The organism is Novosphingobium sp. (assembly GCF_036820275.1).
Lineage (GTDB): Bacteria > Pseudomonadota > Alphaproteobacteria > Sphingomonadales > Sphingomonadaceae > Novosphingobium.
This window is the reverse complement of sequence record NZ_DAISLT010000009.1, coordinates 1-40,568: the sequence shown is the minus strand read 5'-3', so window position 1 is coordinate 40,568 and position 40,568 is coordinate 1. Positions and strand designations below refer to the sequence as shown.

Here is a 40,568-nt window from a genome sequence, read left to right as displayed (position 1 = left end):
TGGCATAGACGTTGCCGCAGAGCAGGCCGAACTTGCCGGCGCAGTCCACCGTCAGGTCGGAAAGGGCGGCGATCGGCTTGAACGTGAAGTTCATCAGGCGGGTGCCGCTGGCGCGCAGGGTCAGCTTGCTCGATCCGTGCTCGCCGAAGGCCAGCGGGATGGCGTACTGCATGTCGAAGTCGATGCCGTCGGTCTTCATGCCGCCCGAGTTCGACAGGTTATCGACCGCGCCGGTGATCGTGTAGCTGTTCCCGTCACGCGGCAGCAGCGAGCAGTAGCTGGTGTCGTAAGGCGTCCAGCCGTTCGCGGCCGTGCCGTAGCAGGCCGAGATGATGTTCGAGGTGCCGGCGGCGGTGATGTAGTTGTCGATCTTGATGTGGTAGTAGTCGACGGTGAGCGACAGGCCCGGAATGAAGCGGGGCTGGATCATCGTGCCGACGGTCCAGGTGTTCGCCGTTTCCTCGCGCAGCGAGGTGTTGCCGCCGTTGTAGCTCTCGATCTGCGAATCGCCGCCGTTGTAGGCGGTGCCGATCAGGTTCGCCGGGATGCCCGAGGCGGCGCAGCTGGCGTTGAGATTGGCGTTCGTGAGCGCGGTCGAGGTGGCGCAGGGATCGGTTGCGGGTTCGAAGTTCTGAGCGTTGCCGCTGTAGAGATTGTTGACCGTAGGCGCACGTACCGCGCGCGAGAACTGGCCGCGCAGGCTCACGTCCTTGATCGGGGCCCAGACGAGACCGGCCGAGAAGGTGCCGACCGACTTGGCTGCCGTCGAGTAGTACGAATAGCGCGCCGCGCCGTTGAATTCGAGCCGCTCGATGAAGGGCTTGTCGGCGATCAGGGGCACGTTGAACTCGGCGAAGAGTTCCTTGACGTTGTAGCCGCCCGCAATCGGTTCCGAACCGTTGAAGCCGATCACGTCACCCGAGGCGAGCGCTTCGTCCGGGTTGAAGCTGCCGTGCTCGCTGCGATACTCGCCGCCGAAGGCAAGACCGGCCGGGCCTGCGCCCAGATCGAACAGGTTGTTGTTGGTGATCGCGCCGCTGACGACCTTTTCGGTGATGGTCGAGCGGTTGACGGTGTCGATCGAGATGAAGTCCGCTGCTTCCTGGCTGATGTTGCCGGCGCCGAAGATATTCAGCGGGACGCAGCCGTTGCTGGTGTCCGAGCAGACCAGGTTGCCGCTGGAATCATAGGAGGTCAGCAGGGCCTGCTGGACGCGGCTGGCCGAGACGTTGCCGTACTGGCGCTCGACCTGCTTGGTGCGGGAATAGCTGAAGTAGGCGTCGTAGTTCCAGTCGCCGGAGATCTGTCCGCGGGCGCCGATCAGTCCGCGATAGGCCTTGCTGTCGAGGTTCGAGATGCGGTCTCCCACTTCCGAAAGACGGCGATAGACCGAAGCCGAAGTGTAGCCGTCGCCGTCGGTGTCGTAGCCGCTCAGCAGCGACTGCGTGGCAGGCGACAGGAACGAGGAATCGGTGTCGAGCGAGTAAGTGCCGGTCAGCGGCGTCGGGGCCAGCTGGTTCTTCACGCGGTTGTGGATGTACTGGCCTTCACCGTAGAGCGTCAGGTGGTCGCTGACGTCGAAGTGGGCCTGGGCCGACAGCAGCTGGCGCTTCTGCGGAACCTGGAGATAGTTCTCCGAGGCATAGTTATAGGCATCGGCGGACGTGTAGGCCGAAGTGCTGCCGTCCTGTCCGAACTTGTAGTTGTTGCCGCCGAGCGCGATGCGGCCGGCCGGGATCGAGCTGGAGCCGCCACCCATCAGGCCGCCTTCGCCGTCGTCGGTCTGGGCGATCGAGGTATAGCTGCGGGCCGACTGGAGGATCGACTTGCGGCGCATGTAGTCGCCATAGATCGTGATGTTGCCGCGGCCGTCGGCGAAGTTCTTGCCGACCAGAAGGCCGCCGTTGTACTGGGCGCCGTCGCCTGCGCCGGTCAGGCGATAGTTGGCATTGGCCTGGACGCCGTCGAAGTCCTGCTTGGTGATGAAGTTCACCACGCCGGTCACCGCGTCCGAACCGTAGACGGCCGACTTGCCGCCGGTCACTACGTCGACGCGCTCGATCAGCGCGGTCGGGATCGTGTTGAGGTCGACGATCTGGTTGGTGTCATAAGACACGTAGCGGTGGCCGTTGACCAGAACCAGCGTGCGTTCCGCACCGAGGCCGCGCAAGTCGGCAGTGGCGACGCCGCCGCCCGGATTGTTGGACGCGGCCGTCGCGCCCGGAAGCACCTGCGGCAGATCCTTGAGGATGTTCTCGACGTTGACCTGGCCGGTCAGCGCGATTTCCTTGGCGGAAACGGCCATGATCGGGGCAGCCTGTTCAAGGTTCGGATTGGACAGGCGCGAGCCGGTCACGACGATGGCGCCGCCGTCGGACTCGGCTGCGTTTGCGGGCGCGTCGTCCTGCGCGTGAGCCGCAGCAGGCAGGCCCATCAGCAAGGTGGAGGCCAGCAGCAGGCGCTTCATTTCGGATGTCATTCGGTACTCCCTTTGCAGTTTCCGGCGCACGGTTTGCCGTAAGCCGGAACCAGGTCAGGGGGTGTGCTCCCAAGGTGAGCGTTCTGTCATCATGGAATAATAGTCGATGTTTATTGAATTCCGCACAGTTGTAGATCGGCAACTATTATTTCAAGCGGCGTTACATTGGCGTAATTTCAATGTAATTCGTTGAAATAATCGCGTAACATGAAAATACTTCAAGCTATACTCAACTTATAGACATTTGTTGTGCATATTTCCATCACAAACTTATAAGATTGCCGCATGGCGCCAGATCCGGACATATCCGTAGCCGGTTGCAATGCGCGCGCCGGCTTCGGCAAAGATGTGGGAGGCGGATACTTGGGGTGGAATCGAAAAGGGCGCCGCTCCTTTCGGAACGGCGCCCTTTTTCTGCGCAAGCGTTGCGGCGTGGGCCGCAGCGGATCAGCGGAACGGCGGCTCGTTGAACGCGCGCAGCTTGCGGGAATGCAGCTTCTCACCTTCGGCGCGGAGCAGGTCGCAAGCCTGGAGGCCGATCTTGAGGTGGCTGGCGATGGCCTCCTCGTAGAAGCGGTTGGCCTGGCCGGGCAGCTTGAGTTCGCCGTGGATCGGCTTGTCGGATACGCAGAGCAGGGTGCCGTAGGGTACGCGGAAGCGATAGCCCTGGGCGCTGATCGTGGCGCTCTCCATGTCGATGCCGATGGCGCGGCTCAGGCTGAAGCGGTGCGCGGATTCGGTGTAGCGCAGTTCCCAGTTGCGGTCGTCGGTGGTGACGACGGTGCCGGTGCGCATGCGCTTCTTGAGATTGGCACCGCCTTCGCCGCTGACCGCCTCGGCCGCCGAAGCGAGAGCCTGCTGCACTTCCGCGATCGCGGGCAGCGGGATCTCCGGCGGCAGGACCGGGTCGAGCACGTGGTCGTCGCGCAAGTAGGCATGGGCGAGCACGTAGTCGCCGATGCGCTGGCCTTCGCGCAGGCCGCCGCAGTGGCCGATCATCAGCCAGACTTCGGGGCGGATCACCGCGAGGTGGTCGGTGATGGTCTTGGCGTTCGAGGGGCCGACGCCGATGTTGACCAGGGTGATGCCCGACTTGTCCGGCCGGATCAGGTGATAGGCCGGCATCTGGTGGCGGCGCCATGCAGTGTCGGACAGGCGCTCGCGGGCATTGTCGACCGGGGTGTCGAGATAGAGGCCGCCGGCGCCAGACAGCGCGGTGTAGCCGTTCGAGCCGATCTGGGTCCCGGCCCAGTCCACGAACTCGTCGACATAGCGATGGTAGTTGGTGAACAGGATGTAGCGCTGGCAGTGCTCGACGCTGGTGCCGGTATAGTGCTGCAGGCGGGCGAGGCTGAAATCGGTGCGCAGGCCGTCGAACAGGGCCAGCGGCAGCGGCTCCTCCGGCGACTGGCGGAACGCACCGTCCGAGATCTCGTCACCGATCAGCGCGAGTTCGGTGGTCGGGAAGTGGGCGGCCAGTTCCTGCGGGGTGACGCTGCCCATGCCGACGCCGTCGAGGACGTAGGGGAAGGGGATTTCCTGGGCGGAAGGCGCGACCTCGATCTCCACCTCATAATCCTCGTGGAGCAGCGCCAGCTGTTCTTCGAGGTAGTCCGCGAAGAGGCGCGGGCGGGTGATCGTGGTGGTGTAGGTGCCTGCTTCGTTCAGACGGCCGAACGAGCGGCTGTAGAACGTGCCGCGCTCCACGCCTGCGTAGGTGATGCGCAGTTCCGGATAGGACCAGGCGCGGGTTTCGCGGCGTTCGGACGGGGGCGGGGTGCCGTTCTCGACAAAGGCGGCAATGTCTGCGCGCAGGGTGCTGACGGCGGTTTCGTAAACGCGGACCAGTTCCGCGAGGGTGCTTTTGATCGTTTCCATCGCCCGTAATTACGCAATCTGTGTTGCAGCGCAATAGCAGCGTGACGATAGGCGGATTGGCCGGAAACGAAAAAACCCCCGCTCCGGTCGGAGCGAGGGCCTTTTCTCGACGGTCGTTACCGCGAAAAGGAAGCTCAGGCTTCTTCTTCGGTCTCGGCAACTTCCTCTTCGACCGCGATTTCGCCGGGTTCGGCGTTCGGGTCGTAGGCTTCGGTGAAACCCGAGACGTCCTGTTCGAACATCGCGGCCATCACGTCCACGCCCTGCGACTGCAGGTCGGCTTCGTCGGGCGAACGGGCGACGTTCACCTTGACGTTGACCGAGACTTCGGGGTGCAGGTTCACGCGAACTTCGAACACGCCGATGGTCTTGATCGGACGTTCGAGCACGATCATCTGCTTCGAGACTTCGGCGCCCTGCTCGTTGAGAGCGTCGACGATGTCGCGAACCGAGACCGAACCGTAAAGCTGGCCCGAGTTCGACGAGGCGCGGATCAGGACGACCTGCTTGCCTTCGACGTTGCCCGAGTGCGATTCGGCCGACGAGCGACGCTCGGCGTTGTCAGCTTCGATCTTCGCGCGGTTGGCTTCGAAGACCTTCTTGTTCTTCTCGTTGGCGCGCAGGGCCTTCTTGTTGGGAAGAAGGTAGTTGCGGGCGTAACCGTCCTTGACGGAAACGACATCGCCGATGGCGCCGAGCTTCTCGACGCGTTCGAGGAGGATGATGTCCATGAGGCTAGTCCTCCTTACTTGACGATGTAGGGCAGGAGGCCGATGTGCCGGGCGCGCTTGATCGCCTGGCTCAGCTCACGCTGCTTCTTTGCGGAAACCGCGGTGATGCGGCTGGGAACGATCTTGCCACGCTCGGACATGAAGCCCTGAAGCAGACGCACGTCCTTGTAGTCGATGGCCGGAGCGTTCTTGCCCGAGAACGGGCAGGACTTGCGGCGGCGGAAGAATGCACGTGCCATGGAAATCAGTTCCCTTCACGTTCACGACGGCGAGTACGCTCGCGGTCGCTCTTGCGCATCATGACCGACGGACCAGCTTCGTGCTCGTCGACGCGGATGGTCAGGTAACGGATGACGTCTTCGTTGATCTGCGTCTGACGCTCGAGCTCGGCGATGGTGTCGCCGGGAGCTTCGATGTTGAGCATCACGAAGTGCGCCTTGCGGTTGCGCTTGATCTTGTACGCGAGATTCTTCAGGCCCCAGGTCTCGGTCTTGGTGACCTTGCCCTGGTTGGCTTCGACGATCTCGGTGGCGGTGGCGGCAAGTGCATCGACTTGCGCCTGGCTGAGGTCCTGGCGTGCCAGGAACACGTGCTCATACTGAGCCACGGCAGCTTCCTTTATCTCTGTCTAACCGATCGCTGGCTTGTCCGCGGGATTGCGGGGCCCCTCCGGCTTTCTTCCTTCCCGTCCGGCATGCGACATGGCGCACGAGACGGAAGGCGCGCCCTTAGCGGATCTGGCGCGGAACGCAAGCAAAAGCTGGGGGTGTGCTCCGACACAGCCTCCTTTCTCGTCATCCCGCGCAGGCGAGGATCTCGCTTATCTTGAGGTATGCCGCCATGGCCGCAACGAAAATGCCGGGTGGGCATTGTCAATCGGACGCATTTTGTTCGTTTCGCTTGATCGGCGCGTCGTTCGCCCGCATGGCGGCAAAGTCTTTTGAACAGGGGGTTTGTTCCAGATGCCATCCGGCCTCGTTGCGCTTCTCGATGACGTTGCGGTGATTGCCCGTGCCGCCGCCGCCTCGCTGGACGACGTGGGGGTAGGGGTCGCCAAGGCCGGCAGCAAGGCTGCGGGCGTCGTGATCGACGATGCGGCGGTGACGCCGGGCTACGTCACCGACTTCACGCCCGAGCGTGAACTGCCGATCATCTGGAAGATCACCAAGGGCAGTCTGTTCAACAAGCTGGTCGTGCTCTTGCCGATCGCCCTGCTGCTCAGCGCTTTCCTGCCTTGGCTGATCACGCCGATCCTGATGCTGGGCGGCAGCTATCTCGCGTTCGAGGGCGCGGAGAAGGTCATCGAGAAGCTGGGCGGGGCCAAGCACGGCGAGACGCTGGAAAACCCGGTCTCGGACGCGGCGAGCTTCGAGCAGGCCCGCGTTTCCGGTGCGATTCGCACCGACCTGATCCTCTCGGCGGAGATCATGGCGATTGCGCTTTCGGAAGTGGCCGACAGTTCGCTGGTGACGCGGGCGGTGGCGCTGGCGCTCGTGGGCATTCTCATCACGGCGGGCGTCTACGGTGCGGTGGCGCTGATCGTGAAGATGGATGACATCGGCCTGCACCTCGCAAAAAAGGACGGCAAGGGTACGCAGGCTTTCGGCCGCATGCTGGTGAGCGCGATGCCCAAGGTGCTGACGGTGCTGGCTTCGGTCGGCACGCTGGCGATGCTTTGGGTCGGCGGCGGGATCGTGTTGCACGGGCTGGAGGAACTCGGGGTTCCGGCGCCTGCGCATATCGCCCACGCTTTCCAGCACTGGCTGGAAGTGCTGGGCGGGCCGCTGGGCGGTGCGCTCGGCTGGCTGGGCTATGCCGTTGCTTCGGCGGTCGTGGGTCTGGTGCTGGGCGCGGTGATTGCGGTGCTGGTGCACCTTGTTGCCACGGCGCGCGGCAGCAAGGCGCACTGATCTCGCGGTTCAGAGCCGCGCGAGCAGGTCCTTAGCAAAGACCGTCAGCGTATCGTCGCGCGCGCCCATCACGACCACGCGGTCGCCGGGCTGCGCGATCTGGACGATGCGGGTGGCGCAGTCGTCACGAGAGGGCACGTATTCGGCTTTTCCGCCGTCCGCTTCGATCAGCCGCACGATGCGTTCGCTGCCTTCGGAGCGGTCCACGGTGCCCCCGAAATAGACCGGATCGCACAGGATCGTGACATCGTTCGGCCCGAGTTTCCTGGCGAGCACTTCGGCCAGTTCGTGGCCCATTTGCTTGAGCGGGCCGTAGCCGTGCGGCTGGAAGAACGCGATCACGCGGCCGGGATGGGCCTTGAGCGTGGCGAGAGTGGCGGAAATCTTGTCGGGGTTGTGGCCGAAATCGTCGATCACCGTCACGCCCGAGGGCGAGGTGCCGACGATATCGAACCGGCGGGCAAGTCCCACGAAGCTGCCCAGCGCCTTGACCGCCTCGGCCACCGAAACCCCGGCGGCATTGGCTGCGGCGATGGCGGCAAGTGCGTTATAGAGGTTGTGACGCCCCGGCACCTTGAGCACGAGCGCGTGCGAAGATCTGTCGCGGCGATCCAGCACGGTGGCGGTGAGAGAAATCGGTCCTTCCACCACGTCGGCGGCGCCGATCTGCGCGTCCTGCGAGGTGATGCCGAAGGTCACCAAGGCCTTGGCGTGCGGGGCGAGGGCGGCCGTCTCCGCATCGTCGAGATTGATCGCCGAAACATCCGCCCGGCCGAGGAAATCGCCGAAGAGTTGGCGCAGTTCCTCAAGGCTCTTGTGATCGAGGCTGACATTGCCCAGCACCGCCACTTTCGGGCGATAGAGCGCGATCGAACCGTCGCTCTCGTCCACTTCCGACACGAAGACCTCGCCCTGACCGACGCGGGCGCTGGCGAAAGGCGCGTCGGGCGACGCGAAGTTCTTCATCACCGCGCCGTTCATGATCGTGGGGTCGCGTCCTGCGTGGGTCATGATCCAGCCGGTCATGCCGGTGACGGTCGACTTGCCCGAGGTGCCGCCGATCGCCACGCCGAAGGGCGCGGCGTTGAACAGCGTCGCCAGAAGCTGGGCACGGCTCATGCGCGGGCAGCCGAACTCTTTCGCGCGCACCACTTCCGGCACCGTGTCTTCCACGGCGGCCGAGGCGACGAGAGTCTGCTCGGCTCCGGTAATGCCGCTGCCGTCCTGTGGGTGCAGGTCGAAGCCTAGGCTTTCCAGCCAGGCGAACTTTTCAGGCGTGCGGCCCTGATCGCGGCTGCGGTCGGAGCCCGCCACATGCGCGCCGTGCCCCTTCAGGATCAGCGCGAGCGGCAACATGCCCGATCCGCCGATGCCGCAGAAGAACCAGGGATGTGAAGTGAGGTCGTGATGCGCGGAAGTCATGACGCTTCGGTATGCGGCCTTGTTCGTCCTGACAACCTCGATAGGAAGGAGCCATGACCCGTATCGCAGTTTGTGCACCGTCCACCCCGATCACCCGCGAGGATGCGGAGGCCGTCGTCGCTCTGGCGGCTGCCGAGTTTCCCGATGTGGAGCTTGTGATCCACGACCAGTGCTTTGAAGTGGAAGGTCATTTCGCGGGCAGCGATGCGCGCCGGATCGCGGCGCTGGTCGAGTGCGCCAACGATTCCTCGGTGGATGCGGTGTGGTTCGCGCGCGGCGGCTATGGCGCGTGCAGGGTGGCGGAAACGGCCATCGCGAAGTTCACGCACGATGCGCAGGCCAAGACGTTTCTGGGCTATTCCGACGCGGGCTATCTGCTCGGCGGACTTTATCGTGCGCGCATCGGCAAGCCTGTGCACGGACCGATGCTCGCTGATATCCGGCGCGAGGGCGGGGCGGAGGCAGTGCGCCGCGCACTGCGTTGGCTGACCGGCGATGCCTCGGGCGTGGAGCCGACCGGCGACAGTCACCCGCGCGTTGCCTTCAACCTGATGACGCTCGCCATGCTCTGCGGCACCCCGCTGATGCCGGGGCTGGCCAACCATGTCGTGCTGGTGGAGGAAGTTTCGGAGTATCTCTACGCCGTCGACCGGCTGTTCTTCCACCTTACCGCGCACCTTGGCGGCGTGGCCGGACTGCGCCTCGGCCGGGTGAGCGACGTGCCCGAAAACGACAGGCCTTTCGGCATCGAGGCAGAGGAAATCGTTCGTCACTGGTGCGAGCATCATGCGATTTCCTACCTCGGCAGTGCCGACATCGGGCATGATGCGATGAACCGGATCGTCCCGTTCGGGCCTGTTTGAAGAAAGAGCACCCTCCGGGCTTGCGGAGCGGCCCCAAGGTCAATAACGCGCCGCGCCACATATAGAGATTCACAAACCGGCAGGGCGCATTCGCAAGCCGCCGGACACAAGGAGCCGCCAAGATGCGTGCATTCGTTTTTCCCGGACAGGGCAGCCAGAAGGTCGGCATGGGCGCCGAACTCGCCGAAGCCAGCGCCGTCGCGCGTGAGGTCTTCCAGGAAGTGGACGAGGCGCTCGGCCAGAACCTCTTCCGCGTGATGACGCAGGGCCCCGAAGAGGAGCTGACCCTCACCGAGAACGCCCAGCCGGCGATCATGGCCAATGCCATCGCCGTCCTGCGCGTGCTGGAGAAGGAAGGCGGCATCTCGCTCGCCGACAAGGCGGACTTCGTCGCCGGTCACTCGCTCGGCGAATACACTGCGCTTTGCGCTGCCGGTGCGTTCAGCCTTGCCGATACCGCACGCCTGCTGAAGCTGCGCGGCCAGTCGATGCAGGCGGCCGTTCCGGTCGGCCTTGGCGCGATGGCCGCGCTGCTGGGCGCCGACATCGAAAAGGCCACCGAGCTTGCTGCCGCTGCCGCCGAAGGACTCGTCTGCACCGTCGCCAACGACAACGACCCCACGCAGGTCGTGATCTCCGGCCACAAGGAAGCCATCGAGCGCGCCGTCGCGCTGGTGAAGGACCACGGCATCAAGCGCGGCGTGCTGCTGCCGGTTTCAGCGCCGTTCCACTGCCCGCTGATGCAGCCCGCTGCCGACGCCATGGCCGAGGCGCTGGCCAAGACCGCTCCGGGCAGCCTGCACGTGCCGCTGTTCGCCAATGTCACCGCCTCGGTCGTCACCGACCCCGCCGAAGTCCAGCGCCTGCTGGTGGAGCAGGTCACGGGCCGCGTCCGCTGGCGCGAAAGCGCGATCGCCATGCGCGAGGCGGGCGTCGAGACGTTCGTCGAACTCGGCGGCAAGGTGCTCGGCCCGATGATCAAGCGTTCGGCAGGCGAGGTTGAAGTGATTTCCGCCGTGACCATGGCCGAGATCGAGGAACTCGCGAAGGGTCTCTGATCCCCGCGCTCTGATGGCATGCCGGGCTTGACCCGGCGCCTTCTTAGGTTTGAAGAAAGGCCCCGTTCGGCGGGCCGTCGCTGCCGTTCCGGCATGCGATTCACGGAGATTCTGAAATGTTCAACCTCAACGGAATGACTGCCCTCGTCACTGGCGCCTCGGGCGGTATCGGTTCCTCGGTCGCCCGCGCCCTGGCGGCTCAGGGTGCGCGCCTCGCCATCTCTGGCTCGAACGCCGACAAGCTGCGCGCCTTCCGCGACGAGCTGGACGAGCACACCCCGCAGCATGTGCAGGACGTCGACCACGTCGCCATCGCCTGCAATCTCGGCGATCCCGAGCAGGTCGAGAAGCTGGTCCCCGCCGCGCTCGAATCGCTCGGCAAGATCGATATCCTGATCAACAACGCGGGCATCACCCGCGACAACCTCGCCATGCGCATGAAGGACGAGGAGTGGGATCAAGTCATCAAGATCAACCTCGAATCGACCTTCCGCCTGATGCGCGCCGTGACCAAGCCGATGATGAAGGCGCGCTTCGGCCGCATCATCAACGTCACCTCGGTTGTCGGCACCACCGGCAACCCCGGCCAGATGAACTACTGCGCGGCGAAAGGCGGCATCACCGCCATGTCGAAGAGCCTCGCGCAGGAACTCGCCAGCCGCAATGTCACCGTCAACTGCATCGCGCCGGGCTTCATCCGCACGGCGATGACCGACGTGCTGCCCGATGCGCAGAAGGACGCGCTCAACGGCCGCATCCCGATGGGCCGCATGGGCGAGGGCGACGACATCGCCGCTGCCGCCGTGTTCCTCGCCTCGAAGGAAGCGGGCTACGTCACCGGCCAGACGATCCACGTCAACGGCGGCATGGTGATGATCTGACAGGACTTCGGGATCGGGGCGGATGGCGAGGGTGAAACCCTGCGATCCGCGCCGATCCGAGGCCCTCGCATCGCTCTTTGCGTCCGGTGGGTGCAATGCCTGCCGAAAAGAATCGGTTTCCCCCGACGAATCTGGTTTTGAAGCAATTTTGCGATCTGGCGGCGAGAACGCGTTCGGATGACCTGAAAAAGGTCCAAAATCCCCCCATTTATCCCCAGAAACGCCGAAGAGCGGGCAATAGTCGCTTGCCGCCTGTTTTCCGTTCGCTAGAGATATTCGTCCTGAAATTCGGGATGTGCGCATCCCTAGCCCGACCAAGGGGGACTTGAGGCTGCCATGAAGGCCACAATCGAACGTTCCACGCTCTTGCGCTGCCTGTCGCACGTGCAGTCCGTCGTCGAGCGGCGCAACACCATTCCCATTCTCTCGAACGTCCTGATCGAGGCCTCGGGCTCCGGATCCTTGCGCATCATGGCGACCGACCTCGATTTGCAGGTCGTCGAAACCCTGGGCGCCGTTTCGGTCGAGCAGGCCGGTGCGATCACGGTTTCCGCGCACCTGCTGTTCGACATCGCTCGCAAGCTGCCGGACGGTAGCCAGGTCAGCCTCGACGCTGCGGACAACCGCATGGTCGTCAAGGCCGGTCGTAGCCGCTTCCAGCTGCCGACCCTGCCGCGCGACGATTTCCCGGTCATCGCCGAGGGCGAACTGCCGACCAGCTTCGAAATCCCGGCCGCCACGCTGGGCCAGCTGATCGACCGCACGCGCTTCGCGATCTCGACCGAGGAAACGCGCTACTATCTCAACGGCATCTTCCTCCACGTCTCGGACGAGGAACTGAAGGCCGCCGCCACCGACGGCCACCGTCTCGCGCGCTTCACCCTGCCGCGCCCGGACGGCGCCGAGGGCATGCCCGACGTGATCGTGCCGCGTAAGTGCGTGGGCGAACTGCGCAAGTTGCTGGAAGAAGCGCTCGACACCAACGTGCTCGTCGATCTTTCGGCCAGCAAGATCCGCTTCACGCTTGGCGGCGAAAACGGCGTCGTGCTGACCAGCAAGCTGATCGACGGCACTTTCCCCGATTACACCCGCGTCATTCCGACCGGGAACGACAAGCTGCTCAAGATCGATCCCAAGAGCTTCTTCGAGGGTGTGGACCGCGTAGCGACCATCGCCACCGAAAAGACCCGTGCCGTGAAGATGGCGCTGGAGCAGGACCGCGTGACGCTTTCCGTTACTTCGCCGGACAACGGCACGGCAGCGGAAGAAGTCCCGGCGGACTACTCTTCGGACGGTTTCGAGATCGGCTTCAACGCCAACTATCTCAAGGACATCCTTGGCCAGATCGACGGCGACACGGTGGAACTCCACCTGGCCGACGCCGGTGCGCCGACGCTGATCCGTCAGAACGACCAGAGCCCGGCGCTCTACGTGCTGATGCCGATGCGCGTCTGACCTTACGGGTTCAAGGCAAACGAAAAGGCCGGGGTTCGCCCCGGCCTTTTTTGTTGTCAGCTCTCCTGAACCGAGGGGTGGGCCTTGGCGATCATGCGGTCGACCTCGACGAACTTCTCGCGCGGGGCGCCCTGGCGGGCATTGGCGACTTCGGCCTCGTCGATCTTCTGCCACTCGGTGAATTTCACGAAGTCGATGCCGCGCGTCGCGGCGAGGGCTTCGAAGCCGGGGCGTCCCGGCTTGCCGGTGCCGCCGTCCGCTCCCAGGTCGGCGTCGATCTTCTCGATGATGGCGAAACCGTCCGGCCGGTTGGTGCCGATGGTGCCGGTCGGGCCGCGGCGCGCCCAGCCGACGCAGTAGAGGCCGGGCATGATCCGTCCCTCGACATTGGCGAAGCGGCCGCCCTGTTCGTCATAGGGAACGTCCGGAATGCGCGAGGTCTGGTAGCCGATGCAGGCGACGACGATGCCTGCCGGAATGTGGTAGGTTTCGCCGGTTCCCACCGCCTTGCCGTCCACCAGTTTCGTGCGTTCGATTTCTATCCCCTCGACCCGGTCGGTGCCGAGGATCGCGCGCGGGGCGGCGAAGAAGTCGAACTCGATGGCGATATCGCGGCCGGGGCAGATGATGCCCCCCTCATTGCCATTGTCGTTGGCCGTATCGCCCGCCATCGCGAAGCTGCGCAAGTGGCCCATGGTCTTGCGCATACCGGGATCGAGTGCGGCATCTTCCGCCAGCGCGGGCAGGTCGGCAGGGTCGACGCGGGGACAGGCCCGCGCGAGTTTCGCCAGTTCGCCCAGTTCCTTGGGCGTCATCGTTACCTGATGCGGTCCGCGCCGCCCAAGCACGACGATCCGCCGGATCTGCGAGCCTTCCAGCGACGCGAGCGCATGGGCGACGATATCGCTGCCTGCGAATTCCTCGCCGGACTTGGCGAGAATCCGCACGACGTCGAGCGCGACATTGCCGTTGCCAACGATCACGGCGGTCTCGTGGCCGAAGTCGGGATGGAGTTCGGCGAACTGGGGGTGCCCGTTGTACCACCCGACGAAAGCGGCGCTGCCGAAGACATTGGGCAGGTCTTCGCCCGGCAGTCCGAGCTTGCGGTCGTTCGGCGCGCCGGTCGCCAGCACGACGGCATCGTAGAGTTCGCGCAATTCGTCGATGGAGATGTCGCGGCCGACCATGACATTGCCGACGAAGTGGACGTTGTCGCTGAGGGCGGTCGTCTCGTATCGGCGGGCTACGCTCTTGATGCTCTGGTGATCGGGGGCGACGCCGGTACGGATCAGTCCGAAGGGAACGGGCGAGGAGTCGAAGATATCGACCCGGACATCGTCTCTCCACTGCTTGAGCGCTGCTTCGGCCGTATAGTACCCGGCCGGTCCCGATCCGACGATGGCGATATGTCGCATGGATGTTTTCTCCCAAGCGGACGGAAACTGGACCAGTGCGCCCGCCACCTGTGAAGCAAACATGCTTCCGGACCGGCGGCAAGTGAAATCCGGCGGGACGGGCTTCTCATGACATATCCGGTAAGGATTGGATTTGCCCCCAATTAGGGATTTGGTTGCCGGAACTTAACACTTTCGCAATGGCCGCAGGGCAAAAGCCGATGCAATGGTGTGGTTGGGGACCCAAGAGCCGGACGAAACCGCGCGCGAAAGTGCGACGATTTCCCGCGCGCCCGTTGACCGCACTGAAAACGAGACCCGGAACCCCGTTCCGAACTTCGCCTTTCTCCGTCCGCGCGGGCCGAGCAGCGATCCGCTGCATTTCTTCATTGCGCGGCGCTGGGAGCTTATGGCCCCGGGAATCGTCTGCAACATGGTGGCGATGGGGGTCCTGTCCCGCAGCGCGCCGCAGCCGCTGTCGCTCTCGCTGGCTTTCGCTGCCATCCTGCTCTGCCTGGGCGCGCCCCTGCTGGCGACGATGGAAGGGCGGCTCCATCATCGCAGCTGGAAGCGCTACCCGCTGATGCTGCTGGCCGTCGCGCTGCCGATGCTGCTGTTCGGTGTGGCGGCAGCGCAGTGGACGCATGACTCCCCCGCGCTGGACTGGCAGGTGACGATCAAGGGCTACGGCCTGCTGGTCCTGCTGGCGACAGTGCTGCTAGAACGCCGCCTGACCTCGATCGTGGCAGCCACGGTCGCGGTGTGGGCAGGCGCCTCGATCCATTCGGCCTCGCTGGCGACGCTTGGCCTGCTGGCGGGAGGCACCGGCATCGGACTGATTGCGGCGATGCGGCAGGCGCGGCTGGCCCGCGCGGAATCGACGCGACTGGCGGCGCAGGAGCGCGAACGGCATCGGGCAGAGGAACTTCTGCGCGAATACGAGGAGACCGGGCAGGGCTGGTTCTGGGAAACCGACCGCCGCGGCCTGATCGCCTACGTCTCGCCGCGCATCGCCGAACTGGTCGGCTGCCCGGAGGCGAAGCTTTACGGACGGCCTTTCCTCAGCCTGTTCCGCCTGCGCGCCGAGGACCATGACAGCGAGCGCACGCTGGCGTTCCATCTTTCAACGCGTTCTTCCTTTCATGACATCGCCGTACGCGCTGCGACCGACGAGAAGGAGGAGCGCTGGTGGTCGATCAACGGCAGACCTGTGCTCGACCAGTTCCATAATTTCCTGGGCTTTCGCGGCTCGGGCATCGACCTGACCGAGACCCGCAAGTCGCAGCAGCACGTCACCCAGCTCGCGCGTTTCGATTCGCTGACCAAGCTCGCCAACCGCTTCCAGATGTCGGAGTGGCTGGAGAAGGTCATCAACTCCCCGCGCATCGAGAACCGCGCCTGCGCGGTGTTCCTGCTCGATCTCGATCGTTTCAAGCAGGTCAACGACACCATGGGCCACCCGGCCGGCGACGCCCTGCTCAAGCAAGTGGCCGAACGCCTGCGGGTAACGGTGGCGAACATGGGCCGCGTCGGCCGCCTCGGCGGCGACGAATTCCAGGTGATCCTGCCGGGCTACCACCAGCATGAGGGCCTCGGCCATCTGGCGCGCCGGGTGATCGAGAACCTCTCGCAGCCCTATTCGATCGACGGTACGCAGGTGACGATCGGCGCCTCGGTCGGCATCGCCATGTGCCCGGAGGACGGCACGACCGTCGAGGCGCTGATCCGCAATGCCGATCTGGCACTCTATGCGGCGAAGGGCGGCGGGCGAGGGCGCCATCACTTCTACGACGACGACCTCCATTCCGACGCTCGCGAGCGTCGGCAGCTGGAGCAGGACCTTCGCGACGCGATCGACGCGGGGGCGCTCGAACTGCACTACCAGCCCCAGGTCCATACGACGACCGAGCGGATTACCGGCTTCGAAGCACTGCTGCGCTGGAAACACCCCAAGCACGGCTATCTCTCGCCCGCCAGGTTCGTGCCCGTGGCCGAGGAGACCGGCCTGGTTTCGGAGATCGGCGAATGGGTGCTGCGCAAGGCCTGCCGCGATCTGGCCGCATGGCCGCATGACGTGCGCGTGGCGGTGAATGTCTCCCCGTTGCAATTCGCCAATCCGGACCTGCCGACCGTCGTCGCGCGGGCGATTGCCGCATCGGGGATCGCACCGGCTCGTCTCGAACTGGAAATCACCGAGAGCGTCTTCCTCGGCGAGGACAAGTCCACCGAGGCCATGTTCGGTGCGCTCAAGGGCGTGGGCGTGCGGCTGGCGCTCGACGATTTCGGCACCGGCTATTCCTCGCTCGGCTATCTGAAGAAGGCGCCGTTCGACAAGATCAAGATCGACCAGAGCTTCGTGCGCGGCGCCATCATCGAGGGCAGCCGCAACGGGGCGATCATCTCCTCGATCGTCGGTCTTGCCGAGGCGCTGGGCATGGAAACGACCGCGGAAGGCGTGGAGACGCTGGATGAACTGGACCTCGTGCGCCTGCTCGGATGCAGCCACGTCCAAGGCTACATTTACGAAAAGTCGCTGACGGCGGCCGAAGTCATGGCCCGGCTCGATCGCGGTCTCATGGCCGTCGCCACCGGCCCCCGCTCGGCCCGGGCACCGCGACAGACGATGCTGCGCAAGGTCGTGATGGAGCACGGCGGGCACATCTACCATGCGACAATCCGCAATATTTCCAGCACCGGGGCGATGGTCGAAGGCCTCTGGAACGTGCCGACAGAGACCCAGTTCGGCCTTCATCTCGCCGATGACAATGTCGTTCTGGCCACCGCCCGCTGGTGCCGGGAAGACCGCATGGGCGTGGAATTCCTGCGCCCGCTCGAACTGGATGGCAACGGATCGGTGCTCCTTACCCCGGTGCGTACCGAAACGCCTTCCGGCGGCGGCGACGAAGGTTTGCTGCGCAGGGCGGGCTGACCGGCTGAAAATGCGCGCACACCGCATTTTCAAATGGTCCAAGCGCTGCTAACGGCGCTTCCATGACCGAACTCGCCCAGATCCGTAATTTCTCGATCATTGCCCATATCGACCACGGCAAGTCGACGCTTGCCGACCGCCTTATCCAGCGCACCGGAGGACTCTCCGACCGCGAGATGAGCGCGCAGGTGCTCGACAACATGGATATCGAGAAGGAACGCGGGATCACCATCAAGGCGCAGACCGTGCGCCTGAACTACACGGCCTCCGACGGGGTCACCTATGAGCTGAACCTCATGGACACGCCGGGCCACGTCGACTTCGCCTACGAAGTCAGCCGCAGCCTTGCCGCCTGCGAAGGCGCGTTGCTGGTGGTGGACGCGGCGCAGGGCGTGGAAGCGCAGACGCTGGCTAACGTCTACCAGTCGATCGAGCACGACCACGAGATCGTGCCCGTCATCAACAAGATCGACCTGCCCGCCGCCGAACCGGAGAAGGTGCGCAACGAGATCGAGGAAGTGATCGGCATCGACGCTTCCGAAGCCGTGCTGGCCTCGGCCAAGTCGGGCATCGGCATCGACGAGATCCTCGAAGCCGTCGTCGCCAAGATCCCGGCGCCGAAGGGCGATCGCGCCGCGCCCCTCAAGGCCATGCTGGTCGATTCCTGGTACGATCCGTACCTCGGCGTCGTCATTCTGGTGCGCGTGATCGACGGGGTCATCAAGAAGGGCCTCAACGTCAAGTTCATGCAGGGCGGCACCGACCATCTGGTGGACCGCGTGGGTTGCTTCACGCCCAAGCGCATCGACTTGCCCGAACTCGGCCCCGGCGAAATCGGCTTCATCACCGCGCAGATCAAGGAAGTGGAGCAGGCCAAGGTCGGTGACACGATCACCACCGTGAAGCAGGGCGCCACCGAGGCGCTGCCGGGCTACAAGGAAGTGCAGTCGGTGGTGTTCTGCGGCCTCTTCCCGGTCGACGCCAACGACTTCGAGAAGCTGCGCGAATCGATCGGCAAGCTGCGCCTCAACGACGCGTCCTTCAGCTTCGAGATGGAATCGAGCGCGGCGCTGGGCTTCGGCTTCCGCTGCGGCTTCCTCGGCCTGCTGCACCTGGAGATCATCCAGGAGCGCCTGAGCCGCGAGTACGATCTCGACCTCATCACCACGGCGCCTTCGGTGGTCTATCGTCTTACGATGACCGACGGCAGCGTGAAGGAACTGCATAACCCGGCCGACATGCCCGATCCGGTGAAGATCGACTTCATGGAAGAGCCGTGGATCAAGGCGGTGATCTACACGCCGGACGAATATCTCGGCTCTATCCTCAAGCTCTGCCAGGATCGTCGCGGTATCCAGAAGGAACTGACTTACGTCGGCGGGCGCGCCCAGGTCACTTACGAACTGCCGCTCAACGAAGTCGTGTTCGATTTCTACGACCGTCTGAAGTCGATCAGCCGTGGCTACGCCAGCTTCGACTACGAGCAGATCGGGCTTCAGGAGGGCGACCTCGTGATGATGAACATTCTCGTTAACAACGAGCCGGTCGATGCCCTGTCGATGGTGGTCCACCGCACGCAGGCCGAACCGCGCGGCCGTGCGTTGGTGGAGCGTCTGAAGGAACTGATCCCGCGGCACATGTTCAAGATCCCGATCCAGGCGGCGATCGGTGCCAAGGTCATCGCGCGCGAGACGATCTCGGCCATGCGCAAGGACGTTACCGCCAAGTGCTATGGCGGCGACATCACCCGCAAGAAGAAGCTTCTGGAAAAGCAGAAGGAAGGCAAGAAGCGCATGCGCGAGTACGGCAACGTGCAGATTCCGCAGGAAGCCTTCATCGCCGCGCTGCGTATGGGCGAGGAATAAGTTCGGCCCAATTAGGTTTCAGGACCCGGCGGCAATGTCCGCTGCGGTTCCGACTTGCGAAAGCGCGTACCCAGGCGGTGCGCGCTTTTTGCTTTTTGATCCACTATCGATCAAAAATCGTGTCGCGGGCGGCGGATTGCCACGCAGACTCGGCGAGCAAGCAAGATTGGTTAAGACTAGCTGCCTAGACCGGATCGGGTCGGGGGGCGATTCGGCCCATTCGGCAATCGTTTTCAGCGGCCTGTCGTGATCTGTGCCACGCGCAGACACGTCGGATTTGGTTAAATCGATACCTGAGATGGGTTGCCTGTTGCGGCTTGATAGTGCGATTGCAGATAACCATACTCCGCGCCGAATGGACAAGGTTTGCGGGGAAGGGCGGAACGAGGGTGGCTCGGTAGCGTTATGGACCTTGGGCGAACGGACGCTGGCGGCGACATGACGCAGTTGCAACGCATCATGACGGTTTTTCCGTCCCTGACATCCAAGCAGCACGAAGTCCTGGCGTTCGTGGCGGAAAACCGCACGAGCAAGGAAATCGCCTGGGAGCTCGGCATTTCCGAAAGCGCGGTCAACCAGCGGATCGAGGGCGTACGCAGCCGCACCGGCTCCCCGCCGCGCGCCGAACTCGCGCGGGCTTACAGGCAGTACCAGCAAGACCAGAATCAGCCGGATCAGGAAGAAGCCTGTAATCCGCTACCAGAGAAGAATCCTCAGGTTCCGGCCATCCCCCTCTTCGATGAGGATCGGGGCAGGGACGAACTGGTCGAAAGGCTCACGCTTGCCGACGGCGCCACGTTCAAGGTGACGGCGCCCTGGCAGGAAGAGAATTTCACCCGGGTCGTTCCGGAGGTGCTCGATGGAGCGAATGCGGGTCTCAGCCGCACGGCCGCCATGATCGCCATCGCCGGGGGACTGCTCCTCGTCGCGGTGTTCGGTCTGGATTTGGCCACCAAGCTGAGCAGCCTGCTTTGACCCAGCCTCCAGCCACGACGTTTTCAGGCGCATCGACCGGGCCGATGCCGCTGGATGGGGGTCTTTATGTCGATCACGATTTCCGCTGCCACCGCCCGTATCGCGCGCCAGCTTCCCGAAGCCGAACTCTCGCTCGATTCCGCTTTGCTCGCTTCGGCTCGCCTTATGGAATCGATGCTGCTCGCCCGTCAGGCGGACGGGGTGAAGACCTTTACCGGCCAGACGGCGCTGATGCGCCTTGCCAAGACGCAGCGCACGCTGCTCGAAAGCCAGAACGACATGATCCGCGTCCACCAGGAACTCCTGGGCATCGGTCGCGACGTCAACGCGATCTTCGACGAGCCGGAAGCTTGCCCGGAGAACGGCCGACTGGTGGAAGATACCCAGATCTTGCGATCGGCCTGAGCGACCCAGACCCGATCACGGGTTCCGCGCGGTTCGGACGGCATGGCCATGGGGGGCTTGTATGCTGATCTGGGCCGCGCGGGCCTACCTGCAATATGGGGTGCTTCTTCTTTTCGTTCTCGTGGCCTGGCGACGCGGTGGTGTGCCTGAGCGTGTGCTGTCGGGCATCATGCTCGGCATGGTCGTTGCGGATCGGATATACCACATGGGCCGCGGCGCGGACCTGCTGGTCTACCACGGGATCGATGTCGTCCATCTGGCGATCGACACCTCGGGCCTTCTGGGCATCGGCTATGTCGCGCTTCATGCCAACAGGTTCTACCCTTTATGGATAGGTGGGGCACAGATCATCGCCTTTTCGAGCCACTTCTATCGGCTGGGGATCATCGACGTCCACAAGACGGCCTATCAGGTGATGGCGATCATACCCTCCTACGTCCAACTCGTGGCGATGGGTCTTGGGCTCGTCTGTCACGTGTGGCGGCAGAGGAAACGGGGCAATTATCCGTCCTGGCGCAGATACTCCGGCCGGTCATCGGTGAGCGGAGCGAGGTCGTTGCCCGCCGTTTGATCCAGCGTTTCGGGTCGCTGAGCACGGTCTGGTCGGCTTCCGCTCAGGCGCTGGCAGAGGAACTCGACGAGGCGGGGAGCGACCGCCGTGCGATCACCGCGCTGATCGTTGCTGCGCGCGACCTGGCCCGTGTCGCAGCGCGGGAGACGGTGCTGGGCGAGGCGATAGACACGGCGAGTGTGCCGTTCCGCCAGTATCTTGCCAATTGCCTGCTCGGGCGGCGCGAGGAATGCGTGATGGTGTTGTTCTTCACCGGCGAAGGGCTGTTCATTGCGGAAGATTTCCATGTCGGCACCCGTCAGTCGACTTGCGAAATGCCGCTCAGGCGCACGGTGCGGCGCGCCTTCGATCTCGATGCCCGCCGACTGATTCTGGCGCACAATCACCCGTCGGGCGATCCGACGCCCAGTGCCGAGGATATCCAATCGACCCGTACTTTCCGGCAGGTCATGGCGGCGCTGGAACTCAATCTGGACGACCATTTCGTCGTGGCGAAGGGCGGTATCTTCAGTATGAGCGACAACGGTCTGATTTAGATGGCGATTTGACTTAAGGTACGTGCAACCCGATTGTCGTAGAGGCTATCTATACGGGCGAGCGCACGAGGCGCGACATGTCCTCATGGAGATTGGGTTTGACCGACATCGTTACCGTACCGACCACGCCTTTCGAGGGACAGGCGCCGGGAACGTCCGGCCTGCGCAAGAAAGTGCGCGTGTTCCAGCAGCCGGGTTATGCCGAGAACTTCATCCAGTCGGTGTTCGACGTGGTGCAGCCGCAGCCAGGTTCGGTGCTGGTGATCGGCGGTGACGGTCGCTATCATAATCGCACGGTGATCCAGCAGGCGATCCGCATGGCCGCCGCCAACGGCTATGCCCGCGTGATCGTGGGGCAGGGCGGCATCCTCTCGACCCCGGCCGCCAGCAACGTGATCCGCAAGTACGGCGCCGGCGGCGGCCTGATCCTCTCGGCCAGCCACAATCCCGGCGGTCCGGATGAGGACTTCGGCATCAAGTACAACATCGCCAACGGCGGCCCTGCGCCGGAGAGCGTGACCGGCGCGATCCTTGCCCGCACGAAGGAAATCGGCCTCTGGCTGACCGTGGAGGCTGAGGATATCGACCTCGACGCTCTGGGCGAGGTCACGGTCGGCGGCATGGTGGTGGAAGTGCTCGATCCGGTGGCTGACTATGCCGATCTGATGGAGGAACTGTTCGACTTCGACGCCATTCGCAAGGCGGTTTCCAGCGGCTTCACCATGCGGTTCGACGCGATGAGCGCGGTGACCGGGCCTTACGCGGTCGAGATCCTTGAAAACCGGCTCGGCTTCTCTGCGGGCACCGTCGTCAACGGGGTGCCGCTGGAGGACTTCGGCGGGCATCACCCCGATCCCAACCTGATCCATGCCAAGGATCTCTACGATGTCATGATGGGGCCCGATGCGCCCGATCTCGGCGCGGCATCGGATGGGGACGGGGACCGCAACCTCATTATCGGCCGCGGGCGCTTCGTCACCCCTTCGGACTCGCTGGCGATGCTGGCGGCCAATATCGAGATCGCCCCCGCCTATCGCGGCCGTCTGGTGGGGATCGCCCGCTCGATGCCGACCAGCGCCGCCGCCGACCGGGTGGCCGAGGCACTCGGCATTCCCTGCTTCGAGACGCCGACCGGCTGGAAGTTCTTCGGCAACCTGCTCGATGCCGGAATGGTGACGATCTGCGGCGAGGAAAGCGCGGGCACTGGTTCCGACCATGTGCGCGAGAAGGACGGTCTCTGGGCGGTGCTGCTCTGGCTGAACATCCTTGCAGTGCGCGATATCAGCGTCGATCAGCTGGCCCGCACCCACTGGGCGCGGTTCGGGCGCAACTACTACGCCCGGCACGACTACGAAGCAGTCGACAGCGAAGCCGCGGCAACCCTGATGGCCGAACTCAAGGCCGCGCTTCCGGCGCTGCCGGGCAAGGCTTTCGGCTCGCTGACCGTCGCCCATGCCGACAGTTTCGCCTATACCGATCCGGTCGACCGTTCGATCAGCGAGAACCAGGGCGTCCGGGTGCTGTTCGAGGACGGCAGCCGCGTCGTTTTCCGCCTCTCCGGCACCGGCACTCAGGGCGCGACCCTGCGCGTCTATCTGGAACGCTACGAGCCTGCGAGCGGCGAGATCGATGCGGATACCGGAGCGATGCTGGAACAGCAGATCGCGGCGGCACAGACGATAGCCGGCATCGAGCGCCATACCGGGCGCGGTTTGCCCGACGTGGTGACCTGAAGGCCGCACGCTGATCGGGGTGAGGACTTTCTTGCCGACTTTTCGCGCCGAGCATTCCGTTCGGCGCGGGAAGCCGGTGTAGGCAGCTGCTCCGGTCTGGGGCGTTCGTTTCTCCTCAATCGGGACGTCTTCGGCGTCCCGAGGGGGAGCGACCGTTGAGCGCCGGGGCGTAGATACGCCTCAGAACGCGAACGGCATCAGCGAGATCGAGAGGGTCGTCGATATCCTTCTCCAAGCCGCAGGAGAGGATCGCTTCCACGGAAAATCCGAGATTTGTCGCTTGTTCACAATGGGTTGAGAAGCTGTCTTGACCGAAAGCGAAAGAAAACCGGATTGCCGTCGGCAAGGGCAGCGATAGCGCATTGGTGCCGGTGCGATGACGGTCCGGCGCAATCCCCACGGTCTCTGGCCCCAGGTTGGCGAGGCGTTCGACGTCGGCCGGGCCAAGACAGGGCAGGTCTGCCGGAAGCACCAGAAGGCGGTCCGGACCAGCGGCGGTGATGGCCGCCATCGCACTTTCCAATGCGCCATTGAGGTCCGGCCCGGGATCGTCGAAGCGCAGCACCTTGCTGCCCAGATTGGGCCGCGACGGTCCCAGTACGCAGACGCGCTGAATAGCCCGGCAGCCGCTCACCGTATCGAGTACATGGCGCAACATGCCTGAAACCAGGGCTTCCCGCTCCCGGGGATCGAGCGCCGGAGCCAGCCGGGTCTTTCCGAGGCCGGGCGCCTTGACCGGGATGAGCGCCCAGCAGCTCACGGCACTTGCGGAGCGGCGGTGAGGTTGGTGAAGCGTATCCCGGCTCCGTTGGCCTTGTAGGTCTTGTTCATGTAGATGAGGATGGAGGTCAGCGCCTCCGCCGCCGCCGAATTGGCGAGGGCTCCGCCGGAGAGCCCTCGCAGGCCCATGCCGGGGCAGAGGTCCACCACCGTCTGGCGTGCCTCCACATCGTCCGAGAAGACCAGCACGTCGCAGTCGATGGCATGATCGCTGTCGAGGTGATGGGCGGAGACATTGTGGAACGCGGTGACGAGCCTTGCGTCCGGTCCCAGATGTTCGCGCGCCTGCATGGCGGCGCTGCCCTCGGCCGGGAGCTGCACGCGCATGACCTTGGGGGGAACCAGCGGTACGGTGGTATCGACGACCACGGCATTGCCCACCACTCCGGCGATCTGGCGCAGCGTGTCGCCTTGCGAGGCGTGGGGCACGGCGACGATCACGACGTCCTTGCCTTTCGCGGCTTCTCCGTTCTCGGCATGACCCGCTGCGCTCAGTTCCTCGGCCGTCACGCGGGCTTTGTCTGCCGTGCGCGAGCCGATGGTAACCAGATGCCCCGCCTTGATGAGCCTTCGCGCGATCCCCTTGCCGAGCGCACCGGTTCCGCCGATCACCGCGATCGCTGCCATCAGATTATCTCCCCTGCGAATTCTTGGCCGTGGTCATTGTCGTTCCCGGTGCGGCGGCTTTAGACACATTGGTTCGGGAGGGCCGATGAAGCGAAATCCAGAACTGACCGTGCGACCGCTGACCGGATTGCCTATGTTCGCTACCGGAATGTCGATTGCGCAAGCGATATGCGCGAGCCTTGAGGCTGAAGGCGACCGGTTCCGCGATGGCGATATCTTGGTGGTGGCGCAGAAGATCGTCTCCAAGGTGGAGGGGCGCACACGCGATCTTGCTTCCTACGACGTTTCTGAGGAAGCGCATGAACTTGCCCGAACAACGGGACGCGATTCTAACATGATGCAGGCAGTACTTAAGGAAAGCTCTCAGATATTGCGCCGCACCCCAGCAGCGGTGATCGCTGCGCATCGAACCGGGCATGTGCTGGCCAACGCGGGCATCGATGCCTCGAACGTAGAAGGCGGAGAGGCTGGCCGGGTGCTGCTCTGGCCGCTCGATCCCGATGCCTCGGCGCGAGCGCTGCGGGAGGAATTTCAGAGAAAACGTGAGGTTCGTATCGGCGTGGTGATCGCGGATTCGATGGGGCGCGCCTGGCGTATCGGTACGCTCGGCACCGCCATCGGTTGTGCGGGACTGGCCGTGCTGGAGGATCGCCGGGGGCTTGCTCAGGACCTTTATGGCCGCACGCTTCAGGCCACCGTCATCGCTATAGCTGACTCCATTGCCGCCATGGCGGGGCTGGCGATGGGCGAGGGTGCGGAAGGCACTCCGGTGGCTCTTGTGCGCGGCTGCGAGCGCTGGGTAACCGAGAAAGACGGGCCGGGTGCGGTGAGCGGGCTGCGACCTATCGAGCAGGACATGTTCCGATGACCGGCAAGCATGTACTCGCGCTTTCCGGTGGTGTCGGCGGGGCCAAGCTGGCGGCGGGGCTGGCTGCCGTCATGGCGCCGGACGACCTCACGCTGGTGGTCAATACCGGTGACGATTTCGAGCATTTTGGTCTAACTATCTGTCCTGACATCGATTCCGTCACTTATGCGTTGGCAGGGCTCAACGATACGCAGCGTGGCTGGGGCGTGAAGGACGAGACATGGCAGACGATGGCCATGCTCCGCGCGTTGGGCGAAGAGGGCTGGTTCAACCTTGGCGACCGCGACATGGGCATGCACATCGCCCGCTCATGGCGTCTGCGTGCAGGCGGGACGCTTTCTGAAGTGACGGCGCGGCTGACGAGGGAACTCGGCATTGCTCACAAGGTCGTTCCGATGAGCGACGATGCCGTTCGCACGCAAGTTCTGACCGGAGCGGGATGGACCGATTTCCAGCGCTGGTTCGTGGGATATCAATGCATTGCACCCGTTTCCGATGTGCGTTTCGAGGGGGTGCCCGGCGCGAAGCCGTCGCCCGGTCTGGCTGAGGCGCTGGCACGGACCGACCTGGCCGCCATCGTGATCTGTCCCTCCAACCCGTTCCTCAGCGTCGATCCGATCCTGGCCGTCGATGGCGTTCGGCAGGCGCTGGAGGCGCGTCGGGTCCCGCTGATCGCGGTCTCGCCGATTGTCGGCGGCACTTCGGTGAAGGGGCCGCTGGCGAAGATGCTGGCCGAGCGGGGGCAGGGCGTCAGCAATGCAGCCATTGCCCATCACTACAGCGATCTTCTCGACCACCTCTTGATCGATCATGCCGATGAGGCCGATGTCTCTGGTTTGCAGGCGCGGGGCCTCACGGTCACCGTGACGAAGACAATGATGCGCGAAGCCGCCGACAGGGAAAGGCTCGCGAAGGAGGTGCTTGCCATAGCAGGCATCTGAAGGGTGAGCAGATGCAGGATGATCGCCGCACGCTGAAGGCATGGCTGCTGGCCGCTCCGTTGGAGGAGGTCACCGCCCGCGCAAGGGCCAGACGTGACGCGAACGGCCCGGCGCGGATGACCTATTCGCCCAAAGTCTTTATTCCGCTGACGCGGCTCTGCACCGACGTTTGCCATTACTGCACGTTCGCCACCACGCCCTCGCGGCTCGAAGCGCCTTACCTCGCGCCTGAGGACGTGCTGGAGATCGCCCGCGCCGGGGCCGCTGCGGGTTGCCGCGAGGCGCTGTTCACGCTGGGGGACGCGCCGGAGCGCCGCTACGCCGTGGCGCGCGAATGGCTGGCGGAGCGCGGCTTCACGCGCACGATCGATTACGTCCGCCACTGCGCCGAACTGGTGCTGAAGGAAACCGGCCTGCTGCCGCACGTCAATGCCGGTGTGCTGGATGAGGACGATTACCGGATGCTCCGCCCGGTCGCGGCTTCGGCCGGGCTGATGCTGGAAAGCACGTCTGAGCGCCTGCTGGAAAAGGGCATGTGCCACCACGGTTCTCCCGACAAGGACCCGGCTTTACGGCTTGCGTCGCTGGCCGCAGCGGGTCGGGCGCGGGTGCCGGTGACGAGCGGAGTGCTGATCGGCATCGGCGAGACGGCGGACGAGCGGATCGAGGCTTTACTCGCCCTGCGTGATCTGCACCTTGAGCATGGCCACTTGCAGGAAGTGATCGTCCAGAACTTCTGCCCCAAGCCGGGCACGAAGATGGCCAAGGCGCCCGAGGCGAGCGAGGCGGATTTCCTGCGTGTGGTGGCCGCCGCGCGCATTCTGTTGCCCGATGAGGTCTCCGTTCAGGCGCCGCCCAATCTGAATGATGAGCGTCTGGCGGAGTTGATCGACGCCGGGATCGACGATTGGGGCGGCATTTCTCCGGTGACGCGCGATCACGTGAACCCGGAAGCGCCCTGGCCGGAAGTGGAGCGTCTGCGCGGGATCTGCGCGGCCAAGGGCCTGTCGCTGGTCGAGCGGCTGACCGTCTATCCGCGCTTCGTCACGGGCGAGGACCGCTCATGGCTCGATCCGGCGATCCGTCCGGCGGTGCTGCGCCATGCCGATGCCGAGGGACTGGCGCGCGACAGTCTGTGGAGCCCCGGTGTGGCCGATGCAGCACCGGGCAGCGTCCATGCGCCGCTCGGGCGGCGGGAAGAAGGGCCTGTGGCCGCCTCGCTCCACCGGATTCTCGACCGTGCTGCGAGCGGCGTGACCCTGGGTGAGGATGAGATCGTCGCCCTGTTCGCTACGCGCGGCGCGGCGGCGCAGGCGGTGGTGGAGGCGGCGGATGCGCTGCGGGCGGAAGTTAGCGGTGATACCGTGACTTATGTGGTCAATCGCAACATCAACTACACCAATATCTGCACCCATACCTGCTCGTTCTGCGCCTTCTCAAAGACCAGCAGCAAGGCGGGTTTCCGCGATAAGCCCTACAATCTGGAGCTGTCGGAAGTCGCCGGGCGTGCCCGAGAGGCGGTGGCGCGGGGGGCTACCGAAGTCTGCCTGCAAGGCGGCATACACCCGAGCTATACGGGCGAGACCTACCTTTCGATCCTGCGCGAGGTGAAGTCGGCGTGCCCGGGCCTGCATGTCCACGCTTTCTCGCCGCTGGAAGTCAGCCAGGGTGCCCGCACGCTAGGCATGCCGGTGCGCGATTATCTGGCGATGCTGAAGGAAGCGGGGTTGGGATCGCTGCCCGGCACGGCGGCGGAAATCCTCTGCGACGACATTCGCCAGCAGATCTGCCCGGACAAGCTGACGACGCAGGAATGGCTCGATGTCGTCGGCACCGCGCATCGCGTGGGCTTGCCGACGACTTCCACGGTGATGTTCGGCCACCTTGAGGGCATCGAGCATTGGGCGCGACACTTGCTGGCGCTGCGCAATCTCCAGCTCGACACCGGCGGGATCACGGAGTTCGTGCCGCTGCCGCTGGTCCATATGGAGGCCCCGTTCTATCGGCGTGGGGAGTGCCGCAAGGGGCCGACCTGGCGTGAGGCGGTGATGATGCACGCGGTGGCGCGTCTGGCGCTGAACGGGTCGATTAATTCGATCCAGTGCTCCTGGGTGAAGCTGGGCATGGACGGCGCCGCTGCCGTGCTGGCGGCCGGTGCCAACGATCTGGGCGGCGTGCTGATGGATGAGAGCATCAGCCGGGCAGCAGGCGCGGCGCATGGGCAGGGCGTGACGATCGCGGAACTGCGCACGGCGGCGGAAAGCGTCGGGCGTACGCTGAAACAGCGGACGACGCTTTACGGCGAGGTGGCGCTGGAACCGGCTTAAGCCTTTCACAGCGGACAACTTGAAATGAGCGCGGAACGCGGATTGCAAACGCAACGCATACCGTTCCGGGGTGCAGGGGCGATGGCCCCTGCTTCTCCCTTCCCTTACATAGCCTTGATCCGCTGCCACATCGCGTCAGGCATCCAGGTATATTCGATGTAGTGCCCGAAGGTCTTGCGCGCATCGAGGTAGAGGAACTTCAACGCGCCAGGATCATCTCCTTCCGGCCGCTCCATGGCCAGCGGAAACTCCTGCACGTCCACGCGCCTGCGGAAGTCCGCCCAGTCGTCGACGCCGAAGCAGATGTGGTGGAAGCGCAGCGGTCCGTCATTGGACAGGCAGTTCGCGTAGATTCCCACTTCGTCGATCTCGTTCTCGATCAGTTCGATCTGGAGTTCGCCGATCCAGATGAAGCAGATCCGGCCCTTCTGGCGCTTAAGACCCTGCGGGGTGAGAACCTGCTGATCCACCGGGATGATCATCGGTTCGCGGGTCAGCCCGCGCCCGCGGAACAGATCGATCCCGGCTTCCAGATTGTCGCAGACGTAGGCGTTCTGGTAGTGGCGGCCTTCGAGCATCAGCCTCTCCTCAGCCTTCGCGGGCCACGTCGTAGCGCGACAGGTAGCGTTCGAAGAGCGGCTCAAGCTCTGCCTTCTCGATGCCGTACTGGGCCAGCTTGTATTCGTGCTTGCCGAACTTGTCCTGCGGGTTGTCGTCCACCCACTTCTGGATTCCAGCTTCGGCCTCGGCGGTCCATTCGTCGCCCAGCTGCTGGTAGACCTTCTTCATCGTGCCGATCGGATCGGCGGTCATGTCCGCGTAGTGGACGTCGATGACCTTGTCCTCGCCGTGCTTGTCGCGGAAATCCATGATGCGGTTGGCGTGCTCGGCCGCCTGCCAGGTGTAGTTTTCCTTGAGCCATGCGGTGTCCGGCTTGCCCATGTGCGCCATGTGGCTGAGCGAGATGATCGAGCAGAGCGAGCCGGTCGCGGTGAAGGGATCGCGGTGAGCCCAGAGCACGCGGGCATCGGGATAGACCTTGAAGATCGTTTCCAGCCACAGCGCGTGGCTGGGCTTCTTCACGTTCCAGACGCCGCCGGCATTCTGCTGGAGCACCTGGAGGAACTTCTTGTGGTACTCGTAGGCGCTGGTCATGTCGCAGGAGAAGATGAACTCCTTGTATTCCGGCAGCTTGCCCTTGGAATCGATCATCAGCGTCTTGAAGTCGTGCGCCATGAAGAACACGCATTCGTTGGGGTAGACGGCCGATCCGCGATAGTACTTGCCCATGGCCGGATTGGCTTCGAGCATCGCCTTTTCCTGCGCCAGACGGGCCTGCGCACGCGGGTCGATGGTGAGCAGGTCTTTCGAGGCGACCGGCGGCACCGGATCGTCGATTTCCCAGGTCAGCGGCGAGCGGCGCGCCGGGTCGGCGGCGAGCAGGTTTGACAGCAGCGTGGTGCCGGTGCGCGGCACGCCCATCACGAAGACGGGCCGCTCGACCGGACGGGTGAGCAGCTCCGGATTCTGGCGCAGATAGTCCGAAATCTTCAGGCGGCCGCGCAGATAGTGCAGCGTGTCCGCCGTGGCGCGGGCGATGCCGCCTTCGGTATATTGGCCGCGCGCGATCCCGGCGTTGAAGTCGTTCACGAAGACGTCGAAGCCCTCGCGCCAGGTGTCGTTGTCGAAGGACTGGATGCCGGTGTCCTTCATCGCCTGTTCGACGAGAGCGTCGCCGACGAGCTTGTCTGCCGTGAGTTGCTCGGCCATTGCGTGATCCTCTTTCCCGTGTCTCGTTGCGGGCCGTTGTGGCGGCCTCATGCATACGAGATAGCCTGCGCGCAGGGCCGATTGGCAATGCGGCAGACGCGTCAGATCGGGTCGTTATATCGAATCCGGGCCAAGACCCGCAGAGACCTCACGCGGCAGCGGAGGGCATTGCAGCCAACGCCCGGCCTTGCCGCTGGCGGAAGGTGCTGGGGCTGGCGCCGACCGCGCGGCGGAACGCGAAGGTGAAGCTGGATGGCGAGGCGAAGCCCATCGAAAAGGCGATGGTCTTCACGCTCTCTCCCTCCATCAACAGGCGCTTGGCGGCTTCCATGCGGCGCTGTTCGATATAGTCGCCGATCGAACAGGCCCGGCTGACGCGAAATCCGCGTGTCAATTGGCGCACCGACAGCCCGCATAAGTCCGCCAGTTCCTTGAGCGGGGGCGCGTTCAGGTCTCCTGCAAGGCGTTCCTCGATCAGGCGCAGGCGCCAGCCGGACAGGCCGCCGGTCATCGGCCTCTCGGAAACTTCCAGGCCGTAACGGCCAAGCTCGATGGCCAGTTCGCCGCCCAGCAGTTCTAGCATCCGCTGCGAGGCGAGGCCGGGGTGGCGCACTTCGGCGGTAATGCGGAACAGCAGGGCGCGGACCTGGGCGCTGCCGATGTCCAGCGCCGCGGCAAGGTGCGAATCGTCCCACGGCAGGTCGCGCCCTAGCAGTTCGTGCACCAGCGCCGCGTCGATCGTGCAGACCAGCGATGCCTGCCGCCCGCTGCCGCCCCGGATATAGAGCGATTCGCCGGGGGGAATCGCGAAGACGTCGCCCAGTCGCTCGAACCGATGCGGTCCCCAGCGCTCACGATAACCGCCGCGCGATTGCAGCGGGCGCGGGGTGAGGCACATGTTGACGTGATAGCCCTGGCCCACGGCGTGGCGGTTATCGGTGGGCTCGGGAATGTCGAAGCGCACGATTTCGGCATGGATTCCGGGCGCGGACAGGGCGGCGTCCACGATCATCGAGGGCAGCGGGGTGGCCGTGCTGGCAGGCATCTCTCGTTCTCCCGAACGCTTCAGGTCCTTCTCGGGTCTATGGCCCGAATTCGTGTCCCTGACGCTTGGATAAGGCCTGATTTCTATGCCCCCCGCGCTTGCGGGACAAGGCGGGTCTCGGGAAACATCGCGCCAACGAAAGCGGGCAGGTCAGCGCCGCATATGGGATCGAGGAGAGAATGATGGCCAGGGGCCTTTTCGACTGCACGGGCAAGGTGACGGTGGTGACCGGCGGCAATGGCGGCATCGGTTTCGGCTTTGCCATGGGCGTCGCCAAGATGGGGGGCGACGTCGCGATCTGGGCCCGCAATGCCGAGAAGAGCGCCAAGGCCAAGGCCGAACTGGAAGCGGCCGGTGCAGGCAAGGTGATCGCCTATAAGGTGGACGTTTCGGAAGAAGCGAACATCAAGGCCGGTTTTGAGCAGGTAATCGCCGATTTCGGCCGGGTGGACTGCGTGTTCGCAAATTCCGGCGCTTCGCCGCGCTACAACTCGGCGTTCGAGATGCCGACCGAGCATTGGTACGAATTCCAGAAGACCGCACTGGACGGAGCGTTCTTCACCCTGCGCGAAGGTGCGCGACTGATGAAGGCGCGGGTCGAGGCGGGTGACGAAAGCGGCGGCAGCCTCGTCGCCTGCGGCTCGCTCTCGCTGTTCCAGGGACTGCCGGGCAAGATGGAATATGCGGCATCGAAGGCGGCGGTCGCTGCGGCGATCCGTTGCCTTGCCATCGAGCTGGCGCCGCTGGGCATCCGCGCCAACGTGGTCGCGCCGGGACTGATCATGACGCCGATGATGGGTGAGGGCGCCCGCGCCGATGCCGTCGCTGCGCACTTCGCCCCGACGATCCCGATGAAGCGCACCGGCTATCCTGCCGACTTCGAAGGCATCGGCGCCTATCTGTGTTCCGACGCCAGTTCGTTCATGACCGGCGAGACGGTCACCATCGACGGCGGCTACATGGTCCGCCCGTAAGCGGCGCGAAGGGAGAGAAGCGATGGAACTGCTCAAGATCCATGGGCAAGGTGATGTCCGCGTCGATGCTTACGAACGTCCGGTGGCGGGGCCGAAGGATGTGGTGGTCAGGATGAAGTCGGTCGGCATCTGCGGATCGGACTTGTCCTACATCAAGATGGGCGGCATTCCGCCGGGCGTGGAGACCGCGCTCGGCCATGAAGGCGCGGGCGAGGTGATGGAAGTGGGCGCCGAAGTTTCCGGCATTTCCGTGGGCGATGCGGTGATCGTCAATCCGATGATGACGCCCAGCAACATCGGCTCGGGCGGGCCGGAAGGCGCGTTCACGCAGGAACTGCTGGTGCGAGAGGCGCGGCTGGGCGATTCCATACTGCCGATTCCCGAGGGAATCTCCTTCGACGTTGCCGCGATGTGCGAGCCGCTGGCCGTCGCCATGCACGGCGTCAATCGCGCCGATGTGAAGCCGGGCGACAAGGTCGTGGTGTTCGGCTGCGGACCGATTGGCCTTGGCATGCTGCTCTGGCTGATCGATCGCGGAGTGACCGATGTTGTCGCGCTGGACCTTTCGGAAGAGCGGCTGGAACGCGCGCGGGCATTGGGCGTGCAGGCCGCGCTCGACCCCACCAAAATCGATCTGCGCGCGGAACTGGCGAAGCTCCACGGCGAAGTGCCGAGCTATGGCCGCGTGGGCGTGGGCACCGATGCGTTCATCGACGCAGCAGGCGCGCCGAACATCCTCACCGACGTCATCATGATGGCCAAGCTTCATGCCAAGCTTGTCATCACTGCCGCCTACATGCGCCCCATCGAGTTCCCGGTGGGTCGGATGCTGACCAGCGAGATGACGATCACCACGGCGGTCGGCTATCCGACCGAAATGCCCGAAGTGGTGGCTGCCATGCCCCGCCTGAAGGACAAGATCGCGCCGATGATCAGCCACAAGCTGCCGTTCAGCGAGATCATGAAGGGCCTGGAAATCGCCGCCTCGCCGCAGTCCGCCAAAGTCATGATCGGCATCGAGGAGGCTTGAGATGCCAAGTGCTGACACTGTGAAGGACGCCGGACCGAAGCTGGCAGGTCTCGTTCGCTCGGGCGACGAGCAGGCCGAGGCCATCGCGATCACCGATTTCTTGTTTCAGGCGAACGATATCTCGAACGCCTACCTCGTGACGACGGCCGAGGGCGACGTCATGATCAACACCGGCTTCATGGACAATGCCGAGCGCACCAAGCGCCTGTTGACCCCGCCGCGCACGGGGTCGCTGGCCTTCATCATCCTTACCCAGAGTCATGCCGATCATTTCGGCGGCGTGCCGGAGTTTCTGGAGGAGGGTACGCAGATCGTCGGCGGCCCCGGCTTCAATGAGGCGCTTTCGGATATGATGCGCCTTCAGCCCTTCTTCGGGCCGAGGAGCGGCAAGCTCTGGGGATCGACGCTCAAGCGCGGCGGCACGCCGAAACCGGCGCCGAACGTGGTTCCGGACATTCTGGTCGATCGCCGCCTGACCATCGATCTTGGCGGGCGGACGTTCGAACTGCTCTCCACGCCGGAGGGTGAGACGGTGGACTCGCTGACGGTGTGGATGCCCAAGGAGAAGATCGCCTTTACCGGCAACGTCTTCGGGCCTGTGTGGCTGTCGATGCCGTTTCTCAATACCTTGCGCGGCGATAAGCCGCGGCTGGTGCGCAACTACCTGAAGTCGCTGGAGACGATCCGCGATCTGGGCGCGGAAATCGTCGTCACCGGTCATGGCGAGCCCATTCGCGGGGCCGAGCGTATCCGTGCCGATCTCGACAAGATGCACGCGGCGGTCAGCCATGTGCGCGACTATACGCTCGAAGGCATGAACGCGGGCAAGGATGTCCATACGCTGATGCGCGAATTCGCCTGGCCGGAAGGGCTGGAGATCGGCGAATTCCACGGCAAGGCAGCCTGGGCCGTCAAGTCGATCTGGCGCGAGTATTCGGGCTGGCTGCATTATGAGGACGGCACCACCGCGCTCTACGGTGTGCCGCGTTCCAGCGTCGATGCCGACCTTGTCGAACTGGCAGGCGGGGCGTCGAAACTGGCCGAACGCGCGCAGGCGAAGCTGGATGCCGGGGCTCCGCTGGAGGCGGTGCATCTGACGGATATCGCGTTGAGTGCCGAGCCTGACAACGCGGCGGTGCTCACGGTGCGCAAGGCGGCGCATGAGGCGCTGCTTGCGGCTTCGGGGGGTAAGAACCTCTCGGAGACGATGTGGCTGCGGTCCGAGATCGCCGCGATGGAGGCCCGGTTGAGCGATTGATTTCAGCCCTCACTGTTGCACCCTCGCGTTGACTTACTCCCCGTCATCCTGAACTTGTTTCAGGATCTATTTCTCGGCCCGGCCCGGCAATCGCAAAAAGAACGCCGAGATGGCGGCTGGCCATCCGAAACTCTGTGCCAGCGGCACAATGGATCCTGAAACAAGTTCAGGATGACGGGGTGAGGGGGGAGAAGGAGGGGCTGGCACCCGCTTCATGGCACTGATGTAGGCTCTCAGCGTGCGACAGACGCTACCCCATCACCGCGCTGCTTTCGTAGACCACCTTCACGAGTTCCGCCTGCCCTCGCACGCCCAGCTTGGCGTAGAGGCGCTTGGAATAGTTCCGCGCCGTCTCCAGCGTCAGTCCCATGTGTTCGGCCGCCTCGGCAATGGAGTGGCCTTCCGCCAGTGCCATCGCCAGTTCGGCCTCACGGCGCGGCAGGTCGAACACTTCCGACAGCCGCTCGGCACCGGCCTCCGAATGTGCGCGGGGAAGAGTGCAGAGCGCCAAGACTGCCGGTGCGGCGAGGGCCTGCTGTTCCGGACTCTCGGCCGGCATTAGCAGCGCTTCGACATGCGGTTTTTCGCGCAGTAGCAGTGGTCGCGCGGCCAATGTGCGATCCTGCGCCATCTCCGCCGTGGTTGCCGCCAGCTTGCGCTCGGCCGCAAGGTCGAGGCCCAGCACGCGCTCGCCGGGGCGCAGGGCTGCGTCGCAATGCTCATGCCAGAAGTGCGAGAGCGCGGGATCGGCCGCGAGCACGCGCGCTTCGGCGTCCAGCAGCATCCAGCCTTTGCCGGTGCGTTCCAGCCCCGTCGCATTGATCCGCGCCGCCATGCGTTCGCGGTCCATCGAGACCAGGTTTTCGACCGCGATGGCGACATAGGGTGCCAGGCTGGAGAGCAGGGCGCTGTCCGCCGCCGTGCATTCGCGCGTGCGGGCCATCATCAGCCAGGCGCTGTAGCGCTCGCCGCCGGCAATCCGCACCACGCGCTCGTCGCCGATCCCGAGTTTCGCCATTCGACGATTGCGATCCGCGCGCGCCACCGGATCGTGATCGATCATCTCCCCGATCGAATAGACCCGCCCCGGTCGCAGTCCGTCGTAAAGATAGCGGTCGAGGTCGAACGGCCCTTGCGTTTCCGACTCGCGGGCGCGTTTGCGCAAGTCGATTCCGGCGTAGCTTTCGACGATTGCGGCATGCTGGCCATCGCCCATGCGAAGGATCAGGCTGACGTAATCGGCTTGGGTGCGACGACGCAACCTTTCCAGAAATGTCGAAAATCGCGGATTTTCGGCATTTCCCTGAAAGAGAGGGATCAGGAGATCGGTCTCGTCATTGCTCGTGAGGGCCATGCCCTCCCATATGGGAGGTTCGCGGAAATGTCATCCCTGCGATTCGGATCGGGATAGTTCCAAACCGAGCCAAGCGGGCACGCGCCCAAGGCAGAGGATGACCCGATGAAGACACTCACGCACCTGGAGCGCCTCGAAGCCGAGAGCATCCATATCATCCGCGAAGTCGTCGCCGAGGCTGAAAAGCCGGTGATGCTCTATTCGGTCGGCAAGGACAGCGCGGTGATGCTGCACCTCGCCCGCAAGGCCTTCTATCCCTCGCCGCCGCCGTTCCCGCTGCTCCACGTCGACACGACCTGGAAGTTCAAGGCGATGTACGACCTGCGCGACAAGATGGCGCGTGAGAGCGGCATGGAACTGCTGGTCTACCAGAACCCCGAAGCCATCGAGAAGGGCATCAACCCCTTCGACCACGGCGCGCTCCACACCGACATGTGGAAGACGGAAGGCCTGAAGCAGGCGCTCGACAAGTACGGCTTCGACGCGGCCTTCGGCGGCGCCCGCCGCGACGAGGAAAAGAGCCGTGCCAAGGAGCGCATCTTCTCGTTCCGCACCTCCTCGCACGGCTGGGACCCGAAGAACCAGCGGCCGGAACTGTGGAACCTCTACAATGCACGCAAGGCGCGCGGGGAATCGATCCGCGTCTTCCCGATCTCCAACTGGACCGAGCTGGACATCTGGCAATACATCCACCTGAACGACATTCCGATCGTACCGCTCTATTTCGCCGAAAAGCGCCCGACCGTGGAGCGTGACGGCATGCTGCTGATGGTCGACGATGAGCGCTTCCCGCTCCAGCCGGGCGAGGTTCCCGTGGAACGCTCGATCCGCTTCCGCACGCTGGGCTGCTACCCGCTGACCGGCGCGGTGGAGAGCGAGGCGAAGACGCTTCCCGAAGTGATCCAGGAAACGCTCCTCACCACCACATCGGAGCGGCAGGGCCGCGCCATCGACAAGGACGCCGGCGGTGCCGGCATGGAAGTCAAGAAGCAGCAGGGGTACTTCTGATGGCCGATATCGAAACCAAGGAAGCGGTCTACGTCACCGACCAGCTGATCGCCGACGACATCGACGCCTATCTCGTCCAGCACGAGCACAAGACGATGCTGCGCTTCATCACCTGCGGCAGCGTCGATGACGGCAAGTCCACCCTGATCGGGCGCCTGCTGTACGATTCGAAGATGATCTTCGAGGACCAGCTGGACGCGCTCCAGTCGGACTCCAAGAAAGTCGGCACGCAGGGTCAGGAAATCGACTTCGCGCTGCTGGTGGACGGTCTTGCCGCAGAGCGCGAGCAGGGTATCACCATCGACGTGGCCTATCGCTTCTTCAACACCGAGAAGCGCAAGTTCATCGTCGCCGACTGCCCGGGCCACGAACAGTACACCCGCAACATGGTGACCGGCGCCTCCACCGCCGACCTTGCAGTGATCCTGATCGACGCGCGCAAGGGCGTGCTGGTGCAGACGCGCCGCCACTCGTACTTGTGCCACCTGATCGGCATCAAGAACATCGTCCTGGCCGTCAACAAGATGGACCTGGTGGATTACAGCCAGGAGGTCTTCGACAAGATCGTGGCGGACTATACCGAGTTCGCGCAGTCAATCGGGATCGAGAGCTTCACCGCGATGCCCATCTCGGGCTTCAAGGGCGACAACATCACCACGCTTTCGGACAAGACCCCGTGGTACAAGGCGCCGCAATACGCGGGCATTCCGCTGGTCGAGCATCTGGAAACGGTGGAGGTCCTCTCCTCGGTCGATGCCGACAAGCCGCTGCGTCTGCCGGTGCAGTGGGTGAACCGTCCGAACCTCGATTTCCGTGGGTTCTCGGGCCTGATCGCCACCGGATCGGTGAAGGCGGGGGACAAGATCCGCGTCCTGCCCTCGGGCAAGACCAGCACGATCACCCGCGTCGTCACCTACGACGGCGATCTTGAGGAAGCGGTTGCCGGCCAGTCGGTCACCGTCTGCTTCGCGGACGAGATCGACTGCTCGCGTGGTTCGGTGATCTCGGTCGCCGACAATCCGCCGCAGACTGCCGACCAATTCGAGGCGACTTTCGTGTGGATGGCCGATGAGGCCATGGTACCCGGCCGTGCCTATTGGCTGAAGATCGGCACGCAGATGGTTTCGGCGACGGTTCAGGAGCCGAAGTACGAAGTCAACGTCAACACGATGGAGAAGCTGGCGGCCAAGACGCTGGAACTGAACGCGATCGGCGTGGCGGAACTGACCACCGACAAGCAGATCGTGTTCGAGGCCTATGCCGACAACCGCACGCTTGGCGGCTTCATCCTGATCGACAAGATGACCAACGCCACGGTGGCGGCGGGCATGATCCACTTCTCGCTGCGTCGTTCGCAGAACGTGCACTGGCAGGCCGTGGACATCGACCGCAAGCAGCACGCGGGCCTCAAGAACCAGCGCCCGGCGGTGCTGTGGTTCACCGGCCTGTCGGGCTCGGGCAAGTCGACCATCGCCAACCTGGTCGAGAAGAAGCTGCACCGGATGAACCGGCACACCTTCCTGCTCGATGGCGACAACGTGCGCCACGGGCTCAACAAGGACCTGGGCTTCACCGAGGCCGACCGTATCGAGAACATCCGCCGCGTGGGTGAAGTCTCGAAGCTGATGACCGACGCGGGGCTGATCGTGATCACCGCCTTCATCTCGCCGTTCCAGGCGGACCGCGAGATGGTGCGCACGATGCTGCCGGAAGGCGAGTTCTTCGAGGTGTTCATCGACACGCCGCTGAAGGTGGCCGAAGCGCGCGACGTCAAGGGTCTCTACAAGAAGGCGCGTTCGGGCGAGCTGAAGAACTTCACGGGGATCGACAGCCCCTACGAAGCGCCGCGCAACCCGGAAATCCGCATCGACACCACGGCGATCTCGCCGGAAGAGGCCGCCAACCTCATCGTCGACACGCTGCTGGGAGACGCCTGATGAGCCTGAACGATGGCGATCTCGCGGCGCATCTGGCCGAAGTGGCGGGGAAAATCCTGCTCGACGTGCGGGCCTCCGGCCTGTTCTCGGGCAAGGCGCTGGGCAAGGCGGGGGACCAGACCGCCAACCAGTTCCTCTGCCACGCCCTTCGCGAGCAGCGGCCCGAGGATGGGCTGCTCTCCGAAGAGGAGAAGGACAATGCCGAGCGCCTGAGCAAGGAGCGGGTGTGGATCGTCGATCCGGTCGACGGCACCCGCGAATATGGCGAGGAGCGTGCGGACTGGGCGGTCCATGTCGGCATGGCGGTGGACGGCGCGCCGGTGCTGGGCGCCGTGGCATTGCCGGGCGCGGGCGCGGTCCTGCGCTCCGACCAGCCGGGCGAGCTTCCGCCCGCGCCGGAAAAGCTGCGCATGGTGGTCAGCCGCACGCGTCCCGCCCGGGAAGCGACCGGCGTGGCCGAAGCCATCGGTGCCGAACTGGTGCCGATGGGCTCGGCCGGAGCCAAGGCCATGGCGATCCTGCGCGGCGAGGCGGATATCTACCTGCATTCCGGCGGCCAGTACGAGTGGGACAGCTGCGCCCCTGCCGCCGTCGCCCTTGGCTGGGGCCTCCATGTCTCGCGCATCGACGGCAGCCCGCTGGTGTACAATCGGGAGGACGTCTATATGCCGGACCTGCTCATCTGCCGGAAAGAGCATGCCGAAATGGTGCTCGAACAGGTGAAAGCCTTCCTCTGAACTGATCAACATTGTCGATCAGTAAGCTCGCCGCTATGCTCCCCCTTTGATAAACCAAAGGGGCGAGCATGGAGGCGAAAACACGGCGCAGGACGCGCGATCCGGTCGCGACGCGCGCCGTCATTCTGGATGCGGCGGCCAACCTGCTTGCCAAGGACGGGCCGGAGGGCGTCAGCCTTTCCGCCGTCGCCCATCTCGCCGCCGTCAATCGCGGCACTGCCTACCAGCATTTCGAAACGCGCGAAAAGCTGATCGAGGCAACCATCCAGTGGGTCTCCGACAAACTGTTCCACGCCGTTTTCGGTGATCCCGAAACCCTGGGTGAGCGCCGCGTAGAGGATGTCGATGTCGTTGCCCTGACCGAGCGGCTGGCCGATTTCGCCATGGAAAATCCGGACATCTGCCGGGTCTGGTTGCAGCAGGTGCTGGCTTCTCCGGATCCTTCTCAGGACCCGTTCTGGCGCGAGTATTGCGGCTCGCTGGGCCGCTTTGCCGGCACCGATCTGGCCGAGCCGGGCATCGACTTCGAAGTCTATTCGGTGATGAACCTGGCCGGTGTATTCTTCTGGCCGATCCTCGCCCGTGCCCATGCTGCCGACGAGGGCGAGCGGAAAGAACTGTCGCGCCGCTATTCGCGCGAGATCCTGCGGCTTTCGATGTACGGCACGATGCGTGCCAAGGCCTTCCCCAAGGTGGCGGACCTGCTTGCCGCGCGCGGGGTTTCTCCGGGCGGCTGAGGCTGCCTGCCTAGAGCCTTCCACTCCACCAACCCTCGTCATTGCGAGCGTAGCGAAGCAATCCAGGGGCGGTTTGCGCCGCTCTGGATT

34 protein-coding genes and 1 pseudogene are annotated in these 40,568 nt (G+C 64.4%); 22 read left to right on the top strand and 13 right to left on the bottom strand.

Going from position 1 to position 40,568, the window contains the following annotated elements:
- The 5 genes from V7066_RS09315 to rpsF all read right to left on the bottom strand — a co-directional run.
- A partial coding sequence (locus tag V7066_RS09315; protein ID WP_334182776.1) for a TonB-dependent receptor domain-containing protein occupies positions 1-2,479 on the bottom strand: 2,479 nt, incomplete at its 3' end.
- Between the two features lie 447 nt (positions 2,480-2,926).
- Entirely contained in the window at positions 2,927-4,357 is a 1,431-nt protein-coding gene (locus V7066_RS09310; protein ID WP_334182775.1) for an AMP nucleosidase, read from the bottom strand.
- Positions 4,358-4,491: 134 nt separating this feature from the next.
- Positions 4,492-5,088, bottom strand: a complete 597-nt coding sequence (gene rplI, locus V7066_RS09305; RefSeq protein ID WP_334182774.1) for a 50S ribosomal protein L9 — start codon at positions 5,086-5,088, stop codon at positions 4,492-4,494.
- A 14-nt stretch (positions 5,089-5,102) separates the two neighbouring features.
- Positions 5,103-5,327, bottom strand: a complete 225-nt coding sequence (rpsR, locus tag V7066_RS09300; protein WP_021232952.1) for a 30S ribosomal protein S18 — start codon at positions 5,325-5,327, stop codon at positions 5,103-5,105.
- Positions 5,328-5,332: 5 nt separating this feature from the next.
- Positions 5,333-5,695, bottom strand: coding sequence for a 30S ribosomal protein S6 (gene rpsF, locus V7066_RS09295; protein WP_054440796.1), 363 nt, complete (start codon positions 5,693-5,695; stop codon positions 5,333-5,335).
- 355 nt (positions 5,696-6,050) lie between these two features.
- Between rpsF and V7066_RS09290 the strand changes: the two genes are divergently transcribed.
- Positions 6,051-6,998, top strand: coding sequence for a DUF808 domain-containing protein (locus tag V7066_RS09290; RefSeq protein ID WP_334182773.1), 948 nt, complete (start codon positions 6,051-6,053; stop codon positions 6,996-6,998).
- A 9-nt stretch (positions 6,999-7,007) separates the two neighbouring features.
- On the opposite strand, the gene V7066_RS09285 is transcribed toward V7066_RS09290, so the two are convergent.
- A complete protein-coding gene (locus tag V7066_RS09285) occupies positions 7,008-8,420 on the bottom strand; it encodes a glutamate ligase domain-containing protein (protein ID WP_334182772.1) in 1,413 nt (470 codons plus the stop codon).
- Between the two features lie 53 nt (positions 8,421-8,473).
- Between V7066_RS09285 and V7066_RS09280 the strand changes: the two genes are divergently transcribed.
- The 4 genes from V7066_RS09280 to dnaN all read left to right on the top strand — a co-directional run bounded on the left by V7066_RS09280 (position 8,474) and on the right by dnaN (position 12,677).
- A complete protein-coding gene (locus tag V7066_RS09280; RefSeq protein ID WP_334182771.1) occupies positions 8,474-9,283 on the top strand; it encodes an LD-carboxypeptidase in 810 nt (269 codons plus the stop codon).
- A gap of 122 nt (positions 9,284-9,405) precedes the next feature.
- Positions 9,406-10,341, top strand: a complete 936-nt coding sequence (gene fabD, locus V7066_RS09275) for an ACP S-malonyltransferase (protein ID WP_334182770.1) — start codon at positions 9,406-9,408, stop codon at positions 10,339-10,341.
- 116 nt (positions 10,342-10,457) lie between these two features.
- Positions 10,458-11,222, top strand: a complete 765-nt coding sequence (gene fabG / locus V7066_RS09270) for a 3-oxoacyl-[acyl-carrier-protein] reductase (RefSeq protein ID WP_334182769.1) — start codon at positions 10,458-10,460, stop codon at positions 11,220-11,222.
- Positions 11,223-11,558: 336 nt separating this feature from the next.
- The gene (dnaN, locus tag V7066_RS09265; protein WP_334182768.1) at positions 11,559-12,677 is read left to right on the top strand and encodes a DNA polymerase III subunit beta; all 1,119 of its coding nucleotides are present in this window, start codon (positions 11,559-11,561) and stop codon (positions 12,675-12,677) included.
- Between the two features lie 56 nt (positions 12,678-12,733).
- Here the strand turns inward: dnaN and V7066_RS09260 are convergent, their stop codons facing one another.
- Positions 12,734-14,092, bottom strand: coding sequence for an FAD-dependent oxidoreductase (locus tag V7066_RS09260; protein WP_334182767.1), 1,359 nt, complete (start codon positions 14,090-14,092; stop codon positions 12,734-12,736).
- A gap of 388 nt (positions 14,093-14,480) precedes the next feature.
- Between V7066_RS09260 and V7066_RS09255 the strand changes: the two genes are divergently transcribed.
- The 7 genes from V7066_RS09255 (at position 14,481) to V7066_RS09225 (ending at position 23,085) form a co-directional block, all read left to right on the top strand.
- Entirely contained in the window at positions 14,481-17,000 is a 2,520-nt protein-coding gene (locus V7066_RS09255; RefSeq protein WP_334182766.1) for an EAL domain-containing protein, read from the top strand.
- A gap of 62 nt (positions 17,001-17,062) precedes the next feature.
- Positions 17,063-18,865 carry a translation elongation factor 4 gene (gene lepA, locus V7066_RS09250; RefSeq protein WP_334182765.1) on the top strand — a complete coding sequence of 601 codons (1,803 nt, stop codon included), beginning with the start codon at positions 17,063-17,065 and terminating at the stop codon, positions 18,863-18,865.
- 447 nt (positions 18,866-19,312) lie between these two features.
- On the top strand, positions 19,313-19,840 hold the full coding sequence (locus V7066_RS09245) for a helix-turn-helix transcriptional regulator (RefSeq protein ID WP_334182764.1): 528 nt from the start codon (positions 19,313-19,315) through the stop codon (positions 19,838-19,840).
- A 66-nt stretch (positions 19,841-19,906) separates the two neighbouring features.
- Positions 19,907-20,245 (top strand): hypothetical protein, encoded by a 339-nt coding sequence (locus V7066_RS09240; protein WP_147219772.1) that lies wholly within the window; start codon positions 19,907-19,909, stop codon positions 20,243-20,245.
- A gap of 61 nt (positions 20,246-20,306) precedes the next feature.
- Positions 20,307-20,816, top strand: coding sequence for a hypothetical protein (locus tag V7066_RS09235; RefSeq protein WP_334182763.1), 510 nt, complete (start codon positions 20,307-20,309; stop codon positions 20,814-20,816).
- Positions 20,813-21,352, top strand: coding sequence for a JAB domain-containing protein (locus V7066_RS09230; RefSeq protein WP_334182762.1), 540 nt, complete (start codon positions 20,813-20,815; stop codon positions 21,350-21,352). Before V7066_RS09235 ends, V7066_RS09230 begins: the two co-directional genes overlap by 4 nt.
- A 98-nt stretch (positions 21,353-21,450) precedes the next feature.
- Entirely contained in the window at positions 21,451-23,085 is a 1,635-nt protein-coding gene (locus V7066_RS09225; protein WP_334182761.1) for an alpha-D-glucose phosphate-specific phosphoglucomutase, read from the top strand.
- A 115-nt stretch (positions 23,086-23,200) separates the two neighbouring features.
- Here V7066_RS09225 and cofC read toward each other — a convergent pair whose 3' ends face one another.
- A complete protein-coding gene (gene cofC / locus V7066_RS09220; protein ID WP_334182760.1) occupies positions 23,201-23,845 on the bottom strand; it encodes a 2-phospho-L-lactate guanylyltransferase in 645 nt (214 codons plus the stop codon).
- Complete coding sequence (gene npdG, locus V7066_RS09215; RefSeq protein WP_334182759.1) at positions 23,842-24,492, bottom strand: NADPH-dependent F420 reductase; 651 nt, start codon at positions 24,490-24,492, stop codon at positions 23,842-23,844. Before npdG ends, cofC begins: the two co-directional genes overlap by 4 nt.
- A gap of 109 nt (positions 24,493-24,601) precedes the next feature.
- Between npdG and cofE the strand changes: the two genes are divergently transcribed.
- The 3 genes from cofE to cofH are packed head-to-tail and all read left to right on the top strand — an operon-like array spanning position 24,602 to position 28,628.
- Entirely contained in the window at positions 24,602-25,360 is a 759-nt protein-coding gene (gene cofE, locus V7066_RS09210; protein WP_334182758.1) for a coenzyme F420-0:L-glutamate ligase, read from the top strand.
- The gene (gene cofD, locus V7066_RS09205) at positions 25,357-26,301 is read left to right on the top strand and encodes a 2-phospho-L-lactate transferase (RefSeq protein ID WP_334182757.1); all 945 of its coding nucleotides are present in this window, start codon (positions 25,357-25,359) and stop codon (positions 26,299-26,301) included. The genes cofE and cofD overlap by 4 nt, the downstream gene beginning before the upstream one ends.
- A gap of 11 nt (positions 26,302-26,312) precedes the next feature.
- Positions 26,313-28,628 (top strand): 5-amino-6-(D-ribitylamino)uracil--L-tyrosine 4-hydroxyphenyl transferase CofH, encoded by a 2,316-nt coding sequence (cofH, locus tag V7066_RS09200; protein ID WP_334182756.1) that lies wholly within the window; start codon positions 26,313-26,315, stop codon positions 28,626-28,628.
- A gap of 104 nt (positions 28,629-28,732) precedes the next feature.
- Here cofH and V7066_RS09195 read toward each other — a convergent pair whose 3' ends face one another.
- From V7066_RS09195 to V7066_RS09185, 3 genes are all read right to left on the bottom strand, one after another.
- On the bottom strand, positions 28,733-29,206 hold the full coding sequence (locus V7066_RS09195; protein ID WP_334182755.1) for a hypothetical protein: 474 nt from the start codon (positions 29,204-29,206) through the stop codon (positions 28,733-28,735).
- A 10-nt stretch (positions 29,207-29,216) separates the two neighbouring features.
- Positions 29,217-30,398 carry a sulfotransferase family protein gene (locus V7066_RS09190; protein WP_334182754.1) on the bottom strand — a complete coding sequence of 394 codons (1,182 nt, stop codon included), beginning with the start codon at positions 30,396-30,398 and terminating at the stop codon, positions 29,217-29,219.
- A 148-nt stretch (positions 30,399-30,546) separates the two neighbouring features.
- Positions 30,547-31,443 (bottom strand): helix-turn-helix transcriptional regulator, encoded by an 897-nt coding sequence (locus V7066_RS09185; RefSeq protein WP_334182753.1) that lies wholly within the window; start codon positions 31,441-31,443, stop codon positions 30,547-30,549.
- Between the two features lie 182 nt (positions 31,444-31,625).
- Between V7066_RS09185 and V7066_RS09180 the strand changes: the two genes are divergently transcribed.
- From V7066_RS09180 to V7066_RS09170, 3 genes are read left to right on the top strand one after another with little or no spacing between them, the layout of a single operon-like run.
- Positions 31,626-32,417, top strand: a complete 792-nt coding sequence (locus tag V7066_RS09180) for an SDR family NAD(P)-dependent oxidoreductase (RefSeq protein WP_334182752.1) — start codon at positions 31,626-31,628, stop codon at positions 32,415-32,417.
- A gap of 22 nt (positions 32,418-32,439) precedes the next feature.
- A complete protein-coding gene (locus V7066_RS09175; protein ID WP_334182751.1) occupies positions 32,440-33,447 on the top strand; it encodes a zinc-dependent alcohol dehydrogenase in 1,008 nt (335 codons plus the stop codon).
- A 1-nt stretch (position 33,448) separates the two neighbouring features.
- Positions 33,449-34,705 carry an MBL fold metallo-hydrolase gene (locus tag V7066_RS09170; RefSeq protein ID WP_334182750.1) on the top strand — a complete coding sequence of 419 codons (1,257 nt, stop codon included), beginning with the start codon at positions 33,449-33,451 and terminating at the stop codon, positions 34,703-34,705.
- Between the two features lie 250 nt (positions 34,706-34,955).
- On the opposite strand, the gene V7066_RS09165 is transcribed toward V7066_RS09170, so the two are convergent.
- Positions 34,956-35,966 (bottom strand): helix-turn-helix transcriptional regulator, encoded by a 1,011-nt coding sequence (locus tag V7066_RS09165; RefSeq protein ID WP_334182749.1) that lies wholly within the window; start codon positions 35,964-35,966, stop codon positions 34,956-34,958.
- A gap of 192 nt (positions 35,967-36,158) precedes the next feature.
- On the opposite strand from V7066_RS09165, the pseudogene cysD reads away from it, so the two are divergent.
- The 4 genes and pseudogenes from cysD to V7066_RS09145 all read left to right on the top strand — a co-directional run.
- A pseudogene (cysD, locus tag V7066_RS09160) lies at positions 36,159-37,067 on the top strand (sulfate adenylyltransferase subunit CysD); the annotation flags it as partial.
- A complete protein-coding gene (cysN, locus tag V7066_RS09155; RefSeq protein WP_334182748.1) occupies positions 37,067-39,004 on the top strand; it encodes a sulfate adenylyltransferase subunit CysN in 1,938 nt (645 codons plus the stop codon). The pseudogene cysD and the gene cysN, both read left to right, overlap by 1 nt.
- Complete coding sequence (locus tag V7066_RS09150) at positions 39,004-39,741, top strand: 3'(2'),5'-bisphosphate nucleotidase CysQ (protein ID WP_334182747.1); 738 nt, start codon at positions 39,004-39,006, stop codon at positions 39,739-39,741. Before cysN ends, V7066_RS09150 begins: the two co-directional genes overlap by 1 nt.
- Before the next feature lie 68 nt (positions 39,742-39,809).
- Positions 39,810-40,478, top strand: a complete 669-nt coding sequence (locus tag V7066_RS09145; protein ID WP_334182746.1) for a TetR/AcrR family transcriptional regulator — start codon at positions 39,810-39,812, stop codon at positions 40,476-40,478.
- The last annotated feature ends 90 nt before the right edge of the window (positions 40,479-40,568 follow it).

Excerpts from the sequence above, each read along its gene's own strand:
- V7066_RS09255 (WP_334182766.1), top strand. The coding sequence starts at position 14,481 with ATGGCCCCGGGAATCGTCTGCAACATGGTGGCGATGGGGGTCCTGTCC.
- cofD (WP_334182757.1), top strand. The coding sequence starts at position 25,357 with ATGACCGGCAAGCATGTACTCGCGCTTTCCGGTGGTGTCGGCGGGGCC.
- fabG (WP_334182769.1), top strand. The coding sequence starts at position 10,458 with ATGTTCAACCTCAACGGAATGACTGCCCTCGTCACTGGCGCCTCGGGC.
- V7066_RS09285 (WP_334182772.1), bottom strand. The coding sequence starts at position 8,420 with ATGACTTCCGCGCATCACGACCTCACTTCACATCCCTGGTTCTTCTGC.
- V7066_RS09195 (WP_334182755.1), bottom strand. The coding sequence starts at position 29,206 with ATGCTCGAAGGCCGCCACTACCAGAACGCCTACGTCTGCGACAATCTG.
- V7066_RS09280 (WP_334182771.1), top strand. The coding sequence starts at position 8,474 with ATGACCCGTATCGCAGTTTGTGCACCGTCCACCCCGATCACCCGCGAG.
- cysN (WP_334182748.1), top strand. The coding sequence starts at position 37,067 with ATGGCCGATATCGAAACCAAGGAAGCGGTCTACGTCACCGACCAGCTG.
- V7066_RS09150 (WP_334182747.1), top strand. The coding sequence starts at position 39,004 with ATGAGCCTGAACGATGGCGATCTCGCGGCGCATCTGGCCGAAGTGGCG.
- V7066_RS09260 (WP_334182767.1), bottom strand. The coding sequence starts at position 14,092 with ATGCGACATATCGCCATCGTCGGATCGGGACCGGCCGGGTACTATACG.
- V7066_RS09185 (WP_334182753.1), bottom strand. The coding sequence starts at position 31,443 with ATGCCTGCCAGCACGGCCACCCCGCTGCCCTCGATGATCGTGGACGCC.
- V7066_RS09290 (WP_334182773.1), top strand. The coding sequence starts at position 6,051 with ATGCCATCCGGCCTCGTTGCGCTTCTCGATGACGTTGCGGTGATTGCC.
- V7066_RS09175 (WP_334182751.1), top strand. The coding sequence starts at position 32,440 with ATGGAACTGCTCAAGATCCATGGGCAAGGTGATGTCCGCGTCGATGCT.
- rplI (WP_334182774.1), bottom strand. The coding sequence starts at position 5,088 with ATGGACATCATCCTCCTCGAACGCGTCGAGAAGCTCGGCGCCATCGGC.
- V7066_RS09235 (WP_334182763.1), top strand. The coding sequence starts at position 20,307 with ATGCTGATCTGGGCCGCGCGGGCCTACCTGCAATATGGGGTGCTTCTT.
- V7066_RS09190 (WP_334182754.1), bottom strand. The coding sequence starts at position 30,398 with ATGGCCGAGCAACTCACGGCAGACAAGCTCGTCGGCGACGCTCTCGTC.
- V7066_RS09145 (WP_334182746.1), top strand. The coding sequence starts at position 39,810 with ATGGAGGCGAAAACACGGCGCAGGACGCGCGATCCGGTCGCGACGCGC.
- rpsR (WP_021232952.1), bottom strand. The coding sequence starts at position 5,327 with ATGGCACGTGCATTCTTCCGCCGCCGCAAGTCCTGCCCGTTCTCGGGC.
- cofH (WP_334182756.1), top strand. The coding sequence starts at position 26,313 with ATGCAGGATGATCGCCGCACGCTGAAGGCATGGCTGCTGGCCGCTCCG.
- V7066_RS09180 (WP_334182752.1), top strand. The coding sequence starts at position 31,626 with ATGGCCAGGGGCCTTTTCGACTGCACGGGCAAGGTGACGGTGGTGACC.
- fabD (WP_334182770.1), top strand. The coding sequence starts at position 9,406 with ATGCGTGCATTCGTTTTTCCCGGACAGGGCAGCCAGAAGGTCGGCATG.
- lepA (WP_334182765.1), top strand. The coding sequence starts at position 17,063 with ATGACCGAACTCGCCCAGATCCGTAATTTCTCGATCATTGCCCATATC.
- V7066_RS09170 (WP_334182750.1), top strand. The coding sequence starts at position 33,449 with ATGCCAAGTGCTGACACTGTGAAGGACGCCGGACCGAAGCTGGCAGGT.
- dnaN (WP_334182768.1), top strand. The coding sequence starts at position 11,559 with ATGAAGGCCACAATCGAACGTTCCACGCTCTTGCGCTGCCTGTCGCAC.
- npdG (WP_334182759.1), bottom strand. The coding sequence starts at position 24,492 with ATGGCAGCGATCGCGGTGATCGGCGGAACCGGTGCGCTCGGCAAGGGG.
- V7066_RS09240 (WP_147219772.1), top strand. The coding sequence starts at position 19,907 with ATGTCGATCACGATTTCCGCTGCCACCGCCCGTATCGCGCGCCAGCTT.
- V7066_RS09310 (WP_334182775.1), bottom strand. The coding sequence starts at position 4,357 with ATGGAAACGATCAAAAGCACCCTCGCGGAACTGGTCCGCGTTTACGAA.